This is a genomic window from Bradyrhizobium sp. Ai1a-2 (assembly GCF_000426245.1).
GTDB lineage: Bacteria > Pseudomonadota > Alphaproteobacteria > Rhizobiales > Xanthobacteraceae > Bradyrhizobium.
This window is the reverse complement of record NZ_AUEZ01000072.1, coordinates 1-41,346: the sequence shown is the minus strand read 5'-3', so window position 1 is coordinate 41,346 and position 41,346 is coordinate 1. Positions and strand designations below refer to the sequence as shown.

The following is a 41,346-nucleotide window of genomic DNA, read 5'->3' as shown; positions in this document are numbered from 1 at the left end:
AAGCGCCCCACCGCCGACAACGGCAAGGTCGGCGGACCGCTGACACAGGCGATGAGAAAAAAGATTGCCGATGGCGGCTTCGACACCCCCTACCGGCTAAGAAAGCAGATCGTGGAGGCGGTGTTCGGACAGATCAAGCAGGCGCGCGGCTTCCGCCAGTTCCTGTTGCGGGGCCTGGCAAACGTGCGTGCCGAATGGGCGATAATCTGCACCGCCCACAACCTCGTGAAGCTCGCTAACCTCGCAAGGCCCCCATGAGCGGGATTTCGTGTCGAAATGCGCCAACCAGAAAGCTATCTGGACGGGCTCCTAGGTAGCGAAACCGTGGAAGAGTGGCCGGGGCTGGCCGTTGATTTGCGTCACGTGATCAGCAGGTTCGGCTCCTTCACTGCTGTCAAAAGCATGAAACTCCAGGTTGGCTACATCGAGTTCGTCCATCGCGTCCGTTGCCTTTTGCGCTCGAATCAGAAGTGCTATGGCGCCGTCTAACCTCGTATTGGTACGGATCTGGCATAGCGGGAGAATGGGCGGTCAGAACGGGGTCTACGGGAGAACATCATGATCTCACGTCGTCTTGTGATTGGACTGTTTGGGGCAGGAGTGATAGGGTTCGCGCCCTATCCCGCCCCGGTGACGCAAGCCTCTGCACCCGAGGCGCGCAACGTGAAGCTTGATGAAACCCTTCGCGGATTGATCGAAGGGCGCAGCACTCCGGGTATTGTGGTGCTGATCCTCCAGAACGGCCGCCCGGTCTACAGCCGTAGAGTTGGCGTTCGCGAGGTCGGGAGCACCGAGCTGTTCAGCGACAACGACCTGTTCCGCCTCGCCGACAATTCGTGGGCCGGGTTGGGGCTTTACGCTAGGCTTTGGGATCATCACCGATCCGGCTGCAGCCAGGAGTCGTCTTCCTGCCGGTAGCTATGGGTGGGGTGGTATCTACGGCACGCAGTTTTGGATCGATCCGGCAAACCGTGTTGTCGGCATAATCATGACCCAGACGGCGATCATTGGCTCGGGCGCGATCTCCAATCCCATCCGGGAAGCGTTCTATTCGACCGATTGAGGTTCGACACCAAGCAGTGGCAGCGCCAGAGCCAGAGCGCCAGATGCCCGCCATACTTGGCGGGTAATCTTGTTAGTAGCGCTCAGTCAAATGCGCTCGCCGTCGCGAAGCAACACACCATGCTTGCCGGCGCGTGATTGGCTCGAAGGCTGAACGGTGCCTTCAACAGTGGACCGTCCCGCAAGCGTTCTTATGCAAGGCGTGATGAGCCCACCGGGAGTCGTTTGCGCTAACTGATCACGACGTTCTGCGCTCTACTACGTCCTGTCTTCCGGTCTACACCGACTTCATAGCTGACGATGTCGCCTTGCCTTGGCGTTGCGCCTGGCAGCAAACTGCTGACGTGGAAGAAAATGTCTTCACCGCCTGTATCCGGCTTTATGAAACCAAAGCCTTGGTCTTGCTTGAACAGCTTTACCGTTCCTTTTGGCATTCTAATTTACCCAATCGATGATGCTCAAGTAGTGCAAGGTGTCGGATTTCGCCTATACGAGCAATAGCTTTCTCGGACGTCGGTCGTGCTACATGCGCCAGCACGGCCGCCGGCCTCTCTGGTGAGCCGACGCCCGTGCTCCGCTACATCGAGCCCTTTCGTATAGGGTAGCTGGTTGTATCGCGCAACCTGCGAGGTTGCCGTGGTGCTGCGTCTCGCGCGACCCTGCTCGCTTAACCTGCTGAGAGCCATTGTCCGATTGCGACGACCAGACATGGCGCTTAACGATGCTCAACATGTCCGGTCCCCACCAAAATCGTCTGGCTCGCTCGTCGGGATACCAATTGGACGGGATTTCAACTTTCCGCTCCCTGCGACGGGGATCCGATTGGTGAGCGGAGCGGTGAGGCCTCGCTAGATACGCGATAGCCGCTCTCGTTTGATGTTTTCGGCAATCTGTCTGAATCCTGTTGCAGTCGGGTTCGGGGTTAGCGAGATGGAAGCAGAAGCACATCGCGCGCCAGCTCAACTGGAATGTGGCGCACTGCGGCACGTCAAGTCGTCGATTGGAAGCGAAAGTTCGCTGGACTTCCTGGCGATGCATTCGACCGTGCGCCACAGCTGACGGAGCAAGAGCTGGGCCAATTGCCAGACCCTTCCCATATTGCCGCTGGAATTAGCTGGAACGCGCGGCACGCGCTTTCTGTCCGAAAGCGAACGCGCGGCTTGTTTCCAATCCACCAACCTGTTGCGAACGCGACGTTGCTCGGGAAAAAGTCAAAAGGCAACCCGCTTCGCTTACGCTGGCCCAAATTCTGCAGAACGATAAGCCACGTTCGCAAAGAGATCATGGGGTGCGTTTGAGTCTTGACCTACTAAGTTATGATGCGGGCTCCGGCCCGTCCTCGATGGCAGAGCTTGCCGTTTGCCCATTTCAGACCGATCGATTCCGCGATGCGTACGGAGAGCGGAAGACGTTGGACTTGATGGGCGTGTCACGCGTGTTTGAATACGCCACCGGAAAACCGTTCTCGAAAGCGAGCTCGCGCATGGTCAGCTGCGTGGGTCAGCCTTCTCAAGCGCGGCGTTGCCCGTGGCATTCCGGCAGCCATGAACATTTGCACGTCGAGTTGAGCCACGATCGCGCGCTTCCGCTCGCCATAGCTGAGGTCAAGGAGCTGCTCAACGGCGCGCCGCTGCAGGTCCTGTTCAACAACGTCGGAATTTCACTTAAGGCGACAGGCCTCAGGGGAGGGGAGTGAATTGGTGTTCAGCCGGCGAGGGGAATGATACTTGGACAGATTCCTCCAACAAACTGTTGGAGGCCACATGACCCGCGCGCCGAAGGTCGTCACGCGCGACCTCACGTTGCGTGAGCTCTGTGGTCTCTTCGAAAGGGATGATTTCAACGCCTATCCTGTTGAAGATCAGTCGCAGGTGATCGGCATGGTTTCAAAGTTCGATGCCTTGGCGTGCTTTGGCTTCACCCGCGCTCGCATTATGCGGCGCTATGACGATCTGATGAAATTGGCAGTCATGGACGTCATGACGCCGGAGTTCATTTATGTCGGGACGGAGACGAAGTTGACGAGGGTGCTTGAGCTTATAGTCAATCATCGGATCACAAGCATGCCGGTGATCGAGAGTGGGCAACGTCTTGCCGGGATCATTTCGCGCAGCGACGTGATGCACGCTTTGCAATGGTGCTCCCGCAACAGCACCTAGCAGCTACAACAGGAGGGGCGCTATACCCGTCGATCCGATATTTGTCTCGCTAGCGCGTGGTGTAGGTTTTCGTGATCTTCACCGCCGCCCTGGCCTGGGCGGACTCCCACGGGGCGGTAGCACAACAGTCCACGTCGAGTGCGCGCGGGCGACGCTCCTTCTGAAATCGCTCGCCCCAGCACATGCTCTGCCCTCGAGCCCCGATCGAACTAGAGCGGAATCCGGGCCACGGGGGCAGATGCCTCCTCAGAGAGAATCCGCCATGTAACCATCTCAAACCACCAAATGACCTATGGTGAAGCAGGGTTAACGTTGTTCTTCGCGGTGATGCCTTTGTCCGATTGCCGCGGGCAGGGCGTTGGATGCGCCCGTCGCCTTCCACGCTTCGCTTGGTGTAATCGCAAGCGTTGCCGCCGCCTTCGCGATCCTCAACCGCTTCGACCGTCCGGCGTCGCGGTCGGCGCAGGAGATCAATGGAGCGCCCAACTACAATCTCGGCCCCAGTGAAGGCTCGCCGAGCCAAGCGTCGGCAAGGCCTCGGCGACCAAAACATTTAGCGATCAAAGCGAAGGTTCCAAAAAAGATGGGCGAGCTCGTTTCGCAAATTGGAAAGTGCCGCCAACTGACCAAGATCGAGCGCGGCGTGGGCCACCCAATTCGACTGAGATGGCGTCAGCAAAGTCTGATCACTCGCGCCTTATCTCACCTTGGTTCGCGCCCGGTTTTGCGCGCACCTGCTCCAGAGCTTGCATACCGTTCCTATGCAGCCAGAGAAGTCCCATTGCGAGCTGGCGCAGATCGTTTCGGCTCGGACCAACGGGCAGCCGTCTTGCGCGACGAAGGGCGTCCGCAGCCTGCTTCTCCAGCGGTGACAATTTCCGCTCTTTCGGCATCGCCTGGGCTACTCTCGGTCAACAGCGCCCCACTTCACCTACACCGCCAAGCCTCAAAGTTTTGTGAAATGGTTCCCCCGCTCGTCCTTTTTTTCGGGCATGCGGCCCCTTGCATAGACCATCCTTTACTCTGCCTCAGTAAAGCCAAGGACACAGCTTTGATCGGTGGGCAGGATGCTTTACGACCGGGGGATCGATGAATTCTTGAGGCCTGTTCAAGCGCTGCCGGCTGACTCAGATCAGCAGTAACGCTAAATATTGCTTTCTAAGTAATCTTGGCGCTAGCAAGAAATGAAAACCATGAACCGTCATCGATTTCAACCGGCGCGGCATGGTGGAGCTTTTCGGCGGCTAATTCATTGAAAGAAGCCGCCGGCTGCCTAAAAGCTCGAATTATCGCTGATGGCCGAGGCCGATGCCCAGTTTTATAGCCTTCTGCCTCAACGAGCTTTCGGTTCTTTTCATCTGTCTCGCGATTGTCGGCACCGGCGTTCTTGCCTTCGAATGCTGCTTTAGCAACTAACGTCAGCTGGAGTGTATGGCTTGCGTGTTGAATTCTTCTTTTTCGCTCTGACCACTTTTGGTCTCCATGGTTGGGCGCCAACATAACACGAACTACGACGCCAGCAACTCTCGGCGGAATTATTGGCCGTTCGAGAGTCGGATATCGGAGTTTCACCATGCGCAATTAGCACACGCAACGAAAATCACACGCCTGCGCCTGCATCTAGGGCGGCCACTGATTTCCAACGAGTGGCTACGCGTCCTTTTATGGCATGCTAAGAAAGAGTTTGTACTCGAGACCGGGTCCTAAGAGCCGCCAACAGCTGTCGGCAAGCGCAGAGTCGCCCCACCGAAGGATGACATGACGGGAGTGCATGGAAAAGGTGCGCCGAGATCGTGCGTTCGCTTCGTTGTGCCGGCAGAACGCGGCAATTCGTCCCGCGCAGAAATGCTCTCGCCTAAGCCGCAGGTGGGCATGTGATGGTGGTTGCCGAGGCGGGAAGGGTTGTTTGCAGGACTTGCTGGCAGCCAGGTCGATAAAAAACGGGCAGGCTGTGTCGGTAGATCCGCTGGTGTCGGCTTGCGGGCGGCGGAATCGTTACTGCACACCCTGGTGTCGACAACAATCCCTTCAGAAGTGAACCGACTTCCAACCACACGGAAGCGCGTCGTATCGCGGCAGCTTCTCGCCACCTGCGGGGACTTCAGCAATCTTATCTGGAGGCTGCCCCCAAGAGCAAGTAGAACTTGCTCCTTTGTTAGCCGGCCTTGTCCAGCTCGGCCGCAAACGTAACTGCCGAGCCGAACGCGGCCGTGCGAGCACGTAGCCCTGCGCCGGGGTGTACGCCGTCCACCCCCTATTTTTATTTCCTTCTTGATGGTTGGTTCGGCAGCCAATTCGTGTCACTAGCAAAAAACGCCTTGAGCGACCATTGCGTAATTTCGCTGTTGGTCAGCTGATGGGAGTAAGACTCGCGTCCTCCGGGATTGGCCCGATGCCGGTAGATTTGTATTCGGCATAGTAGGCCGTCTTCAGTGTGCCGGTCTTGCCGGGGTTCCATTCGACCCAACCGTCTGCGATCACCGGCGCATCCATTTCGGTGGACAAGAAAAATTATCGCAATGTAAGGGCGCCACGCGCGGCCGAGGGCGATGCCGTGTGCGGCGGGATCGGCGGTGAGGGGGCAATGATCGAAAACATGGGCGCTGTCCTCATCCGGCGATCCTTTGCTCTGTGCAGTATAGATAACGGCTTGATTGGCGGCTTACGCCTGCAATGGCTGCGTGCTGGCGCCGTAAGGTTGCGCTCGGTGATCAGAACGCCGAGCGCGATGAGGAAACTTAGATCAGGCCGCTGAAGCGCATGTCTTCATTTATCCATAGTGTCGATGTGCTCCATCAAAACAATCGATTTTGCCAATGGTACGGAATAGTGGATAACAAAGCATCGGCTGGAGAATAGAATTCACCATATCATGATGCCATCGATCTTCGGCTCACGCACTCGATGTAATCTCCATCGTAGATAACGGTCGATCGGCCCGTGAAGCGTTGATGGCCATGCTCTTTCTGGGGCGCTTCACCCTAGAAGCAGCAAAGGTCCTAAGGTGAAATACCGACCAGGCGCCAGTATTGGCCGAATTCCTTGAATCCTATTCAGAAGGAACCGACACCATATTTCGTTCGGAACGGGTATCGGCCTTCTCGTGGCTAAGGTAACGGCGAATGCCCTCGCCGTAAATGAACCGCCGGTAGCCCTCCCTCTGCCGACGGAAGCGGGTGCGATGTGTTGCAACGTCGTTCCTCCTAGACTGACCTTCGCCCGGTCTCCGAAAGGGGGCCGGGCTTTTTTTTAACTGCCCTAGATCGATTTGGCGCGTGATCTTGCTCGGGATAGGCTGATTGGCCGGACGCTTCCGATGATGGACCGCATCAAGCCAAAGGCAGGCACCGCTCGGTCCGGAATTCATGCCATGGCGCGCGCATGCAGACATCGCGCTCCTTGTGCGTGGTCAGGATCAGCGGCATCGCCTTGGATGAAGGGGCTTCACGACCGCATTCGCCTCGGTCCTCAGAAAACGATACGCCACATGCGGCCCGCCTGGGATCGGCTAAGACTCGGTGCAGCGATCACCCTTGAATATGGTCCATAACCCCGCAAGGCGAACAGCGACTGATCTTCATTGAGACCCAGAGTAAGATCATTCTCCTTCAATCCCAAGGCGAGCAGGCGTTTGCGCCAGGCACTGCAGGCGAGCTTATCGGCTTCTCGGCGTACCTCAGCCGCGCGCCGCCATCCGGAAACGAGGTGCTCCAGGGCCAGTCGCGCGATTTTGTGCCATCGCCGAAGGATGCGCCCGACTGGGAGGTACACAAGCCGCTAGGGTTTGAGGCTGCCGCCACTCAGTTAAGGTCTCAGCTCATACGTCAGATGATTATGAACAGCACTCGGCCAATGACCTGCTTGCGTTGCAGCTCGTCATTCTGCGACGTTCATCTCAAGCGCCGGGGACGCCCGTTTGACTCACGAACTGAAGGATGACTGTCCGATTTGAACTGCCAGCAAGAAATGTGGCCCGGCGCCCGCCATCACAGCACGAATGACTTGGAATGATCGCACGGTGCATAGAAGACGGAATGGTTAGACGGTGTCCCCACCGCTCGGTTCTGAAGGGGAGCTGCTGAGAGCGTGAAGTCCGTCCCCCTTTTTGATCTAACCAGGTTCGGTGCCGCAAGAAGAGCAAATGGGTGTCGGGGACTATCTGCAAGTTTCCCACCACGCGTGATCTGCAATAAACCGCGCATCCGCTTCAGTACCGGCTGACCTCCCATCGCGCCGAATCGATCAAAACGATCGAGGGCGGACTTGCTGAACTACGCGCAGACCGAACTTTATAATGCTCGCATCTACGACCAAAATCTAGTCGCCACCATTTAGCGAATGGCTGGCACTCGAATTTCGCCTTGCCGTACGGCGCACGTGCTTCTGTCGGAAAGCAAACGCCCCTGATGTCCGGAACCCGCCAAGCTGTTTGCGAACGCGACATTGGGGACCCCAAAAGCCACGAGTGTTCCGCTGCATCGCGCTGATCCGTATCCTGCATGGCACGCGAGGGAAGAGGCGCGGCGGCAACAGAATGGGAGGCGCGGAGATCGACCGCAAGCCGAGCGCGGTCCTGGTGCTTTCGGTCAACTCACGGGGGACCGATTCGGATTCCACTCCTGCCGGTGTGCAACCATGGTGTTGAGGATGACGATCAGCTTGCACATGCAGGCGTTGATCGCCACGTTCGGCGCCTTTCCTTTGGCAATCAGGCGGCGAGGGCTATCAGCACGAAATTGTGCGGCGTCGCGGCCCTCAGAGACTCCATGTAGAAGAGATTTCTAGCTTGCGATGATCAACTTTTTGGCGCCGGCAAACAAGCTGTTCCCGCGCGCGGGGCCGCGCGATTTTGATGCTTATGCGTGCCTCGAAGACATTCGTCTCTTTCTTCTAGTGCATCGCATCCGACGTCCGTAAGAATGGGTTCTCTCGTGATTTCTTTGATGTCGTTGGTCCTCTCGAGCGGGCGCTGGCGATGCTGGAGCGCGCGCCCGCCATTCAGCACATCGTGCGTTCGCTCGATCCTGTCGCGCACCGCGCACAGATGGGAAGATTGCGTCTCGCCCCGAGTTTGAAGTGTTTTCCGCCTCTTTGCCTCTCATTGCCCTTGCATCCGCCAAATTGAGCACTTCAATTCCGCAACGGCTTGGTATCTCTCAAGTGTTCCAACGTGTGGTGTTGGCCTGCTTCTTGCTATCCGAATGTCAGAAATTCGGTACAACCGATAACGGATCACGTGGAAGGCTTCATGGGTGCGGCAACGGAAACGTTTTACAGCGTGATCAGACGACAAGGCATCACACGTCGCAGTTTCCACAAATTCTGCAGTTTGACGGCAACGAGCCTCGGGCTCGGCTCGCTCGCTGCCAGCCGCATTGCCAATGCGCTGGAGAACAAGCCGCGTGTGCCGGTGATCTGGATGCACGGGCTCGAATGCACCTGCTGCTCGGAGAGCTTTATCCGCTCGGCCCATCCACTTGTCAAAGACGCGGTGCTGTCGATGATCTCGCTCGATTACGATGAAACGATAATGGCGGCGGCGGGACACCAAGCCGAAGCCATTCTCGAGGAGACCCGGGCCAAGTACAAAGGCCAGTATGTGCTAGCCGTCGAGGGCAATCCGCCGCTGAACGATGACGGTATGTTCTGCATCGATGGCGGCAAGCCCTTCGTCGAAAAGCTCAGGGCGATGGCGGAAGATTCCATGACGATCGTCGCTTGGGGCACTTGTGCGTCTTGGGGCTGCGTGCAGGCGGCCAAGCCAAACCCGACTCAGGCGCTGCCGATCGACAAGGTGATCACGAACAAGCCGATCATCAAAGTACCCGGCTGCCCGCCGATCGCAGAGGTCATGACCGGCGTGGTGACCTTCATCATCACGTTCGGAAAGCTTCCCGAGCTCGATCGCCACGGGCGTCCAAAGATGTTCTATTCCCAGCGCATCCACGACAAGTGCTATCGGCGGCCTCATTTCGACGCCGGCCAGTTTGTCGAGGAATGGGACGACGAGTCCGCGCGCAAGGGCTATTGCCTGTACAAGATGGGCTGCAAGGGGCCTGCCACCTACAACGCCTGCTCGACCGTTCGGTGGAACGGCGGCGTTTCCTTCCCGATCCAATCCGGCCACGGCTGCATCGGCTGCTCCGAAGAGGGCTTCTGGGACAAGGGCTCGTTTTACGACCGACTCACCACCATCAAGCAATTCGGCATCGAGAAGAACGCCGATCAGATCGGCATGGCCGCCGCTGGCGTGGTCGGCGCAGCCGTTGCCGCGCATGCGGCGGTCACGGCCGCGAAGCAGCTGACGTGTAAACGCGATGGCGCAGCTCAAGAAAGATAATCGAATTCCGGGAAGGCAACGATGGGCATCCTGACACCCAACGGGTTCGAGCTTGACAATTCCGGCAAGCGCGTTGTCGTCGATCCGCTGACCCGGATCGAAGGTCGTTTGCGCGTGGAGGTCAATGTCGATTCCGAGAACGTGATCCGCAACGCCGTTTCGACAGGAACGATGTGGCGCGGCATCGAAACCATCCTGCGCGGGCGCGATCCCCGCGACGCCTGGGCGTTCACCGAGCGGATCTGCGGGGTCTGCACCGGCACCCATGCGCTGACCTCGGTGCGCGCCGTGGAGAACGCGCTAGACATCACCATTCCCGAGAATGCCAACTCGATCCGCAACATCATGCATCTCTGCCTGCAGGTGCACGATCATCTTGTCCATTTCTATCACCTGCATGCGCTGGATTGGGTCGACGTAGTCTCGGCGTTGAAAGCCGACCCCAAGGCAACCTCGGCGTTGGCGCAGTCGGTCTCGTCCTGGCCGGTGTCATCACCGGGCTATTTCAAGGACCTGCAGGTCAGGCTGACCAAGTTCGTTGCTTCAGGACAGCTCGGCCCGTTCAAGAACGGTTATTGGGGCCATGCGGCATACAAGCTGCCGCCGGAGGCGAACTTGATGGCGGTTGCCCATTATCTGGAAGCGCTCGATTTCCAGAAGGAGATCGTCAAGATCCACACCATCTATGGCGGCAAGAACCCGCACCCGAACTGGCTGGTCGGTGGCGTACCCTGTGCCATCAATATCGATGGCACAGGTGCAGTTGGCGCGATCAACATGGAGCGGCTCAACCTAGTCTCCTCGATCATAGACCGCTCTATCGAATTCGTCGATCAGGTTTACGTGCCCGACGTTACCGCGATCGGCTCGTTTTACAAGGACTGGCTCTACGGCGGCGGGTTGTCGGGAAAGAGCGTGATGTCCTATGGCGATATCCCTGAAAACGCCAACGACTATTCTACGAAAAGCCTCAAGATGCCGCGCGGCGTCATTCTCAATGGCAATCTCAAGGAGGTCTTGCCGATCGACCACGGCGATCCCGAGCAGATCCAGGAGTTCGTCGCCCACTCCTGGTACAAATACCCCGACGAGTCCAGGGGGCTGCATCCTTGGGATGGCGTCACCGAGCCCAATTTCCAGCTCGGGCCCAATGCTAAGGGAACCAAAACTGATATCAAGGAGCTGGACGAAGCTGCTAAATATTCCTGGATCAAGGCACCGCGCTGGCGCGGCAATGCCGTCGAGGTCGGGCCGCTAGCAAGATACATCGTCGGCTACGCGCAAAATAAAGCAGAGTTCAAGGAGCCGACCGAGAAGCTGCTCAAGACGCTCGATCTTCCCGTCACTGCGCTATTCTCGACGCTCGGCCGCACTGCGGCGCGCGCACTCGAATGCCAGTGGGCGGCGCATCAGATGCGTTATTTCCAGGACAAGCTAGTTGCCCATATCAAGGCGGGAGACACCGCAACCGCTAACGTCTCCAAGTGGAGGCCGGAGAGCTGGCCGAAGGCGGCCAAGGGTTACGGCTTCACCGAGGCGCCGCGTGGTGCGCTCGGGCACTGGATCAAGATCAAGCACACCAAGATCGACAATTACCAGTGCGTCGTGCCCACGACGTGGAACGGCTCGCCGCGCGATCCCAAGGGCAATATCGGCGCATTTGAAGCCTCGCTGCTGGATACGCCTATGGCCGATCCGCAGAGGCCGCTGGAGATCCTACGGACGATCCATTCTTTCGATCCGTGCCTGGCCTGTTCGACCCATGTGATGGCTCCGGACGGCCACGAAATGGCAACGGTCAAGGTCCGCTAGGGGGGCAGTAATGCAGGACAAATCTCGGCATTTGCTCACCCCCGCAGTTGCAGCCGACGCGGCACGCGCCGACCGCACCGTTAAGCGTGACGTCGTCTATGTCTACGAGGCGCCGGTGCGGCTGTGGCATTGGATTAATGCCGCGGTGATCCTGGTGTTGGGCCTGACCGGCTATTTCGTCGCCAGCGTGCCGCCCACGATGACGGGAGAGGCCAGCGACAATTTCCTGTTCGGTTATATGCGATTTGCGCATTTCTCCGCAGGCTACGTGCTGACCGTCGGCTTCCTGCTACGCATCTACTGGGCCTTCATGGGCAACACACATGCTAGGCAAATTTTCTACGTGCCGCTCTGGCGCAAGAGCTTTTGGGCTGAGGTATTGAACCAGATCCGCTGGTACGCCTTTCTCGAGGTCAAGCCGAAGAACCATGCCGGGCACAATCCGCTGGCCAGGCTCGCGATGTTTTTCATGTTCACCCCGACCATCTCGTTCATGATCGTCACCGGCTTTGCATTGTATGCACAAGGAGCCGGCAACGACAGCTGGCAATACAAGCTATTCGGTTGGGTGTTTTCGATCTGGCCGAACAGCCAGGACGTTCACACCTGGCATCACCTCGGCCTGTGGGTGATCGCGACGTTTGCGCTCGTCCACATCTATGCGGCGATCCGCGAGGACATCATGTCGCGCCAGAGCATCGTCTCCTCGATGATTTCGGGCGAGCGTGAATTCCGCGATTAATGGGAGAGTGCCGATGCGGCCGGCAGACGACAGAAAGCGTGTCCTGGTGCTTGGCATCGGCAATATACTGTGGGCCGATGAGGGGTTTGGCGTGCGAGTGGTAGAGGAATTCCATCGCCGCTACGCCGTCCCTGACAACGTCACCATCATTGATGGCGGCACGCAGGGGCTCTATCTCGTGAACTATCTCGAGCAGGCCGACTGCCTGATCGTGTTCGATGCCATCGACTATGGCCTTGATCCCGGCGAACTGAAGCTCGTCCGCGACGAGGAGGTGCCGAAATTCACCGGCGTAAAGAAGATGAGTCTGCATCAGACGGGGTTCCAAGAGGTCTTGAGTGCGGCAGACCTCCTCGGCCGCTGCCCTGGCCAGCTCGCGCTAATCGGCTGTCAGCCGCTAGACCTGGAGGATTGGGGTGGACCAGTGACTGATCCTGTCCGTACTCAGATCGCACCTGCAATCGAACTGGCGTGCGAGCTTCTCGCGGAGTGGGGATCGCCGCCGCAATTGCGCACCACACCGCTGTCGCGGTCGGAACGCCTGCTCGCCAATGATATCGATCATCCGAGCTACGAAATGAGGGCGAGACCGGCCTAGCCGTCGCGGGATTGCCATGTGCCTTGGTCTGCCGATGACAATTGTTGAAACCGACGGGGTCTCCGCGCTCTGCGAATATGGCAATGAGCGGCGGCGCGTCTCCGTGCTGCTGCTCTCGGAGCCGCCGGTCGGTGCCAACGTGCTGGTCTATATCGATACCGCGATGCGCCTGTTGGATGATGACGAGGCGCGCCTAATCGCAGCTGCCCTCCAAGGTCTTGGGGCCGCCCTTATTGGCCAGGAATGGGCCCCCTTCTTTGCGGACCTGGTCAACCGCGATCCGCAATTGCCTGAGCATCTGCGCTCATGGGTGCGGCAATCCAGCACAACCATAGACTTATTAGAAGGCTAATGGAATTCCAGCAAGCAAAGCATGATCTGGCGCGGCGCGGCCTGCCCGAGGTGGATGGCGCGAGCGTCGATGCACGGGTGACTGCGGCCCTGCTGTCGGCGGACGATCCCGGGCGCTGGGCCAAGGCGATCGACCTAACCGTTGTGTTGCGCGAGTTGATCGATACCTTTCAGGGCCGCTTGGCCCGAGCAGTGCTCGCAGGTGAAGCCGAGAGCGAGCTTGGTCAAAGGTTCGGCGCGCGCATGAAGCTGACACTGATCGTTTGCAGCAGCTGTGAGGTGCTCGGCCCAATTGCCAAGATCCAGGATTGGAGGTTTACGTCGAGCGCATCATCAAGCTGATGGATCGCCCACGTGATAGCCGCGCGTTAATCGTCAAGAGCATCATCCCCGAGTACACATACAGCGGAACGTCCAATCATGAAAGCAGGTGTCTGGGTCGCGCCCGAAGGCGCCGAGCAGCCGGTCAGCGTGCTTCCAATCGGTGCAAAAAGTCTCGACCCGCCGCATGGCACCCTGACGGCCGATGTCGCGCTCGCCAAACTGGCCTCGCTCGATAGTGCAGAGATGGCGAAGAACTGTGCGAACGCGATCGAGCTCTTGTCGAACATAGCCAGCGCCATCGCCAGCCAGAAGAGCGACGCGCCCACGCGGCTGTTCCGGCTCAGCAACCTCAATGATCTCGAGCGAACGCTGATCGAAGACGTGCTGGGCGAGGGCGAGGTCGCCGGCGTCGTTGCCTTGCCGGATGGCGCGGTGGCGCAAATCCAGGAATCGGTGCTCGCCGGAATCTGGCGAATCCGCCTCGAGGCCTGCGCCGCTGACGATTATATCGAGGTCGGCGCGGTCCCGGAGATTGTGACGGGCGCCGCAACCTACCTGACGTCGAGCGATTTCACGATTGGCGCGGCGCCGGACGGCGTCATGAACGCGCTGCCGGTGCTCGCGGAAATCCGCGAACGTGCGCTGGCCTGGCGGCCCGGCCTGCGCTCGCAGATCATCAACTTCACGCTGCTGCCGATGAGCCCGGTCGACATGGCGTTTCTGCAGCAGAGCCTCGGTAACGGGCCGATCCAGCTCATCTCGCGTGGCTACGGCACTTGCCGGGTGCTGGCGACTGGCATTCGGAACGTCTGGTCGGTGCAGTTCTTCAATAGCAGGGATACCATCATCCTGGACACAATGGAGGTCGGCGGCGTGCCGACGATGGCGCTGGCTGCGGGCGAGGATTTCGAGGATTCCGCCGAACGCCTGCAGGAAATCATTGAGGCTTACATCACATGACGAGCTTTGAGAATTTTGGCACGCGGCAGGATCTCGCAGATGCCGTGCGCATGGAGTGCGGCATCTGCTGGATCGTCTACGACCCGGCTGAGGGTGATGAGGCGGCGCAGATTGCCGCGGGAACGTCTTTCGCAGCATTGCCCGAAGATTGGTGTTGTCCAAATTGCGACGCGCCCAAATCGAAGTTCATGGCGATTGAAGATGACGCTTGACCACCGCCAGCATTCCCGCAGGAGCATGCATGCTGATCCGGCGGCGTGGGGCGAGATGCTCGCCGCAGCCTATCGGGATATCGGCAATCACGCCGTGCGCAACCTGCCGATCTTCAACGAGACCCTGAGCGTCGAAGCCGTCGGCTTTCGTCTGCACGAGGGCAGGGTCATCGGCATCATGGTCACGCCTTGGTTCATGAACGTGGTCATACCGGTGCCCGACGGCGCTTCCCAATCGTTTCGGGCAAGGGACACGCACCTGCTCGTGCGATTTCCGGCCGGCGACATTCAATTCACCGTCAGTGAGGTTGCGCTCGTGGGGCCAATTGCAAGCTGCTCGCTGTTGTCGCCGATGTTTGGGTTCGAGGACATGGCAACCGCATGCGCCACGGCCGAAGCAGCGCTCGCGGCGCTGATGTCGGCGGCCGACACCGCGGCATCACATGGCCGCGATGCACCACATATCAGATCGATCGACCGCCGACATTTCTTGCAGGGTTTACTGACGGCGCGGCGCCGATGAGCCTCGCCTTCCGCAACGAGATCGATGTCACGGTATCGCTTGCGGGCGGCGCAATTGCCGCCGTCGAGATCCAGCCGCGGGCGCGGCCGCCACTGGCGCGGCTGTTTGCGGGTAAGCCGGCCGCTTCGCTGCTCGACGTATTGCCACGGCTCTTCTCGCTGTGCGCGGCTGCGCACCAGGTCGCATTCCTGTCCTCCGTTGAGGCGGCGCGCGGCGAGCATGTCAGCCTTGCGACGAGGCGGCATCGTGTTACCCTGGTCGTTGCCGAGCGGCTTACGGAATTGCTGCGGGGGCTATTTGTTTGGCACCTCGCGCTCGATACCGCCAGCGCCGCGGCCATCCGCGCCGGGATGCGGGCCGCATCGGTGCTCGTCGGCATCGCGGAGAGCGGCTGCGGCCAGGCTCTGGGTGAGGCAATGGCGCGGATGAGGCCTGAGCTGGCTGCCCTTGGCATAGCGAACGAAGATGGTGTGCCGAGGCCGGGCAGCCCACTCGCGCTTCGCATGGCGGCTTTCGACGAAGACGTACTGCAGCCAAACCCGGTCGAGCATTCGTTCCTGTCCGTTGCTGACGACCACAAGGTGATTGAACGGTTGCTCGCGGATAATGCGGGATTGTCCCAAGCCCCGGACCTAGATGGCCGTATTCCCGAGACAGGTGTGTGGGCGCGCTGGGCCATGCGCGATCAGCTCCCGCCAAGCCGGTCGAGACCGGCCGAACGGCTGAAGGCGAGAATTGCTGAAGTCGCCCGGCTGTGCGAATGGCTCCAGGCCAGTGCAAGTGCCGACACAGCCGAGGATGGGATCCTCGAAAGCTACACGCTGCGGCCGTCCCTAGGTGCCGCCGCGGTCGAATGTGCCAGGGGACGCCTCTATCACGCGGTTGAGCTTGACCGTGAGGGGCACATTTCTCGTTTCGAGTTCCTTGCGCCGACTGAGTGGAATTTTCACGCGCGCGGACCGCTGGTCCGCAGCCTGCAGGGCGCGGTGCTGACGGCGAGCAGACAGGGACGAGATGCGGTGCGAGCCATGGTCGCATCGTACGACCCGTGTGTTGGATTCAGGCTCAATTTTCGCGAGGGTGCCGATGCATGAAATGGCACTTTGTCAGGGCATCATCGAGATCGTCGAGGAGGAGGCCCGCCGGCGGTCGTTCTCCAAGGTGCGGACCGTGTGTCTGGAGATCGGCGCATTGAGCCATGCCGCTCCCGAAGCGATGAAGTTTTGCTTCGAGGCCGCTGCGGCGCAGACTATCGCCGATGGCGCGGTCCTCGAAATCGAGAAATTGCCTGGTCTCGCTTGGTGCATGGCCTGTTCAAGGAGCGTTGAGATTGGGCAGCGCGCTGAGCCGTGTCCCTGCTGCGGAAGCTATCAGCTCCATGTGACCGCGGGCGAAGAGATGCGAGTAAAGCAATTGGAGGTCGACTGATGTGTACCGCATGTGGATGCAGCGAAGGGACGCCCTCCACTGGACGCGCCCACGCGCAGGGTGGTCAAGCCCACGGCGGTCACCATGATCATGCGGATGATCATCACGATCACCACCATGGTCATGAGCGTGGGAGGCATGGCGCACATCATCACCACGGCAATCATTACCATCATGATCATGCGCATGAAGGAGACGGGCTTGTGAACTGCGGCACCGATCCCGCCAGATTGAAGATCGCGGGCATGAGCAGCGACCGCATCATTCAGATCGAGCGTGACATCCTCGGCAGGAACAACACCATGGCAGCCGACAACCGCGCGCGCTTCCTGGCCGACGACCTGCTTGTGTTCAATCTCGTCTCCAGTCCCGGCGCGGGCAAGACCTCGCTTCTCGTTCGCGCCATCTCAGAGCTCAAGAAGAGCCGCCCGGTCGGGGTCATCGAGGGGGACCAGCAGACCTCGAATGATGCTGAGCGCGTTCGCGCGACCGGTGTTCCCGCGGTCCAAATCAACACTGGCAAGGGCTGCCATCTCGATGCCGCGATGGTCGGTGAGGCCTATCGCCGCTTGCCACCGCTAAAGGACGGCATTCTCTTCATCGAGAATGTCGGAAATCTGGTTTGCCCCGCAGCATTCGATCTCGGCGAGGCCTGCAAGATCGTGGTGCTCTCGACCACCGAAGGTGAAGACAAGCCGCTCAAATATCCTGACATGTTTGCGGCATCCGCGCTGATGCTGATCAACAAGATCGACCTGGCGCCGGTGCTCGACTTCGACCCGGCCCAAACCATCGAATATGCGAGACGCGTGAATCCGAAGATCGAGGTGCTGACGGTTTCGGCTCGTAACGGCGAAGGCTTTGCCGCGTTCTACGCCTGGATTCGGAAACAGGCCGCGCATCAGAAACGCCGTGCTTAGGCGGAAACGATGAGCGGGAGCGGCGAGGCCATCACCCGCGAGCGAAAGAGGCTGCGCGTGCGTATCAGGGGCGCCGTGCAGGGCGTCGGCTTTCGTCCATATGTGTATGGTCTCGCCACCCGCTATAGGTTGACCGGCTTCGTTGCCAATGATGCCGATGGCCTGATCATTGAGGTGGAGGGAGACCGCACGTCCGATTTTCTCACGGCTTTGCCACTCCAAAGACCTCCATTGGCGCGGATCGACCAGATCTCCATTCAGGAAATTGGCGCCCTTGCGGCGAAAGACTTTTCGATCCGTGCCAGCGAACAGGGCAAGGTGTCGACACGCATCGTCGCCGATGCCGCGACATGCCGTCAATGTCTCGATGAGTTGTTCGACCCGAATAGCCGCTATTACCGCTATCCCTTCATCAATTGCACCCAGTGCGGCCCGCGCTACACCATCGTCGAGCGGCTTCCCTACGATCGCCGCAACACCTCGATGAATGCGTTTGCGATGTGTGAGGCCTGCGCGGCCGAATATGCCGATCCGGCCAGCCGCAGGTTTCATGCGGAAGCGGTTGCGTGCCCGACATGCGGGCCTCGGTTGAGTCACGAAATTAACGACATCGCGGCAGCGATAGCCGGCGGCCAAATCGTCGCCATCAAAGGGCTCGGTGGCTACCAGCTGCTCTGCGATGCCCGTAACCATGACGCCGTGCAACGGCTGCGCAGGAGGAAGCATCGCGACCAGAAGCCGTTCGCTGTCATGATCGGTTCCGTGGAACAGATCAGCGAGATTGCGGAGGCGAACGCCGCGGAGCTTGCGTTGCTCGAATCCGCAGCTCGGCCGATCGTTCTCCTGAAGTCGCGCGACAAGCTGGCGCGTTCGATTGCGCCAGGCCTGTCGCGCATCGGGATCATGCTGCCGGTGGCGCCGCTCCATCACCTCGTCTTCCATGCGCTTCTGCCCACGAGACCATGGCTTGATGGTGAAGGTCCGATCACCGTCGCCACGAGTGCCAATCCCAGCGGCGAACCGATCTTGATCGACAACGCGGAGGCGGTGCGGCGGCTCGCGGGCATCGCCGACCTGATCGTGACCCATGACCGCGATTTCGTGACGCGTGCTGATGATTCCGTGATCTCGGTGGTGGCCGGAAGTGCGCAATTCACCCGCCGCGCCCGCGGGTACGTGCCCGATCCGATCCGGCTGGCAAGGTCCGTGCCTTCCGTGCTCGCGGTGGGCGGCGCCCTGAAATCGACCGTCACCATCACGCGGGGCAACGAGGCCTTCGTCTCGCAGCACATCGGCGATCTCGGTACGCCCGAAGGGATCCAGTTCCTCGAGGAAACGATCCGGCATTTGACATCGACCCTCGATGTCGAGCCGGTCGTCATAGCCCATGATCTGCATCCGAACATGGCGTCGACCCGCTTTGCCGAAGCAAGCGGCCGTCCTCGGATTGCCGTCCAACACCACCATGCGCATGCTGCCGCGGTGATGGCAGAGCACGGCGTTGAAGGGCCCATCCTGGCGCTTGTTCTCGACGGTTATGGCTATGGTGCTGACGGCGGTAGCTGGGGTGGTGAACTGTTGTGGTGCGAGGGCGCCGTGTTTCGCCGCATCGGACACCTTTCGCCCTTGAAAATGCCCGGGGGAGATCGCGCGGCCCGCGAACCATGGCGCATGGCTGCTGCGGTGCTGTACGCGTTGGAACGGAAGACAGAAATCAAGCAGCGCTTTGGCAGTCAGCCGCAAGCCGAGCGTCTGCTCGCATTGCTCGAGCAGCCTGACGGGCCGGTGACAACCAGCGCGGGCCGTCTGTTCGACGCGGCGGCAGGACTGCTTGGTGTGGCGACATCGCAGAGCTACGAGGGCGAGGCCGCGATGAAGCTCGAGGCGCGTGTTCGCCGGACCGCGGTGCTCGAGCAGGGCTGGGCGATCGATGCCGGCGCGCTGTCCTTTCGTCCTCTCTTCGAGCGTTTGTTAGCAGACGAGGTCGACGCCACCGCCGGAGCCGAGCTGTTTCATGGCACGTTCTCCGCTGCTTGCGTGGATTGGATTGTGCGTGTCGCGCGCGCGACCGGCATTGCCACCGTCAGCCTAAGCGGCGGCTGCTTTTTGAATGCGGTGATCGCGAATGAAATCCAGCGCGGCTGCATTGTGGCAGGCCTCACTCCGCTGCTGCCTCGGCAGGTGCCGGCCAATGATGGTGGCTTGAGTCTCGGACAAGCCTGGATCGCCGCCCTGAAGATCGGTGAACGAAGGCCGGGCGACAAAGGATCAGGCTGATATGTGTCTCTCGATACCCGCTGAAGTTACGAAAATTCTTCCCGATGACATGGCCGTCGTGTCGATCGATGGCGTGAAGAAGGAAATATCGATCGCGCTCGTCGAAGATCTCGCAGTAGGAGATTACGTCCTTATCCATGTCGGCTGCGCACTGACCAGGATCGACCCAGCGGAAGCCAAGCGCACGCTGGAGCTTCTGCATGAATTCGGTAGCAGGGAGCGGGGGCTGCAGCCATGAAATATGCCGATGAATTTCGCGACAAGACCATCGCGCAGGGGCTCGCGCGTGCGATTGGAGCCGAAGCCAGTCCGCAAAGGCTCTATCGATTCATGGAATTCTGTGGCGGGCACACGCATGCGATTTCCCGCTATGCCCTGGAGGATATGCTGCCTGTGAACGTCCGCATGGTCCACGGGCCGGGCTGCCCCGTCTGTGTTCTCCCCGCCAGCCGGATCGACATGGGAATTAAGCTCGCAGACCGGCCGGAGGTCACTCTCTGTGTCTACGGCGACCTGATGCGCGTACCCGGCGCGCAAGGGCAATCCCTGCTTCGCGCCAAAACCCGTGGCACGGACATTCGGATGATCTACTCGACGCTCGATGCAGTCCGAATCGCCGAACAGGCGAAAGATCGGGAGGTGGTCTTCTTTGCAATCGGATTCGAGACTACGACGCCGCCGACTGCAGTTACGCTTCGGCTTGCCGAGAAGAAGCAGCTGAAGAATTTCAGCGTGTTCTGCAATCACGTGCTGACTCCGTCGGCGATCCTCAGCATTCTCGGGGGTGCCGATATCCGCAATATCGGGCGGGTCGAAATCGATGGTTTCGTCGGGCCGGGGCATGTCAGCACCATCATTGGCACGGAGCCCTACGACTTCGTCGCCGAAGAATTCGGCAAGCCGGTTGTGATCGCGGGATTTGAACCGCTCGACATGCTGCAGGCGATATTGATGCTGGTGCGGCAGGTGAACGAAGGTCGTTATGAGGTGGAGAACCAATACAGCCGTGCCGTGACGCGAGAAGGCAATTCGCGCGCCAAGAAAGAGGTGTCGGACATCTTCGAACTGCGGGACCAGTTCGAATGGCGCGGGCTCGGGCTCGTACCCTATAGCGGACTGAAGCTGAAGCTGGCTTACGCTCAATTTGACGCCGAAGTGCGTTTCGCGATGCACGAAGTGCGCGTCGCCGATAATCCCGGGTGCGAGTGCGGCGCGATCCTACGCGGCGTGAAGAAGCCGGTCGACTGCAAGCTATTTGGAACCATCTGCAGGCCCGAAACTCCGATGGGGTCCTGCATGGTCTCGGCGGAAGGCGCCTGCGCAGCACATTGGACTTATGGCAGGTTTCGCGATCATCACTAGAGGCGGATGACGTCATGACAGCGATGGCTTATCAGAGCAAGCTCGACATCGATAACGGATGCGTCGATCTGTCCCATGGCGCGGGCGGGCGCGCCATGACGCAGCTGATCTTCGGCCTGTTCCACGAGGCGTTCGGTAATAAATGGCTCGCCCGCGGCAACGACCAGTCTGCCTTTGACGTTCGCGCCGGCAGGATGGTGATGACGACCGACGGCTATGTGGTTTCGCCGCTGTTCTTTTCGGGTGGCAATATCGGGTCGCTTGCCGTGCACGGAACGATCAATGATGTCGCGATGGCCGGCGCGCGACCGCTCTATCTGTCAGCAAGTTTCATCATCGAGGAGGGCTTGCGCTTCTCGGATCTGAAGATGATTGCGGATTCGATGGGCGAGGCGGCACGCACCGCCGGCGTTTACATCATTACCGGCGATACCAAAGTCGTCGAACGCGGCAAGGCGGATGGTCTGTTTATCTCCACGACCGGCATCGGGATTTTACCTGATGGGCTCGATCTCTCCGCCGACAAGGCAAGCGTCGGCGACCGTGTGCTGGTGTCAGGCAGCCTCGGCGATCATGGTGTGGCGATCATGTCGAAGCGTCAGAATCTCGCTTTCGAGACCGACATCGTCTCCGACTCCGCAGCGCTGCATCATCTCGTAGCCGAAATTGTTGCCGTCGGCGGCGGCGGCATTCGAGCGATGCGCGACCCCACCCGTGGCGGTTTTGCCGCAACACTCAACGAAATTGCGCATCAATCGGGCCTCGGTTTTCGTCTGCAGGAAGAAGCCATTCCTGTGAAGCCGGGCGTGGCCGCGGCGTGCGAGCTTCTTGGGCTTGATCCGCTCTATGTCGCCAACGAAGGCAAACTGGTTGCGATCGTGGCGCCTGAGATGGCCAATGCCGTGCTTGCTGCAATGAAGGCAAATCCGCTCGGCCGGGATGCCGCCGATGTCGGCGAGGCCGTGGCCGATGATCATCGTTTCGTGCTGCTGTCGACCCGGTTCGGCGGTAGCAGAATTGTCGATTGGCTATCAGGTGAGCAATTGCCCCGGATCTGTTGAGCACCATGCGCGTCCTGCGTTTCTCCCATTCCTTCGGCAGCTTGACGCAGCGGCTGCATGTCGGGCTCAGGGAATGCGGGCCACGAAGTTTCGGTTGACTCGACGTTCATCCCGGGGCACGCGCGAGGTGTTGCAATGTGCCGTCCGGACCTGATGATCGCACCGATTCTGAAGATGTCTGGCGCGCGATGCGATCGTCGGGGAGCTCATCGACGCCGTTCTTTGTATCCAAACCGTGAATGCACACTATCAGAACAATCTATTTTACCAATGTAGCGAACGCTGCTAGGCAACGTGCCGACTGAGATGGAACTGAGAAATAGCAAATCGTGAACAATCGATTGTCGATTGCTGGGGGCCGTCAGTCAAGCGTGCGCGCTCTGCGTGCCGGCATGTCTCACTACCAAACTGACATTGCGCGCCAGCCAGCGAGCTGCTGTCGTGCATCGACTTCGAATTCTTATGCCAGAATGATTGGGGCAGCCATGACTATGATAGTGGGCGGCTTTAGAAAAGCGAACCCAATAGAGCGCCTGAAACGAGGATATTGGGTGACAGCGTTTTGTGTGCTCCCGCTTCCAGTTCTCGCCGTTCCTCTCCAGACTCTTAATCAAATGTTGTTCCTTAATGGGAGCTAAGACCGGTCCACATCCTAACCTTACTGGACCACAGCCTCCAGAACCTGCTGCGCACTTTCATCGCTGCGACGCGCGTGTCCAGCACTTGAAGCAGAGCATCGAGCTGAAAATCGAAGAGGTTGCAGGACTAATCTGTGAAGACAAGGACTCGCTTGAGGCAGCGCAAGCGCTCAACGAACTCACAAGAGAGTTGATAAGGGCAAAACTCGGGCCCTGTCCGGAACGCGACGAACTAACCGATAGAGCGGTAAGGGGGTGGTGTGGAGCGATTCATATGCGAACATAGTAGCGCATTTGATTCAGAACAGCTTTCGGCTTTAGGACAAATTTTTGATGAAGCAGTCGCGGCACTGCCGGCGGATCTCCGAACTCCTACTAATCGGACGGAGATCGCCAAACTCATTTTGGGACGTGCAGCCATAAGTGAGATCGAACTCCGACGCTTCATTAGGTTCATAATCGCCATTGCCTTTGTCGTTTGATTAAATACCGGTGCCCTCTGGGATGTGGTTGGAACGAAAGCGGAGTGATTTCGGCGTTACAGGGCCAGCATGCATGTCTGTTGATCCGTCCGACGCTGCCGTCGAAACTTGAGATCGGAAACCGTGCCCTTGTCCCGAAGCAGCGGGCCTTGAGTTGCCTGCGACCTCAAGGTAGCTACTGCAAAACTGCCTCACATTTGCGGCTTTGCATTCCCCAGGACAGGAACTCGCCTCGACTATGAAGACGCTTGCGACGTTAGGGCCAGCTATCGGCGCAGCTTTGGCGCATGACATCGGCTTTTCGGGCGGACCAATACGTGACCCGCATCCCCTCCCATTTGCGGCTGAAGCGGAAATGTTGGGGAACGTCTCGCTTCGCCGGCGTCGTGAGTTCGGGTGGGGGCGGCATCACGCCCGTGAGGCGTTGTGTCACCTGGGTTTGGCCCCTTCTCCGATTTTGTCGAGAGTAGATCGAGCTCCTCTTTGGCCTACGGAAGTCGTCGGCAGCATTTCCCACTCTTCCTCTGACTGCGGAGCCGTTGCCGGACGCTCCAGCAACGTGCTCGCTCTGGGACTAGACATTGAAGACCAAGAACCGCTTGGAGCGGACCTATTGCCAATTATATGCACCGCTGCGGAAATAGAGCGGGGAGAGTGGTCAAGCAGTCGTTTCGGCCCGAAGTTAATCTTCGTAATAAAGGAAGCCGTGTACAAGTCATATGCGCCGGCAACTGGTGAATTCTTGGATTTTCAAGATGTCAATGTCAGGATGAATGAGCAGAGTGGGCTGTTCGAGGCCGAGATTGTGAACTTGCAAAAACCTATGAGTTTCGGCAGTCGAACGATAAATGGAATTTATCTCCCATTTGTCGGAGGAATTCTTGCAATAGCTGTGCGATTTCGAGCCGCGTAGTGCAGCGCGGTTTGCGTGTCGACAATCTACTTTCGCAACGCGTGCCCTGCGAGAGTTCATCGATATCGCCGCAACGTACGGTTTTCTGTCCACGGAGCCGGCGCGGCGACTTGAGGTCTTCGGTCGGCGGAAGTGAAGCGACGAGCCCGTCTTGCAGATGATGCCCGGCATACCGGAGCATCGTACACCACGACATCGGCAGCTGCGAATTCTTCTCCAGGAAGTTACCGCTCCGCCGATCTTGGAGATAGTTGTAGCGTAACCCGGCGTTGATCTCATCAAGAACGAATCATGCACGGGGTTGGATGAACGATCAGTTGCTTTCCCATGCGCGTGGCGCCGATGTCGCGGGCGCGGTCCTGCGTTTCCCAGGTAAAGCCTTCACCCATCGCGTAGAACGGGCACTGATCGCCGAATGTCCAGTCAAGAAGCGGCGTTCGCTAGTGTCTCACGCACCATTTGATGAATTGCACGACCGCGCCGCGAAAGCGATGCGCGATGCACCGCAGGATCATGCCAAAGGCCGAGGAGGATCTTCCCTTGCCCGCATCGGTATTGACGATGATGAGGCCCTTCTCGTCGCTGTTGCTAGCCATCATCCGGTCGCGCGCAATCTTTTTCTTCGCCATTTTGCGGCATGGTGGGCATCAAGGCGAAACTTCGGAGACGACGGTCTCGTCGTCGTGAGCGCGATTCGGTTCCGGATCATTTGCGTAATCCTTCTTGACAAGTTCTGCGCTTGTGCAAATGGTGCGCGGGCGTTGGTTCCTGTCCTGCGACAGGCGAAGAGGGAATGCGACAGGGCTCTAGGCCTCCAAGCTTGAGCCTGAAACGCAGCCGCCCCCGCGACCGTGACCGGAGAGATCTCCAAGAGCCACTGACCCGTTAGGGTCGGGAAGGTGGAGATCGAAGGGAAACCTGCTCCGCAAGCCGGGAGACCTGCCAGCGCAGAGATTTGAGACCGGCGGACGGGGTGCTCCGCGACGGCAACGAACCCCTGTGTCTACGGTTCGTGCGCCTCATCACCTCCGCCAAAACGTCGAGGAGGGCGATGACCTCACGCTTCACGTCTGCATCACCTGCTGTGCCGGCCAATCACTAATGGAAGGTGATACCACGCCCGGCGCGCGTCCGCACGGGGCCATCCTTCGGGCTGGCGTGCCGGAATGCGTGAACGTCGCTCCGGTCGAGTGCCTGTCCGCCAGCAGCCAGAGCTGCTCGGTTGCTCTGAGTGCGCCGGGACGCTGGTCCTACGTTTACGGACGCCTGTCCGATGCAAATGCGCCGGATGCTGTTGCCGGAGCTGCGGCCTATGCAGCGGCGCCCGACGGCGTCGTGCAAGGCATCGATGCCGTCGTGCATATGGGAGCGCACAGTACGCTCGAATGGCTGCCCGGCAAGTCTGTGGCGCTGTCTGTCTCCTGTTGGCCGGACGCGCTGATTGGCGACGTTCCGGTGAGCTATCCCTTCATCGTCAACGATGCCGGCGAGGTGGCGCAGGCCAAGCGGCGCATGGGCGCGGTCACAATCGGCCATTTGCCGCCGCCGCTTGGGCAGGCCGCTTTGCCCGAAGGCCTACGCCGGCCAGAGCAACTACTCGATGAATATTCGACTGCCGATGTTCTCGATCCCGCGCGCCGCCAGCGCCTGATTGCTGCGATCCGCGATGATGCGCGTGCCGCGGCCCTGGAAGATGATCTCGGCCTTGGCGCCTCCGCCACGCCGGCCGAGGCCATTCCCCAGATCGATCGCTTCGTCTGCGATCTCAAGGAAAGCCAGTTCGGCGACGGCCTGCATGTGTTCGGCCGCGGGGCCTGTGGTGAGGCGGAGGAGAGTGCGCTGCTTGATGCGCTCTCCTGCAGGCGCGCCGCTCCAGGACCCGCCGGCTCGCCGCATCGTGGGCGCCGCGATGTGCTGCCGACCGGACGCAATCTGCTCGCCGTCGACCCCCGCGCGGTTCCGACGCCGACGGCGCATGCGCAGGGAATCAAGCTTGCCGAGGAATTGCTGCGCCGTCACCTGCAGGATCACGGCGACTGGCCGAAGGGGCTGCTCGTCGATCTCTGGGCATCATCGACCATGCGCACCGCAGGCGAGGATTTTGCGACGGCACTGCACCTTGCAGGCATCGCGCCGCGCTGGGATCACGGGTCAGGCCGGGTGTCGGGTTATGAGATCATCGCGCCGACCGCTGTTGGCCGGCCGCGGATCGACGCCACGCTTCGCGTGTCGGGGCTGTTTCGTGATGTCTTTTCAGGTCTTGCGCAACTGTTCGAGGCGGCGACCGAAGCGCTTTCGGAACGCGACGAGAAGGGCGCCGAAAATCCTTATCGCCACCGCGCGGCGCACGTGTTCGGACCGCGGCCCGGGCAGTATGGTGTCGGTATGGCATCGATGCCGGATGTCTTCACGGAGGAGTCGCGCAACGCTGCCGGCGAAGCCTGGCTTTCGGCTTCGTCCTGGGCATTCGAGTCCGACAGCACGATGCGGCCTCACCGCACAGGTATCGAGGCTAGGCTCGTCGCCGCGGATGCCTTCGTCCATGCATCACAGGACCTGCCGGAAACAGACCTGCTGCTGGCCGCGGCCGCCCCATCGCTCTATCACCTCGACGCCATGCGGCTGGATCGACCGCATGCACGCTCGTTGACAGAAGAGGTATCACGCGTGGTGCGTGCGCGCGCCGCCAATCCGAAATGGATCGCGGGCATGATGCGCCATGGCTTTCGCGGCGCGGCGGAAATCGCTGCCACGCTTGAGCATATGGCCGCCTATGCGCACCTTGCCGATGCGGCGCCCGTGCATTTGTTCGATCTCTATTACGACGCGACGCTTGGCAACGACGACGTTCGTGCTTTCATGGCGCGCGAAAATCCGGCGGCGCTCGAGGCGATCGAGACTTGTTTCACCCGTTTGCATGAAGCGTCGCTCTGGAGGACGCGACGCAAATCGATTGCGGCCGCGCTGCGGGAGGCCTCATGAGCGCGGTTGCGATCAAGGGCTGGTGCCCCGGCGCCCTGCGGCCAATGCGGTCGGGGGATGGGCTCGTGGTTCGCATCCGGCCGCATGGTGGCAGGCTCGATGCGAAGCAGGCAGCAGGAATTGCGGCGCTGGCTGAACGCTACGGCAACGGTCTGATCGACCTGACCAGCCGGGCCAATCTCCAAATCAGGGGCGTTACCGATGCAGGCCATCGGTCGCTGATCGAGGAACTCTCGCGGCTGCATTTGCTCGACCTCGATCCGGAGTCGGAAGCGCGGCGCAACATCCTGGTCACGCCGTTCTGGAGCGCAAGCGACGACAACCGCTCGCTCGCCGCAGAGCTTGAGCAGGGGCTTGCAATGGCACCGCCCGTCCTGCCGACCAAATTCGGCTTCGCCGTCGATTGCGGTACGGAGCGCGCGCTGGCCAGCGCTTCCGCCGATATCCGCATAGAGCGTGGCATGGCGGGAGAGTTGATCGTGCGCGCCGACGGCGCCGAGCTTGGTCGCCCTGTCACGCGGAGAGACGCCGTGAAGGTCGCGCTCGCGCTTGCGGAGTGGTTCGTCGAGTCAGGCGGCGAAGGCGGGGGAGGGCGGATGGCAGCGCATATCGGGGCTGGCGCAAAACTGCCCGACGCCCTTCGCGGCCACGCCAAACCGGCTCGCATGATCGCGGTGCCGCGTCCGGGACTCTATCCGCAAGGCGCGATGGTCGGTGCGGCTTTCGGACAGGTGACACATGCCGCGCTCACCTATCTCGCCAAACGCGTACAAGGATTGCGGATGATGCCGTGGCGCATGATCCTGGCGGAAGGTTTGCGCGAAATGCCTCGATGCCAAGGCTTGGTCACGCAAGCCGACGATCCGATCCTGCGCGTCATTGCCTGCAGCGGCGCGCCTGCCTGCCGGGAAGCATATGCCGATACGCGCGAGCTCGCGGCCGCACTCGCGCCGCATATCGCCGACGATGCCTGGCTTCACGTCGCCGGCTGTGCCAAAGGCTGTGCTCATTCGGGGGCTGCCGTACTCACCCTTGTTGCGACCAGCGAAGGATTCGATCTCATCCGCGGCGGCTCGACGCGGGATGCGCCTGTTCTGCATGGACTGAGCGCCGGCCGATTGATCGCGGATCCCTCCGTTCTAACGGGAGGACGCTGATGCCGCACGTCTACGAGACTGATGGCGCGGCGATCTACCGTCAATCCTTCGCCACCATTCGTACCGAGGCAGACCTTGAGCGCTTTTCGGCCGACGAGGAGCCGGTGGTCGTGCGCATGATCCATGCGGCCGGCATGGTAGGTCTCGAATCGCATATCCGCTTTACTCCCGGCATGGCGCACGTCGCGCGGGCTGCGCTGCGGAACGGGGCGCCCATTCTCTGCGACGCACGCATGGTGTCAGAGGGAATCGCGCGCGCGCGTCTGCCGGCCGGCAACGCCATCATCTGCACGCTCGACGATCCCGCGGTTCCTTCGCTTGCGCGATCCATGCGCAATACCCGCTCAGCCGCAGCGCTGGAATTATGGGGGCCGCATCTGGATGGAGCCATCGTCGCCATCGGCAATGCGCCGACCGCGTTGTTTCACCTCCTCAACATGCTGGAAGATTGCAAATGTCCACGGCCGGCGGCGATCATCGGTTGTCCGGTCGGCTTTGTCGGCGCGGCTGAAGCCAAGGCCGCGTTGATGGCCGATCCGCCTGCGCCGGCGTTGACTGTCGAGGGACGCCTTGGCGGCTCGGCGATCACGGTCGCTGCCGTGAACGCGCTGGCAAGCCGGAGCGAATAGCCATGGGGCGCATCATCTGTTGCGGTCTCGGGCCAGGCAATCCGGACTTGATGAGCATGCGCGCCGATCGCGAGGTCCGCGCGGCCAGGTGTGTTGCCTATTTTCGGAAGAAGGGGCGGCCCGGTCAGGCGCGGCGCATCGTCGAGGGAATGCTGGCAAAGGACGTCTGCGAATATCCGATGGAATACCCCGTCACCACGGAGATTCCTTTCGACGGTCCCGAGTATGGCCGGCTGCTCGCTGCCTTTTACGACGAATGGGCGGAGCGTCTTGCGCGGCTCGCACGCGCAGTCGACATCGTCGTGCTCTGCGAGGGCGATCCCTACTTCTATGGTTCCTTCATGCACCTGCACGCGCGTCTGCAGGGGCGAGTCGAGATCGAGGTGATCGCAGGTATTCCCGGCATGGCCGGCTGCTGGAATTCGGTCGGCCTGCCGATCGCCCTCGGCGATGATGTGATGATGGTGCTGATGGGCACACTGCCGGAGGACGAACTGGAGCGACGCGCGCGCAATTCGGATGCACTCGTCATCATGAAGACCGGGCGCAATCTGAAGAAGGTGCGCCACGCACTTCAAGCCGCCGGCCGCCTTGGCGAGGCATGGCTGATCGAACGCGGCACCATGCCGGGCGAGCGCATAGCGCGGCTGAAGGACGTGGACGAGACCGAGTGTCCCTATTTCGCGATCGTCCTCGTACATGGGCAAGGACGGCGCATGGAGGCCGCGGAATGACCGGTACATTGACCATCGCAGGACTTGGACCGGGTGATCAGGCACTGGTCACGCCGGAAGTCTCCGTCGCGCTCGCCGCCGCGACCGATATAGTGGGCTATGCGCCCTATGTCGCGCGCGTGCAAGCGCGTGAGGGACTCACGCTGCATCCATCGGACAATCGCATGGAGTTGCAGCGCGCAGGCGATGCTTTGCGGCTAGCATCGGAAGGACGCCGCGTCGTCATGGTTTCTTCCGGCGATCCCGGCGTCTTCGCGATGGCTTCCGCTGTGTTCGAAGCGTTCGAAGCCGCGCCGCAATGGCAGGGGCTCGCAATCCGCGTTCTGCCCGGCGTGACCGCGATGCTGGCAGCGGCCGCGCGAGCCGGCGCGCCGCTCGGCCACGATTTTTGTGCGATCAATCTGTCCGATAATCTGAAGCCTTGGCCGACGATCGAGAAGCGCCTGCGGCTTGCCGCCGAAGCCGATTTCGCGATCGCGATGTACAATCCACGTTCAGCGAGCCGGCCCGAGGGTTTTGGACGCGCGCTCTCGGTTCTGAAGGAGGCGGGCTGCGGCGAACGCCTCGTGATCTTCGCGCACGCCATCACTACGCCTGAGGAGCGAATTGAAACGGTGATGCTGCACCAGGTGCGGCCGGAGATGGCCGACATGCGAACCCTTATCATCGTCGGAAATTCGGCAACACGCCGCGTCGGCCGCTGGGTCTATGCACCGAGGCATGCCCGATGACCGAGCCATTGCATGACCTCGGCCACGCTTTCCGCCCGCGGCCTTTCGGGCAATTCGGGCCGCGTGAGCATGACGATGCGGAGGCCAAGCTCGCGCGCGGCATCGATCTTGGCACGCGCACCCGTCCCCCCGGAATTGCGGGCAACGATCCATTCAATGCCGCGCGCGCGCATCATCTCCAATTCGCCGGCGAGGTTGAATGGTCCGCGCGACACGATGACATCGACGTCCGGAAACGGCAGCGGTCCATCGGGCGGATCGACGAACCTCAACGTGTAGGTGTGCTGTGGCTTGATGCTGAAGGCTGCGATGTGCCGCCGGCCGATCGCAAGAAACACCCGCGCGCGATTCTCCGGCAACGCCGCGGCAGCGGAGGTGATATCCGCGACCTCAATCCAATTGTCGCCGGCCGCTTTTGCCCAGGGCGCGCGCTCGAGCGCGATCAGCGGCGTTCCGGTTGCCTCGCACGCAGCAACCGCGTTGCTGCTTATCTCGGCCGCGAAGGGATGGGTTGCATCCACGACATGCGTAATTCCTTCCCGACGAACGTATTCGGCAAGACCGTTCGCGCCGCCGAAGCCGCCGACGCGGCTCGGAAGCGATTGGCTGATCGGAGCTCGTGTCCGTCCGGCATACGAATAGATTGCGTCGAGTCCGGCGCGCGCCGCAGCGTCCGCCAGCAAGTTGGCATCGCTCGTTCCGCCCAGAATGAGGGCACGCATGATGGGTAATCCCTGGTTGACCATTATCGGTATTGGCGAAGATGGCCTTGCCGGCCTCTCGGACGCAAGCCGAAAGGCGGTTGCGCAGGCCGAGACGGTGTTTGGCGGCGAACGGCACCTGGCGCTCGCCGACGTTACCGACCGCGGGCGTCGCTGGCCGGTGCCGTTCGATGCAGACTGCGTGCTGGCCTGCCGTGGCCGTTCGACGGTCGTGCTCGCCTCGGGCGATCCGTTCTGGTACGGCGTCGGAACCAGTCTCGCAGAGCGGCTGACCAAAAGCGAATGGATCGCGCATCCCGCGCCGTCGACCTTCTCGCTGGCCGCGGCGCGGCTGGGATGGCGGCTCGAAGCCGTCACATGTCTCGGGCTTCATGCCGCGCCGTTCGAACGGCTGGTGCCGCACTTAACACGCGAATCTCATATCATTTGTCTTCTGCGCGACGGAAAAACGGCCGGCGAGTTGGCCAAATGGCTGACAGCACGCGGCTGGGGCGAGTCACGGCTGTGGACTCTCGCCGCGCTTGGCGGCCCACGCGAATCCGTGATGCAACAGCGCGCCAACCACTACACGGCCGAGCCGGGTGCCGGTCTGGTGACGATTGCGCTGGAGGCTAGCGGATCAGATGGAATCTCGCGCAACTCCGGCCTTTCGGACACGCTCTTCGTACATGACGGTCAGATCACCAAGCGGCCGATGCGAGCGCTCGCGCTTTCGGCGCTGGCGCCGAGGCCCGGCGAAAAATTGTGGGATATCGGCGCCGGTTCAGGCTCCATATCCGTGGAATGGGCTCTCTGCGGTGGCACGGCGATCGCCGTCGAAGCCCGGGCCGATCGCATCGAGAATATTCGCAGCAATGTCGCGGCTTTCGGTCTGATGCACCGGATCAGGGTCCTTGAGGGAGCAGCGCCTCATATCCTCTCAAGTCTTGAGACACCGCAAGCCGTCTTCATCGGCGGGGGGCTCGTCGCCGCGATATTCGATGCGGTGTGGTCACGCATTGATCCTGGAACGCGGATGGTTGCGCATGCCGTCACGCTGGAGACGGAGGCATTGCTCTCGGACCTGCATCAACGCCACGGAGGCGAACTGATGCGGATCGAGATCGCGCATGCAGGTCACCTCGGCCGCTACCGTTCCTGGGAAGCAACGCGGCCGGTCGTGCAATGGAGTGCAGTCAAGTGAAGGTCGCAGGTCTAGGATTCAAGCGGGACGTCACACTTGCTTCGTTGCGCGAGGCGCTCGACGCCGCGGGAGGTCCTAACGGTCTCGCGGCAGTCGTCACCGTGAGCGACAAGGCCGAAACCACTGCGCTCAAATTACTGGCGCGTGAACTCAACGTGCCAATCAGGCCCGTTCCGTGCCACATCCACACAGTCCGAATTCATCAAGGGGAAGTTCGGCACGGGTTCCGTGGCCGAAGCCGCGGCGCTTGCCGTGGCCGGCCGTGGTGCGTGCCTCATTTCGACTCGGGCTGTTTCGCAGGATCGGACGGCGACCGCAGCGATCGCCAAAGGAGGTGGCGAATGACGGTGCACTTCATTGGCGCCGGACCGGGCGCTGCCGATCTGCTCACTTTGCGCGGGCGCGATCTTATCGCGGCCTGTCCTGTCTGCCTCTATGCCGGCTCGCTCGTGCCCGAGGGCGTTCTCGCGCATTGTCCAAAGGGCGCGCGCATCGTGAACACCGCGCCGATGTCGCTCGACGACATCATGTCGGAAATCGTCACCGCGCATCGCGAGGGCAAGGACGTCGCAAGGCTGCATTCCGGAGATCTCTCGATCTGGTCAGCGATGGGCGAGCAGTTGCGCCGTCTGCGTGCGCTTCGAATCCCCTATTTGGTCACGCCGGGCGTGCCGGCCTTTTCCGCTGCCTCGGCGGCGCTCGAGGCCGAGCTCACCCTGCCGGGTCTGGCGCAGTCTGTCGTGCTGACGAGAACGTCGGGCAGGGCGAGTGCGATGCCAAAAGGCGAAAAGCTCGCCGCCTTCGCTGCCACCGGTGCGGTACTCGCCATCCATCTCTCGATCCATCTGCTTGCCAAGGTGATTGATGAGCTGACGCCGCACTACGGAGCAGACTGCCCGGTCGCGATCGTATGGCGCGCAAGCTGGCCGGATCAGCGCATTATTCGCGCCACGCTCAGCACGCTGGATTCCGCCGTCAGCAACGAGCTCGAGCGCACGGCAGTCATCCTGGTTGGCCGCACACTGGGGTCGGAAGATTTCGGAGAGAGCCGCCTGTATGCTGCCGATTACGAGCGCCGCTATCGGCCACGTTGGACGACACCGCGCTTTCCGGAGGCCTCCTGATGGCGCGGAGCCTCGTCATCTCGGCGCCGGCATCCGGTATTGGCAAGACGACGCTGACGCTGGCATTGGCGCGCGCCTATCGCGATCGCGGGCTGAAGGTCAAGTGCTTCAAGATTGGGCCCGACTATATCGATCCTGCCTTTCATGCGGCCGCCACGGGACGCACCTCGGTCAATCTCGATAGCTGGGCTATGCCACGTGAAGCGATCGAAGCGCTCGCCTCACGCAGCGCGGATGCAGACTTGGTTCTGGCCGAAGGCTCAATGGGCCTGTTCGACGGCGTTACCGCACCGGGCGTCTCGGGCACCGGCGCTACCGCCGATATCGCCGAGATGATGAGCTGGCCGCTCCTGCTCGTGATCGATCCCTCCGGACAGGCGCAAACCGCCGCAGCGGTGGCTGCGGGACTGCGCGATTTCCGGGCGGCAGTGCGTGTTGCCGGCGTCGTTCTCAACCGCGTCGCCAGCGCGCGGCACGAGGACCTGGTGCGCCGCGCCCTCGCAGACGCTGGCATTGCCGTGTTCGGGGCGTTACCCCGCCACGCCGCGATCACCCTGCCGACGCGGCACCTTGGCCTGGTACAGGCTGAGGAGCAGGTCGAGGTCGACGGCGTGATCGCCGAAGCCGCGCGCTTTGTCACCGAGCACGTCGATCTCCATGCGGTGCTGCAATCGGCTGCATGCGTCTCGACGACGCCACGCGCCGCGCCCGGCCTAAACGTCAAGCCACCCGGACAGCGCATTGCCCTTGCGCGCGACGCCGCATTCTCGTTCGTCTATCCGCACATGCTCGAGGGTTGGCGCGCCGCCGGAGCCGAGATCATGACCTTCTCGCCTCTCGCTGATCAGGGCCCAGATGATAGCGCCGACGTCTGCTGGCTGCCCGGCGGCTATCCGGAACTGCATGCCGGCCGGCTGGCGGCCAACAGCCGCTTTCGCCGCGCGCTACAATCCTTTGCCGAAACGCGCCCGGTGCATGGCGAATGCGGGGGCTACATGGTGCTGGGCACCACCTTGACTGACGCCAACGGCGCACGCCACGAGATGACCAGATTGCTCGGCCTGGAAACAAGCTTTGCCCAACGTCGCATGCATCTGGGCTATCGGCTTGCGGAACTCGCTCTGCCAATGCCAGGACATCGGGTCGGCGCGCGTCTGCGCGGTCATGAATTCCACTATTCGACGATTGTCTCACAGCCCGATGCGCCTCTGGCGGTCGTTCGTGACGCGACTGGCGCGGTCATTACGGAGACCGGCTCGCGGCGCGGTTACACCACCGGTACGTTCTTCCATCTTATTGCGGAGGACAGGTGAGCGGCTTTGTTTCCTTTGTCTCGGCCGGTCCAGGCGATCCCGAGCTCCTGACGTTCAAGGCGGCCGCGCGCCTGCACGCCGCCGACGTCGTGCTCTATGACGACCTTGCTTCAGGCGCGATCCTCGATCACGCCCGCCCCAGCGCCAATCTGGTGGCGGTTGGCAAGCGTGCGGGCCGGCCCTCGGCCAGCCAGGAGCATGTCAACCGGCTGCTCATCGACTACGCCGCCGCAGGTGCCCGCGTGGTCCGGTTGAAATCGGGAGACGCCGGCATCTTCGGCCGGCTTGAAGAGGAGATCGAGTCGCTGCGCGCGGCGGGCATCGGCTACGAGATCGTTCCAGGCGTCACCTCAGCCTGCGTTGCGGCAGCGCGTGCCGGCATTCCGCTCACCCGACGACACACGTCACGCCGCGTTCAGTTCGTGACTGGCGCTGATATCGCCGGTCAATTGCCCGCTAATCTCAATTGGGCGGCGCTGGCTGATCCGGAATCGACAACCGTGGTCTACATGGGCAAGCGAACGTTTCCGGCTCTTGCGGCGAAGCTGATCGAACACGGGATGGTCCCCGATACACCGGCGCTGTTTGCCGAGGCCCTCGGCCATGCCGAAGAGCGGCTTGTCCGCACGACGATCGCGAAGCTCGCAGAGCAGCTCGCGCAAGCCGGCGCCGCGACGACGGCGGCCGTCATCCTGTTCGGTGCGTTGGCCGGAGAATACCCGCGATGATGCCGCCATCCGCCTTCGCGAGCCACTTGACGCCTCCGCGTCGGAAGGGGCACACAGAACAGGCATGGTGCTCGAAGCGGCGCAAAGCGCCGGAGCATAATCGGGAATGGGGTAGGGCGGACCCAATTGCGGCGCCCGACCCCCGGGCCGCCCCCGCGACTGTAAGCGGTGAGCTCCGCCACGGGGCCGTCAAGCCTGGGAAGGCCGGAGACCCGTTTCGAACCGCGAGCCAGGAGACCGGCCCTGCAGTTTTTGACGCCAACGCCGTCGGGTGTGACGGCAGAAGGGACCTAGATCATGCATATCGAACCAGGAATCGTCACGGGCGCCAAGCTCGTGCTGGGTTACGCGACAGGTGCAGTCGCCGGCGGTTGTGCGTTGAAGCTTGCGGCAGAGACCATGCGCGCGCAGGGGAGCGTTTCATTCGCGGCGCGCACCATCGCAGCAACGGTCCTGGTCTTCTCGTTCTTCGAACTCCTGCCGCATTTCCGGGTCGGTATCTCAGAGGTGCATTTCATTCTCGGTTCGACGCTGTTCCTCGTATTCGGCGCAGCACCGGCCGCGTTCGGGCTGGCGCTTGGTCTTCTGCTGCAGGGGCTGTTCTTTGTGCCGACAGACTTGCCGCAATATGGCATGAACGTGACCACGCTGCTGGTGCCCTTGTTTGCGATCCAGGCGCTGGCCGGGCGGATCACTCCACGCAACACCGCCTATGTTGACCTGCAGTATCGCCAGGCATTGGCGCTTTCGACCGCCTATCAATCCGGCATCGTGGCGTGGGTCGCCTTCTGGGCGCTCTATGGCGCGGGCTTTGCGGCCGAGAACCTCACCTCCATCATGTCTTTCGCCGCTTCCTACGCGCTCGTGGTGGTGATCGAGCCGCTGGCCGACTTGGCCGTTCTGGCGCTGGCGAAATCGCTGCGAGGTGTGACGGCCGATGGTCTTGTTACTTATCGCCTTCACAACGCTGCCTGAAGATGGCGTGAGGGCGGTCGCAAGTCGGCCGCTCTCACGCATAACGTGATGTTGACACTCTCCTTGATAGGCATTGGGTGCGGCGATCCGGAGCACCTTACGCTTGCGGCGATCCGCGCGATCAACGCAGCAGACCTGGTATTGATTCCGCGCAAGGGCACCGTGAAATCCGATCTCGCCGACCTGCGCCGGCTCATTTGCGCGCAAGTCCTGACGAACAGCCGCACGCGTGTCGCTGAGTTCGACCTGCCCGTGCGCGACACTGCGCAGGAGGACTACCGCAAGGGAGTGGACGAATGGCACGACGCCGTCGGCGCGACCTGGTCGCGGGCAATTGCGGAGCATCTCGGTGGTGACGGGCGCGTTGCGCTGCTGATCTGGGGCGATCCTTCGCTGTACGACTCGAGCCTGCGGATCGCACGAAGGCTCGATCCGTTGCCGGCAATCGAGGTGGTGCCGGGCATCACCTCGATCCAGGCGCTTTGCGCCGCGCACTCGTCGCCGCTGAACGACATTGGCGAACACTTCCTGGTGACAACAGGACGGCGGCTGCGCGAAGGCGGCTGGCCGTCCGGCACGGACACCGTGGTCGTCATGCTCGATGGCGGCGCGGCGTTCCAGTCGCTCGACCCGAAAGGCTTGCACATCTGGTGGGGCGCTTATCTTGGCATGCCTGCGCAGATCATCATGTCAGGTGCGCTCGCCGAGACCGGGCCACGCATCGTCGCTGCGCGACAAGGAGCGCGGGCAAAGCACGGCTGGATCATGGACAGCTACATTCTCAAGCGCAACTCGTAGCGATCCGCAGAACATGACATCGCGCTTCATGGATACGGCAACGCTGGAGAGGGTGGAATTCCTGAAGGGGCCCGCTTCTCTGTTATCAGGGGAGAGCGCAAGCGGTGGCGCAGTCAACTTTGTGACCAAGCAGCCGCACACCGGCCCAATCCGGAATGAGGCGTTCTTCTGCTACGACTCGTTGTCATCCCTTCCACAGTTACTACGGCTCGGGCGGCAGCACCAACATTCACGGGCTAGACTATCGCTTCGACATCAACCGGTCATCGCTCAATGGCTTCGTTGACGATACCAACACCAGGATACTGGATGTGTCGGGCCGACTGGATTACCGCCTCTCCTTTGCATCGGTGTGGTTGTCGAGCACGTTATAGTTGGTCTTGAAAGTGCGGTCGTCGATCGCGACGGCCCGAGGTTCGAGCCGTTCTAGTTCGAGAGGCAGCTGCCGGATACAATGCCCGTCGTGGCATGGACGCTGCTGAAGGCGGTGGGGACGAGCGGCACACCCCAATAGGCTCTCGACCGATCTTCCTTGTACCGAGGAGCCGAGCGCAAGCAATTCGGGAGGCAGGCCTGAGGTTGCCAGCCAAAAACTAGATCGAATCTAGACGTTCTCGACCGTCCTTGCGGACGGCAGTCTCCATAATGCAGCCAGCCAATGCCAACAGGGCGCCGGTCGATCCGCGCCCAACTGGCGTCAAGAAATTGACGTCGCGACATCTTCGTGCCGACCCAAGCTTAGCTCGATTGTGTCGCAATTGCGGAGAGCAGAGGATGGGCAAATAGATTCAGGTGCAGCTGGACTACCGAAATGCCTTGAATCTCACGTATCGTCAGGTTGTAGGCTTGGAACGATCATAGCCACACCTAGGCCCCGCAAGCGTCGATGGCGCATCGGTTCGGGTGACGGCGTGGTTGCCGCCCGCATGAAAGGCAATATGGAAGTGGACGGTGTTTTAAATCGACCTCACTGATGATGGCGCAAGAACGCGATATTTTGGAAGATCCATATCACCGATGCGCCCAAGGCCTAAGCGGCAATACAGAAAAGAAGACGGGGAATAAACGTCATGGCGGCAACCATTGCGACGACAGGGCCGGCGGCGCCCACCGCATCAAAACCGTGGTACCGGATTCTCTACGTCCAGGTGCTGATCGCGATCGTGCTCGGCGTCATCGTCGGCTGGCTGTGGCCGAGCCTTGCCACCAACGAATGGATAAAGGCGCTCGGCGACGGCTTCATCAAGCTGATCAAGATGGTGATCGCGCCAATCATCTTCTGCACGGTGGTCTCGGGCATCGCCCACATCCAGGACGCCAAAAAGGTCGGACGCATCGGCGTCAAGGCACTCATCTACTTCGAGATCGTCTCCACGTTCGCGCTCGTGATCGGCCTCATCGTCGGCAATCTGGTGCGCCCCGGCGCGGGCTTCGGCAGCGCCGGGGCCAACGCGCAGGCGGTGGCAAACTACGCCAAACAGGCAGAGGCGCAGCGGAGCGTCGACTTCGTCCTGCACATCATTCCCGACACCGTCGTCGGCGCCTTCGCGCAAGGCGAGATCCTGCAGGTGCTGCTGTTCTCGATCCTGTTCGGCTTCGCGGTCATGGGCCTTGGCAAGCGCGGTCACACGATACGGGCATTCATCGACGATGCGGCGCGCGCCGTGTTCGGCGTCATCTCGATCGTCATGAGGGCTGCACCGATCGGCGCGTTTGGCGCGATGGCCTACACCATCGGCAAATTCGGCACCGGCGCGATTCTCAACCTCGTCGGGCTGATCGCGACCTTCTACGTTACCGCGGCCTTGTTCGTGTTCCTGGTGCTCGGTCTTATCGCGCGGATGGTCGGCTTCTCGATCTTCAAGTTCCTCGCCTATATCAAGGATGAACTCCTGGTCGTGCTCGGCACCTCGTCGTCGGAAAGCGCGCTGCCCTCCTTGATGGAGAAGCTCGAGCGCCTCGGCTGCTCCAAGTCGGTGGTCGGGCTCGTGGTGCCCACTGGATATTCGTTCAATCTTGACGGCACCAACATCTACATGACGCTGGCGACCCTGTTCATCGCGCAGGCGCTCGGTGTCGATCTTACCTTCGGCCAGCAATTGACCATCCTGATCGTGGCGATGCTGACCTCGAAGGGCACCTCCGGCATCACCGGCGCGGGCTTCATCACATTGGCAGCGACGCTCGCCGTGGTCGACCCGCGGCTGGTGCCGGGCATGGCGATTGTGCTCGGCATCGACAAGTTCATGAGCGAGTGTCGCGCGCTGACCAATCTCTGCGGCAACGGCGTTGCCTGCGTTGTGGTCGCCTGGTGGGAGGGCGAGCTCGACCGCAAGAAGCTCTCGACCAACCTCAACAGGCGGATCGACCCGACCGATCTCGAGACCGCGCTGACGACGGACTAAGTCGGTTCGATTCCAAAAAATGCGATCAAACGATCTGGGCGACGTCAGGAGTAAAGGTCGGGGGCAAGCTCAACGGTTCATTTGGCGCTTCGCCTCAAGTCGCTTCCGATTGAGGTGTTTACGCTAGGGTGACGTTGGTGGTTTGGGCACTAGCTAGTTGCCCGAGCCGATTTGGGAAGGAAGATGATGAAGAAGCACTCTCACGAGGAGATTCTGTTGAAACTCGCTCGAGCGGATGAGCTTGCTCGAGCGGGTAATTCCCAAATGGAGATTGGCAAAGCGCTCGGGGTGAGCGTCATGACCCTTCATCGTTGGCGGAAACGATCCTTGCGTCAAACCAATGCCGCCCACCCACAAGGTGGTGAACTTGAGGACAGGTCGTCGCCCGGCTCGCCAAGGATGGATGACATGCGGCGTGTCTTGGACGAGCTTACGCTCGAAAATCAACGGCTTCGGAAGATCGTCGCGGATCTTTTGCTGGACAAGATGAGCAAGGAAGAAGCTGCAGTCCCCCGCGTTTGTCAGGCACGCAACGAGTGCTCGCAACTCCTCAATCCTGCGTCTGCCGGCATGAAAACTCGCCACCGATAGCGCCTCCGTAAAGCAGCGGACGAACGCCGAACGAGTTGCAATGAAGTATAGCAATTTCGCCCAATTCGCTCAATCGCGCTCCTAGGTGGGGCTCAAGTGTGCGGCGATCGAACGGTTCGGAACCCAACGACCTGGATGCGATCATGCCCCGGTTTGCGCGCCATCGTACAAAAAGGGATAGCGCGGGCCGCGAATGATCTTCCCCCGAAAAAGTGGACAGGGTTAAGCTGCTTTTAGCTCCATCTCGATCGGGGCGATATATCCGATGGCGGAATGGAGCCGGGTTCGATTGTAGAAGCCTTCGATGAAGGCGAAGATGTCGCGCTGGGCTTCGGCGCGGGTGTTGTAGCTGCGATGATGAACGAGCTCGGTCTTGAGGGTATGGAAGAAGCTCTCCATTGGGGCATTGTCGTAGCAGTCGGCTTTGCGGCTCATTGATCCAACGATTCCGGCCGCCGACAGCGCCGCGCGATAGTCGCAAGAGGCATACTGCACGCCGCGATCGGAGTGGTGGATCAATCCGGCCTGCGGTCGTTGCTGCTGGATCGCCATTGTCAGGGCCGCGGAGGCGAGTTCGACCTGCATATGATCCCGCATGGCCCAGCCGACGATCTTTCGGTTGAACAGATCCATGACGGCGGCCAGATACAGCCACCCCTCCGCGGTCGGAATGTAGGTGATATCGGCAAGCCAGACCCGGTTCGGGGCTTCTGCCGTGAAGTCGCGCGCGATCAGGTTCGGTGCGATCGGCTGGTCGTGACGGCTGTCGGTTGTACGAACCCGGCGCGGCGCTGCCATGATGGCGCGGATACCGTGCCGGCGCATCATCCGTTCGATCCTGCCGCGGCTGGCGCCGCGCCCCTGCGCCCGCAGGGCGGCATGGACACGGGGACTACCGTAGCGTCCGCAGCTGTCGCGATGGGCCTGTCGGATCGCGGCCAGGAGCGTGGCGTTGGATTTTGTCCGCTCGCTCGGCGGGCGATCACGTCAGGCGTAATAGCCGGCCGGAGACACCTCGAGCACGGCGCACATCAATCGGACCGGATAGGTGTCGCGGTGGTCCTCGATGAAACGGAAGCTCATGTCCGAGTTCCGGCGAAGATCGCGATC

38 protein-coding genes, 6 pseudogenes and 2 riboswitches are annotated in these 41,346 nt (G+C 61.1%); of the genes and pseudogenes, 36 read left to right on the top strand and 8 right to left on the bottom strand.

The features are described 5' to 3' along the window. Positions 1 to 258 (top strand): transposase (locus tag K288_RS0133400; RefSeq protein WP_027583457.1); only part of this gene is annotated, 258 nt, incomplete at its 5' end. Positions 259 to 309: 51 nt separating this feature from the next. Here the strand turns inward: K288_RS0133400 and K288_RS55555 are convergent. After that, complete coding sequence (locus tag K288_RS55555) at positions 310 to 438, bottom strand: hypothetical protein (RefSeq protein WP_256378863.1); 129 nt, start codon at positions 436 to 438, stop codon at positions 310 to 312. Positions 439 to 558: 120 nt separating this feature from the next. Between K288_RS55555 and K288_RS55030 the strand changes: the two genes are divergently transcribed. After that, positions 559 to 918 (top strand): serine hydrolase, encoded by a 360-nt coding sequence (locus tag K288_RS55030; RefSeq protein ID WP_152535791.1) that lies wholly within the window; start codon positions 559 to 561, stop codon positions 916 to 918. A gap of 374 nt (positions 919 to 1,292) precedes the next feature. Here K288_RS55030 and K288_RS0133380 read toward each other — a convergent pair whose 3' ends face one another. Next, complete coding sequence (locus tag K288_RS0133380; protein ID WP_027583454.1) at positions 1,293 to 1,496, bottom strand: cold shock domain-containing protein; 204 nt, start codon at positions 1,494 to 1,496, stop codon at positions 1,293 to 1,295. A gap of 908 nt (positions 1,497 to 2,404) precedes the next feature. Here K288_RS0133380 and K288_RS47290 point away from each other — a divergent pair. Continuing rightward, on the top strand, positions 2,405 to 2,758 hold the full coding sequence (locus K288_RS47290) for a hypothetical protein (RefSeq protein WP_051334874.1): 354 nt from the start codon (positions 2,405 to 2,407) through the stop codon (positions 2,756 to 2,758). A 31-nt stretch (positions 2,759 to 2,789) separates the two neighbouring features. Next, positions 2,790 to 3,221 carry a CBS domain-containing protein gene (locus tag K288_RS0133370; protein ID WP_027583453.1) on the top strand — a complete coding sequence of 144 codons (432 nt, stop codon included), beginning with the start codon at positions 2,790 to 2,792 and terminating at the stop codon, positions 3,219 to 3,221. Positions 3,222 to 4,507: 1,286 nt separating this feature from the next. On the opposite strand, the pseudogene K288_RS55025 reads toward K288_RS0133370, so the two are convergent. Both K288_RS55025 and K288_RS55020 read right to left on the bottom strand, forming a co-directional pair. Next, a pseudogene (locus K288_RS55025) lies at positions 4,508 to 4,692 on the bottom strand (hypothetical protein). Between the two features lie 878 nt (positions 4,693 to 5,570). After that, positions 5,571 to 5,702: a hypothetical protein gene (locus K288_RS55020; protein ID WP_244443350.1), complete on the bottom strand. Its 132-nt coding sequence runs from the start codon at positions 5,700 to 5,702 to the stop codon at positions 5,571 to 5,573. A gap of 2,767 nt (positions 5,703 to 8,469) precedes the next feature. Here K288_RS55020 and K288_RS0133350 point away from each other — a divergent pair. From K288_RS0133350 to K288_RS51075, 17 genes are all read left to right on the top strand, one after another. Continuing rightward, complete coding sequence (locus tag K288_RS0133350; RefSeq protein ID WP_027583452.1) at positions 8,470 to 9,561, top strand: hydrogenase small subunit; 1,092 nt, start codon at positions 8,470 to 8,472, stop codon at positions 9,559 to 9,561. A 21-nt stretch (positions 9,562 to 9,582) separates the two neighbouring features. Next, positions 9,583 to 11,373 (top strand): nickel-dependent hydrogenase large subunit, encoded by a 1,791-nt coding sequence (locus tag K288_RS0133345; protein ID WP_027583451.1) that lies wholly within the window; start codon positions 9,583 to 9,585, stop codon positions 11,371 to 11,373. Between the two features lie 10 nt (positions 11,374 to 11,383). Further along, complete coding sequence (gene cybH, locus K288_RS0133340) at positions 11,384 to 12,115, top strand: Ni/Fe-hydrogenase, b-type cytochrome subunit (RefSeq protein ID WP_027583450.1); 732 nt, start codon at positions 11,384 to 11,386, stop codon at positions 12,113 to 12,115. 13 nt (positions 12,116 to 12,128) lie between these two features. Next, positions 12,129 to 12,713: a HyaD/HybD family hydrogenase maturation endopeptidase gene (locus K288_RS0133335; protein ID WP_027583449.1), complete on the top strand. Its 585-nt coding sequence runs from the start codon at positions 12,129 to 12,131 to the stop codon at positions 12,711 to 12,713. 16 nt (positions 12,714 to 12,729) lie between these two features. Then, positions 12,730 to 13,065 carry a HypC/HybG/HupF family hydrogenase formation chaperone gene (locus K288_RS47280; protein WP_051334873.1) on the top strand — a complete coding sequence of 112 codons (336 nt, stop codon included), beginning with the start codon at positions 12,730 to 12,732 and terminating at the stop codon, positions 13,063 to 13,065. After that, the gene (locus K288_RS47275) at positions 13,020 to 13,406 is read left to right on the top strand and encodes a hydrogenase accessory protein (RefSeq protein WP_244443349.1); all 387 of its coding nucleotides are present in this window, start codon (positions 13,020 to 13,022) and stop codon (positions 13,404 to 13,406) included. The genes K288_RS47280 and K288_RS47275 overlap by 46 nt, the downstream gene beginning before the upstream one ends. A 78-nt stretch (positions 13,407 to 13,484) precedes the next feature. After that, positions 13,485 to 14,348 (top strand): hydrogenase expression/formation protein, encoded by an 864-nt coding sequence (locus tag K288_RS0133320; protein ID WP_027583448.1) that lies wholly within the window; start codon positions 13,485 to 13,487, stop codon positions 14,346 to 14,348. Next, entirely contained in the window at positions 14,345 to 14,560 is a 216-nt protein-coding gene (locus K288_RS0133315; protein ID WP_027583447.1) for a rubredoxin, read from the top strand. The genes K288_RS0133320 and K288_RS0133315 overlap by 4 nt, the downstream gene beginning before the upstream one ends. A gap of 55 nt (positions 14,561 to 14,615) precedes the next feature. Then, the gene (gene hybE, locus K288_RS0133310) at positions 14,616 to 15,083 is read left to right on the top strand and encodes a [NiFe]-hydrogenase assembly chaperone HybE (RefSeq protein WP_244443348.1); all 468 of its coding nucleotides are present in this window, start codon (positions 14,616 to 14,618) and stop codon (positions 15,081 to 15,083) included. Further along, the gene (locus tag K288_RS0133305) at positions 15,080 to 16,177 is read left to right on the top strand and encodes a nickel-dependent hydrogenase large subunit (RefSeq protein WP_027583445.1); all 1,098 of its coding nucleotides are present in this window, start codon (positions 15,080 to 15,082) and stop codon (positions 16,175 to 16,177) included. The genes hybE and K288_RS0133305 overlap by 4 nt, the downstream gene beginning before the upstream one ends. After that, on the top strand, positions 16,170 to 16,511 hold the full coding sequence (gene hypA, locus K288_RS0133300; RefSeq protein ID WP_027583444.1) for a hydrogenase maturation nickel metallochaperone HypA: 342 nt from the start codon (positions 16,170 to 16,172) through the stop codon (positions 16,509 to 16,511). Before K288_RS0133305 ends, hypA begins: the two co-directional genes overlap by 8 nt. Next, entirely contained in the window at positions 16,511 to 17,431 is a 921-nt protein-coding gene (gene hypB / locus K288_RS0133295; protein WP_027583443.1) for a hydrogenase nickel incorporation protein HypB, read from the top strand. Before hypA ends, hypB begins: the two co-directional genes overlap by 1 nt. 9 nt (positions 17,432 to 17,440) lie before the next feature. Beyond that, entirely contained in the window at positions 17,441 to 19,708 is a 2,268-nt protein-coding gene (gene hypF / locus K288_RS0133290; protein ID WP_027583442.1) for a carbamoyltransferase HypF, read from the top strand. A 1-nt stretch (position 19,709) separates the two neighbouring features. Continuing rightward, complete coding sequence (locus K288_RS0133285; protein ID WP_084799893.1) at positions 19,710 to 19,946, top strand: HypC/HybG/HupF family hydrogenase formation chaperone; 237 nt, start codon at positions 19,710 to 19,712, stop codon at positions 19,944 to 19,946. Beyond that, positions 19,943 to 21,070 carry a hydrogenase formation protein HypD gene (gene hypD, locus K288_RS0133280; protein ID WP_027583440.1) on the top strand — a complete coding sequence of 376 codons (1,128 nt, stop codon included), beginning with the start codon at positions 19,943 to 19,945 and terminating at the stop codon, positions 21,068 to 21,070. Before K288_RS0133285 ends, hypD begins: the two co-directional genes overlap by 4 nt. A gap of 14 nt (positions 21,071 to 21,084) precedes the next feature. Further along, positions 21,085 to 22,131 (top strand): hydrogenase expression/formation protein HypE, encoded by a 1,047-nt coding sequence (gene hypE, locus K288_RS0133275; protein ID WP_027583439.1) that lies wholly within the window; start codon positions 21,085 to 21,087, stop codon positions 22,129 to 22,131. Between the two features lie 1,358 nt (positions 22,132 to 23,489). Next, positions 23,490 to 24,164 (top strand): 4'-phosphopantetheinyl transferase superfamily protein, encoded by a 675-nt coding sequence (locus K288_RS51075; RefSeq protein ID WP_084799890.1) that lies wholly within the window; start codon positions 23,490 to 23,492, stop codon positions 24,162 to 24,164. 440 nt (positions 24,165 to 24,604) lie between these two features. On the opposite strand, the gene K288_RS55010 is transcribed toward K288_RS51075, so the two are convergent. After that, a complete protein-coding gene (locus K288_RS55010) occupies positions 24,605 to 24,793 on the bottom strand; it encodes a cob(I)yrinic acid a,c-diamide adenosyltransferase (protein WP_027583438.1) in 189 nt (62 codons plus the stop codon). A gap of 116 nt (positions 24,794 to 24,909) precedes the next feature. Beyond that, positions 24,910 to 25,126, top strand: a riboswitch (cobalamin riboswitch). Between the two features lie 37 nt (positions 25,127 to 25,163). On the opposite strand from K288_RS55010, the pseudogene K288_RS55695 reads away from it, so the two are divergent. The 6 genes and pseudogenes from K288_RS55695 to cobJ form a co-directional block, all read left to right on the top strand. Further along, positions 25,164 to 25,493: pseudogene (locus tag K288_RS55695) on the top strand (DUF1636 family protein); the annotation flags it as partial. A gap of 9 nt (positions 25,494 to 25,502) precedes the next feature. Beyond that, positions 25,503 to 27,146: pseudogene (locus K288_RS47265) on the top strand (cobaltochelatase subunit CobN); the annotation flags it as partial. Beyond that, positions 27,143 to 28,303, top strand: coding sequence for a precorrin-3B synthase (gene cobG / locus K288_RS0133260; RefSeq protein WP_027583437.1), 1,161 nt, complete (start codon positions 27,143 to 27,145; stop codon positions 28,301 to 28,303). The pseudogene K288_RS47265 and the gene cobG, both read left to right, overlap by 4 nt. Beyond that, on the top strand, positions 28,303 to 28,932 hold the full coding sequence (locus K288_RS0133255) for a precorrin-8X methylmutase (protein ID WP_027583436.1): 630 nt from the start codon (positions 28,303 to 28,305) through the stop codon (positions 28,930 to 28,932). The genes cobG and K288_RS0133255 overlap by 1 nt, the downstream gene beginning before the upstream one ends. A gap of 2 nt (positions 28,933 to 28,934) precedes the next feature. Next, positions 28,935 to 29,666, top strand: coding sequence for a precorrin-2 C(20)-methyltransferase (locus tag K288_RS0133250; RefSeq protein ID WP_027583435.1), 732 nt, complete (start codon positions 28,935 to 28,937; stop codon positions 29,664 to 29,666). Next, complete coding sequence (gene cobJ, locus K288_RS0133245; protein WP_027583434.1) at positions 29,663 to 30,397, top strand: precorrin-3B C(17)-methyltransferase; 735 nt, start codon at positions 29,663 to 29,665, stop codon at positions 30,395 to 30,397. The genes K288_RS0133250 and cobJ overlap by 4 nt, the downstream gene beginning before the upstream one ends. Here cobJ and K288_RS0133240 read toward each other — a convergent pair. Then, positions 30,373 to 31,122, bottom strand: coding sequence for a cobalt-precorrin-6A reductase (locus tag K288_RS0133240; protein ID WP_027583458.1), 750 nt, complete (start codon positions 31,120 to 31,122; stop codon positions 30,373 to 30,375). The genes cobJ and K288_RS0133240 overlap by 25 nt on opposite strands. On the opposite strand from K288_RS0133240, the gene K288_RS0133235 reads away from it, so the two are divergent. The 9 genes and pseudogenes from K288_RS0133235 to K288_RS0133205 all read left to right on the top strand — a co-directional run bounded on the left by K288_RS0133235 (position 31,121) and on the right by K288_RS0133205 (position 39,645). Further along, positions 31,121 to 32,302 (top strand): bifunctional cobalt-precorrin-7 (C(5))-methyltransferase/cobalt-precorrin-6B (C(15))-methyltransferase, encoded by a 1,182-nt coding sequence (locus tag K288_RS0133235; protein WP_027583433.1) that lies wholly within the window; start codon positions 31,121 to 31,123, stop codon positions 32,300 to 32,302. The two genes, K288_RS0133240 and K288_RS0133235, sit on opposite strands and share 2 nt — an antisense overlap. Continuing rightward, a pseudogene (locus tag K288_RS51065) lies at positions 32,299 to 32,647 on the top strand (cobalamin biosynthesis protein). Before K288_RS0133235 ends, K288_RS51065 begins: the two are co-directional and overlap by 4 nt. Continuing rightward, positions 32,644 to 33,426: a precorrin-4 C(11)-methyltransferase gene (cobM, locus tag K288_RS0133230; protein ID WP_027583432.1), complete on the top strand. Its 783-nt coding sequence runs from the start codon at positions 32,644 to 32,646 to the stop codon at positions 33,424 to 33,426. The pseudogene K288_RS51065 and the gene cobM overlap by 4 nt, the downstream one beginning before the upstream one ends. After that, positions 33,426 to 34,739 (top strand): cobyrinate a,c-diamide synthase, encoded by a 1,314-nt coding sequence (locus K288_RS0133225; protein ID WP_027583431.1) that lies wholly within the window; start codon positions 33,426 to 33,428, stop codon positions 34,737 to 34,739. Before cobM ends, K288_RS0133225 begins: the two co-directional genes overlap by 1 nt. Then, positions 34,736 to 35,467, top strand: a complete 732-nt coding sequence (gene cobA / locus K288_RS0133220) for a uroporphyrinogen-III C-methyltransferase (protein WP_027583430.1) — start codon at positions 34,736 to 34,738, stop codon at positions 35,465 to 35,467. Before K288_RS0133225 ends, cobA begins: the two co-directional genes overlap by 4 nt. Before the next feature lie 48 nt (positions 35,468 to 35,515). Continuing rightward, a riboswitch (cobalamin riboswitch) is annotated at positions 35,516 to 35,728 on the top strand. 36 nt (positions 35,729 to 35,764) lie between these two features. Continuing rightward, complete coding sequence (locus K288_RS0133215; RefSeq protein WP_027583429.1) at positions 35,765 to 36,442, top strand: energy-coupling factor ABC transporter permease; 678 nt, start codon at positions 35,765 to 35,767, stop codon at positions 36,440 to 36,442. A gap of 48 nt (positions 36,443 to 36,490) precedes the next feature. Then, the gene (gene cobF, locus K288_RS0133210) at positions 36,491 to 37,240 is read left to right on the top strand and encodes a precorrin-6A synthase (deacetylating) (RefSeq protein ID WP_027583428.1); all 750 of its coding nucleotides are present in this window, start codon (positions 36,491 to 36,493) and stop codon (positions 37,238 to 37,240) included. Between the two features lie 4 nt (positions 37,241 to 37,244). After that, a pseudogene (locus K288_RS55645) lies at positions 37,245 to 37,581 on the top strand (TonB-dependent receptor plug domain-containing protein); the annotation flags it as partial. A gap of 729 nt (positions 37,582 to 38,310) precedes the next feature. Continuing rightward, positions 38,311 to 39,645: a dicarboxylate/amino acid:cation symporter gene (locus K288_RS0133205; protein ID WP_027583427.1), complete on the top strand. Its 1,335-nt coding sequence runs from the start codon at positions 38,311 to 38,313 to the stop codon at positions 39,643 to 39,645. A 153-nt stretch (positions 39,646 to 39,798) separates the two neighbouring features. On the opposite strand, the gene K288_RS55005 is transcribed toward K288_RS0133205, so the two are convergent. Together K288_RS55005 and K288_RS47260 are read right to left on the bottom strand one after the other, a co-directional pair. Further along, a complete protein-coding gene (locus K288_RS55005; protein WP_244443347.1) occupies positions 39,799 to 40,230 on the bottom strand; it encodes a hypothetical protein in 432 nt (143 codons plus the stop codon). Between the two features lie 228 nt (positions 40,231 to 40,458). Beyond that, positions 40,459 to 41,346: pseudogene (locus tag K288_RS47260) on the bottom strand (IS3 family transposase); the annotation flags it as partial.

Bases quoted from the DNA above. Each gene is read 5' to 3' on its own strand.
- K288_RS0133215 (WP_027583429.1), top strand. From the start codon at position 35,765: ATGCATATCGAACCAGGAATCGTCACGGGCGCCAAGCTCGTGCTGGGT.
- cobM (WP_027583432.1), top strand. From the start codon at position 32,644: ATGACGGTGCACTTCATTGGCGCCGGACCGGGCGCTGCCGATCTGCTC.
- K288_RS47280 (WP_051334873.1), top strand. From the start codon at position 12,730: ATGTGCCTTGGTCTGCCGATGACAATTGTTGAAACCGACGGGGTCTCC.
- K288_RS0133380 (WP_027583454.1), bottom strand. From the start codon at position 1,496: ATGCCAAAAGGAACGGTAAAGCTGTTCAAGCAAGACCAAGGCTTTGGT.
- hybE (WP_244443348.1), top strand. From the start codon at position 14,616: ATGCTCGCCGCAGCCTATCGGGATATCGGCAATCACGCCGTGCGCAAC.
- hypF (WP_027583442.1), top strand. From the start codon at position 17,441: ATGAGCGGGAGCGGCGAGGCCATCACCCGCGAGCGAAAGAGGCTGCGC.
- K288_RS47275 (WP_244443349.1), top strand. From the start codon at position 13,020: ATGGGTGCGGCAATCCAGCACAACCATAGACTTATTAGAAGGCTAATG.
- K288_RS0133315 (WP_027583447.1), top strand. From the start codon at position 14,345: ATGACGAGCTTTGAGAATTTTGGCACGCGGCAGGATCTCGCAGATGCC.
- K288_RS47290 (WP_051334874.1), top strand. From the start codon at position 2,405: ATGGCAGAGCTTGCCGTTTGCCCATTTCAGACCGATCGATTCCGCGAT.
- K288_RS0133205 (WP_027583427.1), top strand. From the start codon at position 38,311: ATGGCGGCAACCATTGCGACGACAGGGCCGGCGGCGCCCACCGCATCA.
- K288_RS0133225 (WP_027583431.1), top strand. From the start codon at position 33,426: ATGGCGCGGAGCCTCGTCATCTCGGCGCCGGCATCCGGTATTGGCAAG.
- cobG (WP_027583437.1), top strand. From the start codon at position 27,143: ATGAGCGCGGTTGCGATCAAGGGCTGGTGCCCCGGCGCCCTGCGGCCA.
- K288_RS55010 (WP_027583438.1), bottom strand. From the start codon at position 24,793: ATGGCGAAGAAAAAGATTGCGCGCGACCGGATGATGGCTAGCAACAGC.
- K288_RS0133335 (WP_027583449.1), top strand. From the start codon at position 12,129: ATGCGGCCGGCAGACGACAGAAAGCGTGTCCTGGTGCTTGGCATCGGC.
- cybH (WP_027583450.1), top strand. From the start codon at position 11,384: ATGCAGGACAAATCTCGGCATTTGCTCACCCCCGCAGTTGCAGCCGAC.
- K288_RS0133350 (WP_027583452.1), top strand. From the start codon at position 8,470: ATGGGTGCGGCAACGGAAACGTTTTACAGCGTGATCAGACGACAAGGC.
- hypB (WP_027583443.1), top strand. From the start codon at position 16,511: ATGTGTACCGCATGTGGATGCAGCGAAGGGACGCCCTCCACTGGACGC.
- cobF (WP_027583428.1), top strand. From the start codon at position 36,491: ATGTTGACACTCTCCTTGATAGGCATTGGGTGCGGCGATCCGGAGCAC.
- K288_RS55030 (WP_152535791.1), top strand. From the start codon at position 559: ATGATCTCACGTCGTCTTGTGATTGGACTGTTTGGGGCAGGAGTGATA.
- K288_RS55555 (WP_256378863.1), bottom strand. From the start codon at position 438: ATGGACGAACTCGATGTAGCCAACCTGGAGTTTCATGCTTTTGACAGC.
- cobJ (WP_027583434.1), top strand. From the start codon at position 29,663: ATGACCGGTACATTGACCATCGCAGGACTTGGACCGGGTGATCAGGCA.
- K288_RS51075 (WP_084799890.1), top strand. From the start codon at position 23,490: ATGAAGACGCTTGCGACGTTAGGGCCAGCTATCGGCGCAGCTTTGGCG.
- hypD (WP_027583440.1), top strand. From the start codon at position 19,943: ATGAAATATGCCGATGAATTTCGCGACAAGACCATCGCGCAGGGGCTC.
- K288_RS0133255 (WP_027583436.1), top strand. From the start codon at position 28,303: ATGCCGCACGTCTACGAGACTGATGGCGCGGCGATCTACCGTCAATCC.
- K288_RS0133320 (WP_027583448.1), top strand. From the start codon at position 13,485: ATGAAAGCAGGTGTCTGGGTCGCGCCCGAAGGCGCCGAGCAGCCGGTC.
- hypE (WP_027583439.1), top strand. From the start codon at position 21,085: ATGACAGCGATGGCTTATCAGAGCAAGCTCGACATCGATAACGGATGC.
- K288_RS0133345 (WP_027583451.1), top strand. From the start codon at position 9,583: ATGGGCATCCTGACACCCAACGGGTTCGAGCTTGACAATTCCGGCAAG.
- K288_RS0133250 (WP_027583435.1), top strand. From the start codon at position 28,935: ATGGGGCGCATCATCTGTTGCGGTCTCGGGCCAGGCAATCCGGACTTG.
- K288_RS0133285 (WP_084799893.1), top strand. From the start codon at position 19,710: ATGTGTCTCTCGATACCCGCTGAAGTTACGAAAATTCTTCCCGATGAC.
- hypA (WP_027583444.1), top strand. From the start codon at position 16,170: ATGCATGAAATGGCACTTTGTCAGGGCATCATCGAGATCGTCGAGGAG.
- K288_RS0133235 (WP_027583433.1), top strand. From the start codon at position 31,121: ATGGGTAATCCCTGGTTGACCATTATCGGTATTGGCGAAGATGGCCTT.
- K288_RS0133305 (WP_027583445.1), top strand. From the start codon at position 15,080: ATGAGCCTCGCCTTCCGCAACGAGATCGATGTCACGGTATCGCTTGCG.